Below are 57,671 nucleotides of genomic sequence, written 5' to 3'. Positions count from 1 at the left end.
TCAACGCTACCTGGCGGTCGTGTCAATATTCGTGTAAGAACCACAGAACCATTGGCGAATCCACCGGCTGGATTCACACTGAATAATCCTTCTCGTATTGCTTTGGACTTTCCCAAGGTCGGTAATGGTTTAGCAAAAAACAATATTCCAGCTGAAGCCGGTGCATTAAAAAGTGTAACGTTGGCACAGGGTAAAGATCGTACCCGTATGGTACTTAATCTATCAAAAAATGTAGGTTATAGCACGACAGCAAAAGGTAATGAAGTGAGTATCCTGTTGCAGGCGAATGAGGCATCAGCAGGGGCGGGTGTGGAGACCAAATTCTCAGAGCCAGTTTTGGGTAATAAAGCGGTTGCCATTAATAATATAGACTTTGTGCGCGGAAAAAATGGTGAAGGGCGGATTGTTGTTGACTTGTCTGATGCTTCAGCGGGTATCAATATTAAGCAAAAAGGTAAAACTATTGAGGTTGATTTTATTAATACTGATGTACCAGCTAATTTGCAGCGCCGTTTAAATGTAATCAACTTCAATACACCAGTACTTTATGTTGACACGATAAAACAAGGTAAAAATGGGCGTATGACCATTGAGCCTAAAGGCAATTGGGAACAATCAGCATATCAGGCAGATAAAAAATTCATCATTGACGTACGTCAGGTAGTGGAAGATCCAAATAAACTAGTGCGCGGCTCTAAACCTGGCTATGCTGGCGAGAAGTTGTCTTTAAATTTCCAAAATATTGAAGTGCGTGCAGTGTTGCAAGTGATCGCTGATTTTACTGGTTTAAATATCATTACTAGCGACACCGTGACTGGTAACCTTACACTGCGTCTTAAAGATGTGCCTTGGGATCAAGCGCTTGAGATTATTATGCAAAGCAAGGGCTTGGATAAGCGCAAGAATGGCAATGTGATTTTGGTAGCGCCTGCAGATGAAATTGCGGCTAAAGAAAAACAAGCCTTTGAAAGCCAACAGCAGATTGATGATGTTGAGCCACTGCGCACGGAAGTGTTTACTTTGAAGTATATGAAAGCGGAGGCTTTGAAAAATATTCTAAGTGATCCTAAACAAAAAATTCTGTCCAAGCGTGGAAATGCAGTGCTGGATCCACGTACTAACACAGTCTTTGTGCAGGATACACCTAAATATTTAGAGCAGGTACAAGCCATCATTAATAAGACAGATATCCCTGTCAAGCAGGTGATGATTGAGTCGCGTTTGGTCATTGCTGATGATAAATATAGTAAGGCACTGGGAGCTAGGCTAGGTGTTACCCAAACAGGTACCCCTGGTAGCAGTGTTGGTACTTTAAGTGGCACTTTAGGTAATCGTCCAACAGCAGTGTCTGCTACTGGGACAGTCACGCAAGGTACTCACAACGGTGCAGTGCAAACAACATTAACTAATGGCGGTGTCTTTACCAGTTCTGATGGTCTCCCTGATTTAATGTCCAATCTTGCAGTTGCAAACGCGACAGGTTCAATCGCTTATAGCATTTATAATGTTGCAGCTGGTTTGCTACTCAATTTAGAATTAACCGCGATGGAGACTGATCAGCGAGGTAAGATTGTGTCTAGCCCGCGTGTTATTACCGCCAATCAGCACAAGGCAAAAATCGCGGCAGGTACGGAGATTCCTTATCTACAAGCTTCAAGCAGCGGCGCTACCAACGTTGCATTTAAACCTGCAGTGTTGAGTTTGGAAGTGACGCCGCAAATTACGCCAGATGAAAAAATCATCATGGAGCTTGATATTAAAAAAGATAAGGTTGGTCAAATATTCAATGGCGTACCGTCTATTGATACTCAGAATATCAATACCCAGGTGTTAGTGGGCAATGGTGAGACCGCTGTGCTGGGGGGGATTTTTGAGCAAATTGAGCGTGATGATGTAAGTAAGGTACCCTTCTTTGGAGATCTGCCACTTTTTGGTAACTTATTTAAGAAGAAAACTCGTCAAAATGATAAAACAGAGTTGTTGATATTTATCACTCCAAAAATAGTGGATGAGCGACTGACCCTGCAATAATAGATGATGTTGATTATGTAGTGACTATGTAGTTCATTGTTTTGATAAAATGCCCATCTAGAATATGATGGGCATTTTGTTTTACAGGCTATTGTGTGATTACATAATAGAGATACTGTAATGCGCCAGCGCTATGAGAGTCTTGTAGGTAATAAGGGGTGGTTTTAATTTGAATAATATCTATTTTATAGGGCTAATGGGTGCAGGTAAAACCACCATAGGGCGCATGCTATCCAAACAATTAGATAAAGAATTTTATGATTCTGATGTTGAAATTGAGCGCAGAACCGGCGTAAAAATCCCGCTTATATTCGAGTTGGAAGGTGAAGATGGATTCCGTAAGCGGGAGACGCTTGCCCTTGAAGAGCTTTGCCAGTTGAACGATATAATTATGGCAACAGGCGGCGGTGCGGTGCTAATGCCGGAGAATCGGGTCTTACTGAAAAATAGTGGGAAAATTATCTATCTGCGTGGCAAAGTCAATGATTTATACCAGCGTACTAGGCACGATAAAACCAGACCTTTGCTGCAAGGCGGGAACATGAAGCAAAAATTGGAGCGTTTATATTTAGAGCGTGATCCTATCTATACCAGTTTGGCCGATTATATTGTAGATACCGGTGCCCAATCTGCACTTGAGATCACGACTTATATTGAAGATTTATTGAAAAAGTAAACATGGTTATGCAAACACTAAAAGTAGAATTAGCGAATAGAAGTTATCCAATCTATATAGGGCGGTCATTGATCTCAAATGCTGATTTGATCCTGCCCCACCTGAAGCGTAAGCATGTAGCTATTGTGACAAACACAACGGTAGCGCCTCTGTACCTTGAAACTTTAAGCAATGCCCTACAGTCTGCAGGTGTGAAGGTAATTCCAATTATATTGCCTGATGGTGAGGCGTATAAAAATAGTGAAACGCTAAATTTAATTTATGATGCATTGCTACAAAATCGCTGCGAGCGCAGCACTACATTAATCGCACTCGGTGGCGGCGTAATTGGCGACTTAACTGGCTATGCCGCCGCGACTTATCTGCGCGGAGTTCCATTTATACAGATACCGACTACGCTCTTGTCGCAGGTAGATTCATCTGTTGGCGGCAAAACTGGCATCAATCATCCACTCGGTAAAAATATGATAGGTGCTTTTTACCAGCCGCAACTTGTGTTGGCGGATATTGATACCTTGCAAACCTTACCTGCGCGTGAGTTTTCTGCAGGCATGGCTGAGGTGATTAAATATGGCTTAATCCGTGATGCTGAGTTTTTTGATTGGTTAGAAGTGCACATTGAGCAATTAATGGCATTAGATGAGCAGGCAATCACCGAGGCTATTTACCGCTCATGCAAAAATAAGGCAGACGTGGTTGCGCGAGATGAACATGAGACAGGCGAACGAGCCTTGTTGAATTTAGGTCACACATTTGGCCATGCAATAGAAAACGCGATGGGCTATGGCGTATGGCTACACGGCGAGGCTGTAGGCGCTGGCACCATGATGGCTGCAGATTTGTCTCAGCGCATGGGGTGGTTAACCGATACTGAGGTGGTTCGTATTCGTCAACTCTTAACTGCTGCAAAGCTTCCATTAGATGCACCGAAGTTGGGTGCGGAAAAGTACCTCAATCTAATGCAGTTAGATAAAAAAGTGGCGGATGGCAAAATTAGACTAGTACTTCAGCAGGCGATAGGTAAATCGGTGATTACCAGCGATTATGACGCTGAAAAGCTAAAAGAAACCCTCTCTTTGTCATCTATGTAGCTGTTGTTTCAAAATGTCAGCTCAGCGCCCGTTAACAGCACTAGGTGGTGAGTCAATAAAGTAAGCTGCAACTTTTTCAGTCGTTGTCTGGTGGTGGCTTAGGGTGTTTGGCTAGCTTGCTAGAAGTGGTTTACCTATATAAGATACAAGCATGAATACTCTTGCTCCTTATGCCGCCAATCCAGATCAATCTATAGGGCGGCATCACGCCGAACCCGCCTCGTCAACACGCAACGCATTCCAGCGTGACCGTGACCGTATTATTCACTCCACAGCCTTTCGTCGCTTGGAATATAAAACTCAGGTATTTGTCAACCACGAGGGTGACCTGTTCCGTACGCGCTTGACACATAGCCTTGAAGTTGCCCAAATGGCACGTGGCATCGCAAGAACCTTAAACCTACATGAGGATCTCACAGAAGCGATTGCCTTGGCGCATGACCTGGGGCATACGCCATTTGGTCATGCTGGGCAAGACGCACTTAATGACTGCATGCGTGATTACGGTGGCTTTGAGCATAACTTGCAGTCGTTACGTGTGGTTGACCAGTTAGAGCAACGCTATGCGGAGTTTGATGGCTTAAATCTCACCTTTGAAGTTAGAGAAGGCATACTTAAACACTGCTCAATCAAAAACGCTAGGCAACTTGGTGATGTGGGCGTGCGCTTTATCGAAAAAACCAGCCCTAGCCTAGAAGCGCAACTAACAAATTACGCAGATGAAATTGCTTATAATAACCACGATATTGATGACGGTCTGCGCTCGGGTTTAATCACTATTGAGCAGCTATCGACAGTGGAATTATTTGCACAAAATCTAGCAGAGGTTAAGGTAAAGTATCCAGTCTTGGAACAAAAGCGGCTGGTGCATGAAACAATACGCCGCATGATTAACACCTTGGTCGTGGATTTGTGTACGCATAGTGCAAAGAACATAGCAAAGCATCAACCTGCTAGCATCGACGACATTAGGCGACTACCGCAATTAGTTGGCTTTAGTGAAGATGTTGCTAAACAAAACTTAAAGCTAAAGCAGTTCTTACGCAAAAATTTATATCAGCACTATAAAGTGAATCGCATGAGCGCAAAGGCAGTCAGAATTGTGCAGGAGTTGTTCGCGTGTTTTTATGAAAATACAGGATTGTTGCCAAACGAGTTTCAAGTATATGCCGAAGTAGATAAAGCGCGGGCGGTTGCTGATTATATTGCAGGCATGACAGATCGGTTTGCAATAAGAGAGCACCGTAAGCTATTTACTGTAGAAGAGTATTTATAGTTTTTTGGTAATGACAGTATGCCGCTGGTGTATATGCGGCTGGATTGTTTCGCTACATGTCTGGATCTAATGACACGATGGGCGCCAGAAATAGGTGCTTGCTCTCTGGCGGTTCGTAAGTAGTAAGCCGCATTAGCAATCTCTTACTTCATAAATATATCCGATGAAATCTTTAATGTTGCAAAATTACAACAAATGTAAGTAATTGTGACAAAAAGCCCAACTTTTAGTTGTAAGCCTAAAAATCTTTGTGCATACTACGCTCTACCTTCTTAGTGAATGCTACTTAAGTAGTAAACGTTGAGAGAGTTTGCAAACTTTCTCTTTGGTTTGGTTGCCGTACGGCAACAAACTGATGAGGTAATCGAGTAATAAAAATAGTAATATTTTTTAGGAGATTTATATGAAAACAACAATTAAATTAGCAGTTGCTTCAGCTTTAGTAGCTGCAGCTTCAAGCGCACAAGCTGGTATCACAATTCCAGCTGGCGATTGGACATTGGACATCGGTGGTGTTGTAAACGCTTACTACACAACTACTAAATACAGTGGTGACAACGGTGGTACAGCTGCTTTAGGTTTAGGTAATGGTGATGCAGCATCATCAAACAATATCACTACTGGTTTGTTGCCAAACTACTTATCAGTTTCTGGTAAAACACGTCAAAACGACTTAGATGTTGGTTTCACAATCAGCTTAAACCCAGGTGCTTCAACAGCTGCTGCTGGTAACCAAGCTGCACAACAAGAAAACCGTCAAGCATTCTTGACATTTGGTGACAAATCATGGGGTTCTATCAAGTTAGGTAAAGATCTAGGTATCTACGCATCTGACGCTATCTTGAACGACATGACATTGTTAGGCGTTGGTGGTGGTGCTGGTTCATTAGCTGGCAACACAACAACATTAGGCCGTATCGGTTCAGGTTTCATGTACGCTGACTGGAAATCACAAGTTGCTTACTCATCACCAAACTGGAATGGCTTCAGTTTCACTGTTGGTTTGACACAAGGTTGGAACGCTACTAGCTCTAACTCAACTACAAATAACGTAACTACAAGTCCGTTTGTTAGCTTAAGCGGCACAAGCGATGGCCGTAGTGGCGCATCATCAGCATACGAAGGTAAAGCTTCTTATGAGTGGGCTGGCGATGTAGCTGGTAAAGTTTGGGCTTCTGGTATCTATCAAAAAGTATCAGGTTTGTCTGCTGGTGGTGCTGATCGCGCTCAAGCATTCGATATCGGTACTACAGTTAACGTTGCTGGTTTTGGTTTAACTGGTTACTACGGTAAAGGCGATGGTATCGGCCAAACATTCCAATTGCGCGATGGTTTTGATGCTCAAGGTCGTTCACGTGATTCAGACCAATGGTACGTTCAAGGTACATACACACTTCCAGGTGTAGGTACTAAATTGGGTGTTTCATACGGTGAATCTACACTTGACGGTAATTCAGGCGAACAGTTCAAAGAAGTTCAAGACTCAATGTGGACAGTTGGTGCTTACCACCCAATCACAAAACACTTGAACTTGGTTGCTGAGTACTCAGAATCTGAGCGCGATTTAGACAAACGTGCTGCAGCTGATGTTACTGCAAAAGCAAAAACTGTTTCTTTAGGCGCTATCTTATTCTTCTAGGATAAGGCAGGGGTTACCCTGTAGTGTTTAAGTAATAGATTAAAAAACGGCAACTTAGGTTGCCGTTTTTTTATAGGTATTGTTTAGTAATAAATATGAAGAGATCTTGTAATGAATTTATATCCAGTGACAGTCATTAGCGATTTTTATGATAATCCCGATGAAATAAGGCAGTATGCACTTTCTCAGAAATACACCTATCGTCATGAAATGAAGGATGCTAGCTATGTTTTTCCTGGATGTCGCACGAAAGATTTACGCGATATCAGTGCATCTCTCTATGATAAGGTGTGTAAGAAGTTAATCAGCATATTTCACATTCCTGAGCACGATGTAATGCGCTGGCAGATTAGCACTAGCTTTCAAATTGTGGGTGCTGAGTATGGCTCAGGTTTAATTCATCAAGATCAAAATACTGTATTTTCGGGTGTGCTGTATTTAACCCCCAATGCGCCTTTAGATGCAGGAACATCCTTATTTAGAAAAAACTCTTCATATAACGATGAGTTGTACTGGAAGACAATTAAAGATAATGATGAAAACTTTAAGAGTAACTCTCCAATAGACTTTAGTTATCACAGTATGTTTGACGAGGTCGTTAGGGTTAATAACGTATATAACACCTTAATTTTATTTGAGGGGGATATTCATCACTGCGCTAACCAGTTTTTTGGGGATAACAATCATAATGCACGATTAGCACAGGTGTTTTTTATTAATAAAATTGACGCGAATAAGCAAAGCTCATTTCCAATGTTGCGCGTTAAAAGTCAGTTAATCTGATATGGATAATGGAGCCTTTAAGCTTACCCTCTTGAATATAAATAGAATATTTTCTGATTCATATTAAAAAGCTACAATTCCTAATTGCTTTATCTATTAAGTGTGTGATGGCAGTATGTGCATGTGCTATAGCCTACTCCTCAATACCTAGCTCCTGAATCTTTCTTGTGAGCGTGTTGCGTCCCATCCCAAGTTGGTTAGCCGCTTCAATCCTTCGTCCGTGAGTATGCTCGAGTGCTTTTTCAATCAGAATGCGCTCAAAAATTTGTGTGCGTGACTCCAGTACATTTTGTTCACCACGGTTGAGTGCATCGGTTACTTCTGCAGCGAGTGCTTCTTGCCATGAGCCATTTGAGTCTACTTTATTACCGTCTTGTTTTAACTCTGGCGGTAGGTCTGCAATGTCAATATTTTGGCCAGGTGCCATTACAGTAAGCCAGTGACATACGTTTTCTAACTGGCGTACGTTACCGCTCCAGTTGACTGCACTTAAGAATTTGAGTGCAGCAACAGAAGGTTGTTTAGCCTCAACGCCAAGCTCGGTGGCACTGTGTTGTAGGAAATGCTTAATGAGTAGCGGGATGTCCTCACGGCGCTCACGTAGGGCAGGTAGGCGTAGGCGAATCACGTTTAGGCGATGAAATAGATCTTCACGGAATAAGCCATTTTTAACGCGTTCTTCTAAGTCTTGGTGGGTTGCTGCAATAATACGCACGTTGACTTTAATAGGTTGGTGACCGCCAACACGGTAGAATTGACCATCACTCAGTACGCGTAATAAACGCGTTTGCAGGTCGGCTGGCATGTCGCCGATTTCATCTAAAAATAGGGTGCCAGTATCAGCTTGTTCAAAGCGCCCACGGCGCCCTGCGGCTGCACCGGTAAATGCGCCACGTTCATGGCCAAATAATTCTGATTCTAATAAGTCTTTGGGTATCGCTGCGGTATTGATGGCGATAAACGGTTTGTCAGCGCGAGGGCTGTGGCGATGTAGTGCGCGCGCAACAAGTTCTTTGCCGCTACCTGACTCCCCATTGATTAGCACCGTGGCGTGTGAGCGGCTTAAGCGACCAATTGCCCTAAAAACTTCTTGCATTGATGGTGCTTGGCCGATGATTTCTGGAGTATCTTCTGCCACTGAGCTGAAGCCGTTTTCAGAAGCTTGTCTGGTACTTTCTTCTACAGCGCGTTTGATGATATCAATGGCTTGGTCAACATCGAAAGGCTTAGCTAGGTATTCAAACGCGCCACCTTGGAAGGCGGCAACTGCGCTTTCAAGGTCAGAGTAAGCGGTCATAATAATGACTGGAATGTCTGGATGTCTGCGTTTTATCTCGCTGAGAAGGTCCAACCCTGAGCCATTTGGCATGCGGATATCGCTGACGACTACTTGTGGCTGTTCGTGATCTAGCGCATTGAGCGCCTCAACTACTGATGAGAACGTTTTAAACTCGAGGTCGGTACGAGCGAGCGCTTTTTCAAAGACCCAGCGTATAGATTTGTCGTCGTCAATAATCCAGATTGGTTTCATAGGTTTCTCATTTATCAGTGGTGCTATGTAAGTTGCACAAAATTTTGCTTATTATTCTCTTTGTATCTACTTCATTTAATATCGTGCTCTGTAGCATAAGGAGCAAGCCTATTGCATTTTTACTGCTGGTTTAATGGCTGTAGTTTCAATGGGTAACAGTATCGTGAAGCGGGTGTTTCCTGGTGTGCTATCGCAGTCAATCATGCCGTGATGCTGTGTGACAAAGGTTTGGGCAAGCGTCAAGCCTAGCCCCGTTCCCCCCTCGCTACCAGATACTAGAGGGTAAAAAATACGATCACGTATATCAGCAGGAATGCCAGGCCCGTTATCAATAATCTCCAACTTAATGGCTACACGGTAACGTTTTCTGGCAAGGGTCACTTGTCTTTCTGCACGCGTTTTAAAGGTAATTTGGCTGTTTGGTGTTTTACTCGATTGCATGGCTTGTACGGCGTTGCGTGCAATATTTAATACTGCCTGTATCAGCTTTTCGCGATCACCAATAATTTCGGGCAGGCTTAAGTCATAATCTCGTTTGATTAAAATACTGCGCGGAGATTCTGCGAGTAACAGGCTGCGCACGCGTTCTAACACTTCATGAATATTGGTAGGCTGATACTTAGGTACGCGATGTGGAATTAATAGTCTATCCATCAGCGCTTGCAGTCTATCGGCTTCCTTAATAATCACTTGCGTGTACTCGCGCAGGCTAGGTGACGGCAGTTCGTGTTCTAGTAGTTGCGCTGCCCCACGTAAGCCGCCAAGTGGGTTGCGGATTTCATGTGCCAAATTACGTAATAGCTCTGCATTTGCCTGTTGTTGAATCAGCATGCGCTCTTCACGGGCGATTCTTAATTGTGCATCCATCGGTTGGAATTCTAAAATCAAGCTAGCAACCACAGACTCTATCGGGGTCACTGTGCATGTGACGGCAAAGGAGTTGTGACGATGGGTGCTAATGGTGAACTCATGCTCACGGAACGGGCTTTGCTCTTTAATCGCGTTGTTGACTGCAAGCATTAAGATTTCGCAGTCTGGAAACACTTCATTGATGTGTTGGCCAACGATTTGGGTTGCACTAAAGGCAAATATAATTTCGGCGCCCGGGTTAACGTAAGCGACGCGGCAGTGATCATCCAAAAGGATGATTGCTGTTGCTAAATGCTCTAAGCCAGCAAAGTGGTCTGGCGTTGGTTGAACCATAATAGTGCTTCACTCGTCATTTCATTGATTGACTTACCATAAGCAAAAGACAGACCAGTTTTAACGTGTGTTATGAATAAGTTTTTTAAATATGCCATAGTTGTGCATGTTGGTTATTAACCCATTGAATATCAATGCTAAAAAAATATGGTGATGCTGAATATCTGGATTTGGTTGATTAGTAGAACCTATTAGTTCCCGATATTAATGGGTTTAAGTATAGCAGGAATAGAAAACAAAAAAGCCGTCAATGCACCTAAATGGTGCGATAGCGGCTTTGTTCGTTGTTTGAAGTTAGGCTGTTAGCGTAACGAATCGATTTCTTTTTGTAAAAGCTCGATATTTTTTTTGTGATTGTCTACATTGGCTTGCAGGCTTCTCATTTTTTCTTCGAATTTTGGAACGTTTCTAAAAGTTTGCCCAGTTGCTGTTTTGTAAACTTCAGGATTTGATTCGCCTTCGGCATAGGCTTTTTTCGCCTCTTCTAGTGCTGCCTTTTCAGCTTCAAGCTCATTTTGTAAAATTTCTCTACGTTTGCCATCGCGCTGGTTTTGCGTGTTGGCATCCACACGTGGAAAGCTGTCAGGCGTAACTGTCCGCTTGGAGGGGGCTGGGCTAGCTTTGGGTCTGCTCTCGTTGGTAATCGAGTTGGCGTCGGGGTCTAGTTCAAGGCGGGTTGAGCCTTTACTTTTAATATTGGAGTAGGTTACGCGACCATCTGCATCTACACGCTTATAAATTTCAGCAAATGCATGGCTTGAGAGCGTAATAGCAATCAGTGATAAAAATAAGTGTTTTTTCATGAGGTGAGTTTATTAGAGTTAATCAAATAAGGCAACATGGATTGTATTAGGGTTAGCTCGTTGCTTAACGGATGTACATTGTATTGCGTTGACTTGGCTCTTGAGGGGAATGCTTAAGCATTAAAAATTAAAAAGGGCGATAAATCGCCCTTTTTAATTAAATCAAACTAACAGATGCTTAAGCTAGCAACACATTAGCAAGAGTAGTACAAGCCAAACTCAGCTGGGTGTGGTGTCATGCGTACTTTGTTTACTTCTTCCATTTTCAATGCGATGTATGCATCGATCCAGTCGTTAGTAAATACGCCACCCTTAGTTAAAAACTCACGGTCAGCATCAAGTGCTTCTAGTGCTTGCTCTAGTGATGCGCATACTGTTGGGATCTTAGCATCTTCTTCTGGTGGAAGATGGTACAAGTCTTTAGTTGCAGCTTCACCTGGGTGAATCTTGTTTTGCACGCCATCTAAACCAGCCATTAGCAATGCAGAGAATGCCAAGTATGGGTTAGCGATTGGATCTGGGAAGCGCGCTTCAACACGGCGACCTTTGTCAGAATGCACAAAAGGAATACGGATAGAAGCTGAACGGTTTTTAGCTGAGTAAGCTAATTTAACTGGTGCTTCGAAGTGTGGTACTAAACGTTTGTATGAGTTAGTACCTGGGTTTGTAATCGCGTTTAATGCACGAGCGTGTTTGATGATACCGCCGATGTAGTAAAGTGCGAATTCGCTCAAGCCAGCGTAGCCGTTACCTGCAAACAGGTTTTTGCCATCTTTCCAAACTGATTGGTGAACGTGCATACCAGAGCCGTTATCGCCAGCGAATGGTTTTGGCATGAATGTAGCAGTTTTGCCATAAGCGTGTGCTGTGTTCAAAATCACGTATTTTTGGATTTGAGTCCAGTCAGCACGTTGTGTCAATGTGCTGAATTTTGTACCAATTTCACATTGGCCAGCAGTTGCAACTTCGTGGTGGTGTACTTCAACTGGCACGCCTAGTTGTTCTAATGTTGTACACATTGCTGAACGGATGTCGTGTAGTGAGTCGACTGGTGGCACTGGGAAGTAGCCGCCTTTAACGCCTGGGCGGTGACCTGTGTTGCCGCCTTCAAATTTCTCGTTTGATGACCATGCGCCTTCTTCAGAGTTGATGCGTACTGAGCTGCCGTTCATTGAAACATCCCATTGGATGCTGTCAAAAATGAAGAACTCTGGTTCTGGACCAAAGTAAGCTGTGTCGCCTAAGCCGCTTGATTTTAAGTATGCTTCAGCACGTTTTGCCAAGCTACGTGGGTCACGGTCATAACCTTTACCATCAGTAGGGTCTACCACGTCACAAGTTAATACTAATGTTGGCTCGTCGAAGAACGGGTCGATAAATGCAGTACTTGGATCTGGCATCAATTGCATGTCAGATGCTTGAATGCCTTTCCAGCCAGCGATAGAAGAACCGTCAAAAGCGTGACCTTCTGTAAATTTGTCTTCATTAAAGTGTGACACTGGCACTGTTACGTGTTGCTCTTTGCCGCGTGTATCGGTAAAACGAAAATCAACAAATTTAATGTCGTTATCGATTACCAATTTCATTACATTTTCCACTGACATTAGAATCTCCTATTGGTGTGGTGTGGGTTAAAATAAAACAAGTAAAAATTCAACTCATAAGATTAGCAGGAAACGTGCCAATCTGGAAAGCGGTAAACGCTTGAATTTTAGAGGATAAATTAAGACAGCTTCGCATTGATGCACCAGTATGATGCATTTTGTGATTTTACGCACAAAATAAGTGCAAATGAGTGTTGGCGACGTGGTTAGTCTCAACAGGTTTAAGCATAATCTTAAAGATGGTTTATTATAATTCGAACGGCAGTAATGGTGTTAAGAAAAAGGTGTTAACAGGTTGTTTTTGGACATGTAATTTAAGGATAGATGCATCATGAGTGATATACAGGAAATTTTGGCGCTTGCAGAGCAGCGTGCGATTGAAAAGCGTTTGCCATACACTGGTGCGCTGACGCCACAAGAGGCGGATGCAATTTTGCGTGCGGATGCAAGTGCACAGCTGGTGGATGTACGCACCAAGGCGGAACTAGAGTTGGTCGGACGTGTGCCATCTGCGCTACACGTAGAGTGGGCTTTTTACCCAGGAATGGTGGCTAATCCAGACTTTGCCGCGCAATTGCAGGCACAGCTTAACCAAAAAGGCGCGGATAAAAATACGGTCATTATGTTTTTATGCAGAACGGGGGGACGTTCACACAATGCAGCCGTGGTTGCTGAGTCTTTAGGCTATATGCATGTATATAACGTGCTGGAGGGCTTTGAAGGTGATGCCAATGAATATAAGCAGCGCACGTTGATAAACGGTTGGAAGCACGCGGGCTTACCTTGGACAAATTAATGATGGTGGATAAATATGCGGTGATCGGTAATCCAATCGCACATAGTAAATCGCCATTGATTCATGCTGCTTTTGCCCAGCAAACTGGACAGAGTATGAGTTATGAGGCTATTCTGGCGCCATTAGATGGGTTTGAGAATACGGTAGAAACGCTTAGGGAAAATGGTTATAAGGGACTGAATGTCACGGTGCCATTTAAGTTTGAGGCTTTGAAGTTTGCTTCTGCACATGGCAAGGTGAATTCTTTTGCGGCGAGGGCCGGTGCATCAAATACTCTGATATTTAATATGGATGCAGGGGTTATTGCAGACAACACAGATGGTGTGGGGCTAGTGAACGATATCACTAATAATATTAAGTTTGATATCCGTCATAAAAGGGTGCTGGTGCTAGGTAGTGGCGGTGCGGCTTATGGGATTCTTCAGCCGCTGGTCGAAGCGGCCCCGGACTCTATTGTGATTGCTAATCGCACCTTTGCTAAGGCGGAAGAGGCGGCCAATCGTCTTGCTGAGATTGTTCAAGCAAGCAACAGTGCCATCTTGAGTTTACCTAAGCGATTTGAGGAGTTAGATGGTTTGCAGTTTGACTTAATCATCAATAGTACATCCGCTGGTTTGACCGATACCGCTCTGCCTATTTCCGATACAATTTTTGCTGAAGGTTGCTTGGCTTACGACATGATGTATGGTCGTGAAACGCCATTTATGGCTCAGGCACGCCGCAATGGTGCGCAAGTGGCTGACGGGCTGGGTATGTTGGTAGAGCAGGCTGCCGAGGCATTTTATTTATGGCGCGGCGTGCATCCTGACACTAAGCCGGTGATGGATAAAATAAGGGCACTGGCAAGATGATTACTTGGTTGATGAATAGTAAACCTAATGCAGCGCCGCTGAGTGTAGGTGCTTATTTAGAGCGTGCGGCTGTGCTTTTTATTGCTTTTGTGCTGTTGTATCAGGTTTGGATATTTTTGCATATTTGCTGGTGGGTTAAATTTAACCCTTCTTCTAGCGCCTTCATGGAAGACCGCTTGGAAATTATTCAGGAAAATCGTCCGGATGCCGAGCTGAAATATAAATGGGTGGATTATGAAAAAATATCTAATCATTTAAAACGTGCGGTGATTGCCTCAGAAGATGCAAAATTTCTTGATCATGAGGGTTTTGATTGGGATGGTATACAGAAGGCTTATGAAAAAAACCTGAAAAAAGGCAAGATTGTGGCTGGCGGCTCGACCATTAGCCAACAGCTGGCAAAAAATCTGTTTTTATCCACCAAAAGAACGCCTTGGCGCAAAGGGCAAGAGGCCATCATTACGATCATGTTGGAAAACGTCATGTCTAAACGGCGCATTTTAGAGATTTATCTAAATGTGATCGAGTGGGGTAATGGGGTGTTTGGCGCCGAGGCTGCTGCGCGGCATTACTACAAAACGAGTGCAGCAGGATTAAGCAAAGGGCAGGCGGCGAGGCTGGCGGCAATGATCCCTAATCCACGTTTTTACGATAAGCATCAGTACACTCGTTATTTGAATAGGCGCACAGGCACGATACAGGCAAGAATGCACATGGTGCCAGTGCCTTAAGCTAAGTATGGCGTGCGGATGACTAAAGTTTTGAGATGTGTCCGAGGCAGGATTGATCACTCACGTTAAACGGAGAGGTGCATGCAGTCAGTAGAAGATTTTTTTAATTCGATTGTTCGCTTACCTAGCCTGCCTAAAGTGGTGCAAGAGGTGATGCAGATGCTCAGCAATGATAATGTTGATATTAATCAGCTGGCGAGCATTATTGAGCAAGACGCAGTGATTGCCGCTAAGGTGCTGAAAATGGCCAATTCATCATTTTATGGGGTGACGCGAGCTGTTAAAAATATCGACGATGCGGTTGCTATTTTGGGCTTGGCTAAGCTTCGTTCTTTGGTCATTGCTAGTGGAGTTACTGGGGCGATTGCTCATGTGCCTAGCTTGGATTTAAAAAGATTTTGGAGCCACAGTTTGCTTGCCGCTAGCATCAGTCGTGACATTGCCAAGCAGTTGGGCCGAGATGCTGAAGTGGCATATGTCGCTGGCCTATTACACAATATTGGTGATTTGTTGCTGCATTTGGTGTCGCCCGAGGTGTCGCTGCAGGTAGATGCCCTGTGTGAGGGTGCTTGCGCGGAAAAGCGGCGCTTGGCAGAGCGTGACGTAATCGGTTTAGATCATTGTCAGATTGGCGAAGAGCTTGCGCTGCGCTGGGGCTTTCCATCCGAAATTTCACGCGCATTGCATTACTATGCGACGCCACTGGATAAAGGTGCATGCGGAGTTGCGCCTGTGGTTTATATCGCGGTGCAGATTGCACAAGGGCTGGTACGGGGAGATGAGGCGAATGCCATCGTTGCGTCTTTAAACCCAGAAGTGATTCAGCATTTGCAGTTTAGGGTGGATGCTTGGGCGTTGTTGATTGAGCACTACCGAGGGTTGCTGCAAGAAGCTAATGCGATGATGTAGTCTTGAGGTTGCGGCATTGCTGCAACTGGTTTGATAGCGCCAACTAATTATTTATTGCTTTTGAAACGCTGATTAAAATACGCAATCTGTATTTTAATCAGCGTTTGTAGTTTGTTTGCTAAAGCATCAGTTTTAGGTATTTGGCGGTGTAGCTGATCTCGCTTGTTGCAACCTGCTCAGGGGTGCCTTCTGCAATCACCATGCCGCCGCCATCGCCGCCTTCTGGGCCCATGTCTACAATCCAGTCTGCAGTTTTAATCACATCCAGATTATGCTCAATAATCACAATGGTATTGCCCGCGTCGCGTAGGCGGTGAATCACATCTAGTAATAATTGAATATCGGCAAAGTGTAGGCCGGTGGTCGGTTCATCTAGGATGTAAAGCGTGCGGCCTGTATCGCGTTTACTTAGTTCCAGTGCCAGTTTCACGCGTTGCGCTTCCCCGCCCGATAGCGTAGTCGCACTTTGCCCTAGCGTAATGTAACCTAAGCCTACGTCAAGTAAGGTTTGCAGTTTTCTAGCAATCACCGGCTGAGCACTAAAAAAGGCGTGCGCCTGCTCTACGGTCATCCCTAGAATCTCATGGATGTTTTTGCCTTTGAACTGAATTTCTAGCGTTTCGCGATTGTAACGTTGGCCTTTACAAACATCACATGGCACGTAAACATCGGGCAAGAAGTGCATTTCTACGCGTAGCACGCCGTCGCCTTGGCATGCTTCGCAGCGACCGCCCTTCACATTAAATGAGTAACGGCCTGGTCCGTAACCGCGTGCGCGACTTTCTGGTACGCCAGCGAACAAATCGCGAATAGGCGTAAACAGGCCGGTGTAGGTGGCAGGGTTGGAGCGCGGGGTACGGCCAATCGGGCTTTGGTCTACGTCAACCACTTTATCGAAAAATGCTAAGCCGTCGATTTCGCCATAAGGCGCAGGCTCGGTACTGCTGCCGTACAGATGCTGTGCAACGATTCGATATAGCGTATCGTTAATCAGGGTGGACTTGCCACTGCCAGACACGCCGGTGATGCAACTGAGTAAGCCAACGGGCAGCTTTAAGGTTACATCCTTCAGGTTGTTGCCGGTAGCATTGCTCATGGTGAGCCAGCGCTCTGGGTCTGGTGCGGTACGTTTTTTGTTATAGGTGATTTGGCGTTTGCCGCTTAAATATTCACCGGTAACAGAGTTGATGTTTTCTTTAATTTCCGCGGGAGTGCCCTCGGCCACAATACGTCCGCCATGCTCGCCTGCGCCAGGGCCAATGTCGACCACATAGTCTGCGGCCATAATCGCATCTTGATCATGCTCAACCACAATAACGCTGTTGCCAATGTCGCGTAAGCGTTTGAGTGTGTCCAACAGGCGGTCGTTATCGCGCTGGTGCAGGCCAATTGATGGCTCATCCAGCACATACATCACGCCGGTTAGGCCGCTGCCAATTTGTGATGCTAGTCTAATGCGTTGCGCTTCGCCGCCTGACAGGGTTTCGGCTGAGCGAGACAGTGATAGATACTCTAGCCCAACGTTAGTGAGGAATTTTAAGCGGTTGCTAATCTCTTTAACAATCTTATCTGCAATTGCGAGCTTGGCGCCAGTTAATTCGAGTGAGTCAAAGAAAGTAAGTGCTAACTTTAATGGCACTTGGCACACTTCATGAATGTTTTTGTTGCCCACTTTTACGTGGCGCGCTTCTTTGCGTAAGCGTGTGCCTGCACAGTCCGGGCAGCTTTGCGAGTTGAGGTATTTTGCCAGCTCCTCGCGTACGGTTTGTGAGTCGGTCTCATGATAACGGCGTTGAAGGTTATTTAAAATGCCTTCAAAGGTGTGGATTTTTTGATAGAACACACCGCGCTCATTCAGGTATTTAAACGGGATTTCCTCTTTGCCGCTGCCGTTGAGCAGTATTTTTTGAATAGGCTCTGGCAACTGTTCAAACGTCGTATCTAAATCGAATTGGTAATGTGCTGCCAAGCTGGCTAGCATCTGGAAATAAAACTGGTTACGCTTATCCCAGCCTTTAATTGCGCCTGAAGCCAATGATAAGTGCGGGAAGGCAACCACGCGTTTCGGGTCAAAGAAGTTGATGTTGCCTAAACCATCGCAAGTTGGGCAGGCGCCCATTGGGTTGTTGAAAGAGAATAGGCGCGGCTCTAATTCTGCAAGTGAGTAGTCACACACTGGGCATGAGAATTTAGCAGAGAATAGCAGCTCTTTGTCGGTATCCATTTCCACGGCAATCGCTTTACCATCAGCCAAGCGTAACGCAGTTTCAAATGATTCTGCAATACGCTGTTTCATGTCTGGCTTGACCTTAATCCGGTCAATCACGACATCAACGTTATGTTTGGTGGTTTTGGCTAGCTGCGGTAACGCATCCACTTCATATATCTTGCCATCAATACGCAGCCTTACAAATCCTTGCGCTTTCAGTTCTTCAAATAGATCAATTTGTTCACCTTTGCGGTTAGAAACCACAGGCGCCAATATCATGAGTTTTGTATCTTCTGGTAATGCCAATACACTATCAACCATTTGGCTGACTGTTTGTGCCTCAAGTTTGATGCCGTGTTCAGGACACTCTGGGTCGCCAGCACGTGCATATAACAATCGTAGGTAATCATGGATTTCTGTCACGGTACCCACGGTTGAGCGCGGGTTGTGCGAGGTGGATTTTTGCTCAATCGAAATCGCTGGCGATAAGCCTTCTATTAGGTCAACATCTGGCTTATCCATCCGTGCCAGAAACTGGCGCGCGTAGGCTGAAAGTGATTCTACATAGCGCCGCTGACCTTCTGCGTACAGGGTGTCAAAAGCAAGTGAAGATTTACCGGAACCAGATAAGCCAGTAATCACAACCAGCTGATTACGTGGAATATCCAGCGAAATATTCTTTAAGTTATGCGTGCGCGCACCGCGAATGCGAATTAAATCCATATAGCTAAATCCATTGTACTTTTACTCACCTGTGCGTCTGATAAAATAGCCGCGTGTTCACGCAGTATTTTATGATGTAGGTAAAGTTTGTGAAAGAGGTGGTGTTTTGACCCATGAGCCACGCCAGCAAACGCTGCATGCTATAAAATGGGCAATTGACCGTATGCAATTTTATGAAACATTCAGGTTAACATTAAGGCAACCTGCTAATATACCTACTTTTACGCAATTAGCTTAATTATTTTTCATGTCATCAACGCAACATCTCTCATCAGAAAAAATGACCCCGGCAGAAACCCGTGCGACTTTGAGTTTAGCCTCTATCTACGGCTTGCGCATGTTTGGTATGTTTTTGATTTTACCGATTTTTGCAATTTACGCATCCACTTTGCCTGGCAAGCCTAGCAGTTTTATGGTGGGGTTAGCGCTAGGCGCTTATGGGTTAACCCAAGCCTTGCTGCAATTGCCATTTGGCATGGCATCCGATAAATATGGCCGTAAGCCGATGATTTATCTGGGCTTAGCTATTTTTGCCATCGGCAGTTTAGTAGCTGCACTAGCCGGCAGTATTGAAGGCATTATTATTGGCCGCGCTTTACAAGGCGCGGGAGCTGTTTCTGCCGTAGTGACGGCGTTGGTTGCTGATTTGACGCGCGATGAACACCGCACCAAAGCCATGGCCACCATAGGCGTGACGATAGGCGTTGCGTTTTCAGTGTCATTGGTTGGCGGCCCAATTTTGAATCAATGGATAGGCGTGACGGGTATTTTTGCCCTGACAGGTGTGTTGACCTTGGCTGCCATTGCCGTGGTGCGCTTTGTGGTGCCAGACCCAGTGCACAGCCATTACCATTCTGATGCTAGCGCTACGCCTGCTAAGTTAAAGGATGTACTTAACAATAAGCAGCTATTACGTTTGAATTATGGCATTTTTGCCTTGCATGCCGCCCAAATGGCGATGTTTGTTGTTGTCCCCTTTGCTATTGTGAGTGCCAGTGGTATGCATGAGAACCAGCATTGGCAGGTCTATTTGCCTATCGTATTGGCATCTTTTGTACTCATGGTGCCAGCGATTATCTATGCGGAAAAGCAATCCCAGATGAAGCGTGTGTTTGTCATTGCGATTGCCATGATGTTAGTGGCGCAATTGATGTTTTCTATATCGATACATTACTTCTGGGGAATCGTGGCCTCACTCACCGTTTATTTTGTTGCTTTCAACGTGCTAGAGGCTTCGTTGCCATCGTTAATCAGCAAAATCGCCCCGGCTGCAGCTAAGGGTACTGCCATGGGTGTTTACAATACCGCGCAGTCTTTAGGGATTTTTGTTGGGGGGGCATTAGGTGGCTATCTTTCACATGTTTACGGCTTTGCAAGCGTGTTTATATTTTGTGGCATGATGATGCTTTTATGGCTATTATTAGCGCTTTCAATGCAGGCGCCGTTAGCGGTCAGAACCAAAATGTACACCATGGAAGCGTCTGCTGACCAAATGACGGCAGAGGTGGCGGCGAGTGTGCGAAGTAGCCTCACTAAGCTGGCTGGCGTAATAGAAGCTGCAGTGTTGCCGCAGGAACGCACTGTGATATTGAAGATAGATAAATCGTATGATTGGGATGACGCCCAAGTGTATCAATTGTTGAGAGGATAAACATGGCATCAGTAAATAAAGTGATATTGGTTGGTAATCTTGGCCGCGACCCAGAAGTGCGCTATATGCCAAATGGTGAGGCCGTATGTAACTTCAGTATTGCAACAACCGATAGCTGGAAAGATAAATCAGGTGCCAAGCAAGAGCGTACTGAGTGGCACAATATTGTGATGTATCGCAAACTGGCGGAAATTGCGGGCGAATACTTGAAAAAAGGTCGTCCGGTATATGTAGAGGGTCGTTTGCAAACACGTAAATGGCAAACTAAAGAGGGCCAAGACCGCTACACCACTGAAATTATTGCAGACCAAATGCAAATGCTGGGTGGTCGTGATGGTGGTGGTTCAAACGCTAGTTATGATGGTGGCATGGACCAAAGTGCTGACAATGATTACAACCAAGCTCCTAGCCAAGGTCAGGCAAGACAAGCGCCAGCAGCAAAACCTGCCACCAGTGGATCGGGTTTTGATGACTTTGAGGATGATATTCCGTTCTGATCGACACAATTCTAATATTTGTTGATTAATTTTAGAAAAGGCCCTGTTTTTACAGGGCTTTTTTAATTGGTGATGACAAGTCGCCGTCTGGATGGCAATTGCAATAGATTAATCTACTATTTTACCTGCATTGATGTAAACCACGTTATTGGTGATTTGCATAATCTCATCCTTGGAGTGGCTGATATAAATCATGGGGATGTTAATTTCGTCGGCCACTTTCTTTAAAAACGGCAGAATCTGACTTTTTAATGATTCATCCAAAGAAGCTAGCGGCTCATCTAGCATGAGCAATCTAGGTGAGCTCAGAAGCGTGCGGCCAAGCGCCACGCGCTGTTTTTCACCGCCAGATAGTTGGTGCGTAGTGCGTTTTAGTAATGGCTCAATTTCCAGTAAATTGACGATATCTCTTAAATGAAACTGCTGTTCATGCGCAGGAATAAACTTTAGTGGGTAGCGCAAATTATGCTCTACGTTTAAGTGCGGAAATAAGCGTGCATCTTGAAATACCAAGCCTATTCTACGTTGGTGAATCGGTTTATTAATCCTTTTTTCATGGTCAAATACCGTTTCTCCGTTCACCACCACTCTACCCCGATCCGGTTTGCTAATGCCGGCGATCACGTTGAGCAAAGTGCTCTTGCCAGAGCCTGAGGGCCCAAAAATCGCTGTCACGTGCTGATCTAGCGCCAGCGATACATCTAGCTCAAAATCCTGGCGTTTAAGTTTGGCGTTAACTTCAATCATGGCCGTGTCCAATCTGCTGGCTCGCTTTACGTTCCAGCCTATCGCTGATCATGAGCGCCCCTAATGCCAGTGTCATGCTAATAATCACTAAGCGTAGTGCAGCTAAATCGCCATCTGGCGTTTGTGTGAGGGAGTAGATGGCAAGCGGCAATGTGCGCGTCTCGCTTTCGATATTGCCCACAAATGTGATGGTGGCTCCGAACTCGCCCATGCTACGGCTAAACGCCAAAATTAAGCCGGTAATAATGCCGGGCATGGATAAAGGTAGGGTGACCGTAAAAAATACGCTGATGGGGCGAGCGCCGAGTGATTGGGCTGCCAGTTCTAAGCGGCGGTCCACATGGGAAATCGCAAGTCTGATAGAGCGTACCATGAGGGGAAATGCCATCACTGCCGACGCTACAACAGCACCCATCCAAGTGAATGCGATGCTAAATCCAAAGTGTTCATTGAGAAACTTGCCAATCAGACCACTATTGCCGAACAATAGTAATAGCAGGTAACCCGGTACCACCGGCGGCAGTACCAGCGGGAGGTGAATCAAGCTATCTAACAGTGACTTGCCTAGGAAGGATTTTCTAGCCAGCAGCCATGCCACCGCAATCGCAGGAGAGATGATTAATATCACGCAACATACTGCTACTTTTAGTGACAGCAGTAATATGGTGATTTCGGCGGGCGTAAAACTGAAAAACTCCAACATGTGATTATTTGTTATTTTTTCCTAAGAACGTAAAACCGTACTTAGTAAAAATTACTTTCGCCTTATCTGATTTTAAATATTCATAAAAGTCTGCCGACTTTGTGCTTGCGTCTTTAGTGAGCGATAGTGGGTATAAAATTGGCTCATGCGTATTATCTGGAAAGGTGGCAATCACTTCAACCTTGTTTGATATTTTTGCATCGGTTTCATACACAATGCCCACCGCGCACTCCGCTCTTTCTACCAAGGTTAGCGCAGCGCGTACATCTTGCGTGCCCACTATCTTAGACTGGCCAGCATCCAGCCAAGCCAGTGAAGTTAGCGCTTGCTTCGCGTAAATGCCGACGGGTACTGATGCCATTTCTCCCGTACAAAGCTTGCCATTAAATGCGCCAAAAAAATCGAAAGACTTATTCATACTAACATCAAAGCGCTTGGCTAAAGGTGCAATCAGCACAAGATGATTGGTCAATAAGTTAGATACAGTACTATCTTTTAGCGCATGCTTGTCTTTTAGATAATTCATCCATTTTGTGTCTGCAGAAATAAAAATATCTGCAGGTGCGCCATTCTCGATTTGCTTTGCAAGTGCAGATGACGCTGCAAAGGATATTTTAATTTGTGCGCCTTTCTCTTGTTCATAATTCGCTGAAATTTCATTGATGGCATTGGTTAGGCTGGCTGCTGCGAACACTACAACAGCATCTTTGTTATCCGCCGCATGCAGGCTAGGGGCGAATGCTAAGCAAATGCTGACGATTGCTAGTTTTAGGTATAGATTGAATTGCATCATAAACTCCAAAATCTTATGTGAATAATTTAGAACGCGCTGATTTCAAATTGCACGTAAAGGTAGTCGGAATCATCTCGGCGTGTTGGGTCATTTTTGTTGCTTGCGATTTGCGTGGCATTTTTCGTGAAGTTACCTGCCATAAAGTGGGCATAACCAATCGAGGTGTAGATTTGACTATTAATTGGGAAGCGCGCTGTAATGTCGAACTCCTCACCAATGTCGCTACCACTCAGGCCCTTAGTGTCGCGTAGCGTTGCAGGGCCCCAGCTATCGGTGTCACTTTCTAGGCGATACCAGTTGTAGCCAGCATCAATTTTCAGGTTTTTGATAAAGCTTACTTTAGGGTCGAACTCCACTCTTAGCTTGGTTGCGCGTATGTTCGACATTTCCATGGTGTCGCTGTTAGACCATGGGCGTGCAAAGCCAAACAGGCGCTCAAAGCGCTGGTTTTTCTTGTCTGTTGCGTTTTTGTCGCCAGTTGCCACACCATAGAAACCACTTAATCTGGGTTTCCAGGATTGGTCAAACGTATAGCCTACCTCTGCGTTGTAGGCGTAAGCGTCATGATCAATTTTAGTTTTATTGGTTAGGCTGGTGTCTTGCTCACCCCATTGCTTAACGTAATTGGTGTCGTAATCCCAGCCAGTTTTACCTAATACACCGTATGCACGTAAGCCGGCGGTATGGATGGTGCGGTCGATTCTGCGTGTGGCGCTTGTTTCATCTCGGCCATTAAGGTCATATTTAACTTTGTCACCGTCTTGCTTTAGCAAGTAGTAATAAGGTTGTAGGTTAATCACATCAGACCATCTTCTCCAATTGCCCAGCGCGCCATAAAAATGTTGCGCATCATTGTCTTCGTCTGCCTGAACGGTAAATCGTTGCACAGGCTTAAATGCAAATGTTTCTAATTGCCAGTCATTGCTTTGTTGCCCGATGATTGCGCGCACACCCTCGAAGTTGTTGGTGGTGTTGCGATAGCCGTTACGCGCGACTAGTCTTTTATCCCCTTGCTCCAGCGCTTGGCGGCCAACCTTAATGCTAATCGGGCGATTGTTGCCTAAGTCATCTTTACCTAATGGCGTTTCTTTAAAAAACAGTTCCAGATAAGCCTGTACTACTTCACTTTGGTTAACATCGCGTGTGTCGTACTCGCGGCTGAATTGACTGTGATTGCGTCTGGCATCGCCAAGCTCTACGGCAAAACGTAACGGGTCTAAAATATCTTTAATGCCAACATAGGCACGTGTTCTGAGCAAAATTGGGTCGTCTATCACGTCTTTGGCGCGTCTAAAGTCATTGTCGCGGTGCTCGTATCGAATTCTGTGGTCTAAGCCGATATCCAGCCAGTTCGCATCCTCAAGGCCGCTTACCTCTTTTAACCATGTTTTATTAAGCTGTTTTACGTATTTTGGCGGTTCAGTTTCTAATGAAGTGCCATAGCTTTTACGCTCGACATAATATGAGCCATTACTGCTCTCGGCTGCGGATGCGTACTGCATACTTGCCGCTAATAAAATAGGTGCACAAAACGCAGTTGTATATGACTTGGTGCGAAATGGGCTGTGGTTTGCGGTTTTGGAGAGATTTTTCATCTGGGTGAATTGCTGTAATTTTTAAAGAAGACGCAATTTAATCACAAAGCTCGCTATGTTTCAATGGATATAGCGATGGCATTAGCATAATATTTTTGCAGTATTAATGATGGCTGCCCCCCATATTTACTGAATGGCTAGATGCTTTTAAATTTTTAGGCACTATAATTAGCAATATGCTAAATAATCAGATCAAAATTAGAATATCTAATGGGCCTGCAACTGCGATGGGCCCTGGGAAAGCTGAGCTCTTAGCCTTAATCAATGAATGCGGCTCGATTTCAGCCGCAGCTAAGCAAATGAAAATGTCTTACCGCCGCGCTTGGCAGTTGGTGGATGAAGTGAATAAGTGCTTTGATCAGCCACTGGTAGCGAGCAGTGTTGGCGGTAGTCACGGTGGTGGAGCTAAGCTCACTGAGTTTGGCATTAAAGTGTTGGAAAACTACCATGCGCTCATCGCTAAATCTCAAGAAGCTTCTGTGCAGGAGCTTGCATTTATCAGGGCGCATCTCAAAGAGTCCGTTTAAGTGTAAATCGGTGCTTGCTTACAATGTGGCAAAAATTTCACCATCATCAGCTGAGCACAGAGCTGTGCTTGGTTCGCTATCTAATCTTGCTGGAAAGCTAGGTGTAATCAGTTGAAAACTCGCTAATCGATGCTATCTCAAGCAAGCGTTAATGAGTGAAGTCTTTGTTTTAAATCAAATAGTAAGTAATCTTTGATTGATTAAGCGAATTAAGTTTGTTAAATTGCCTAAACCATTGAAAATGGTGTTCAAAACTAATCTACAGTTGGTATGTAATGTGAGTGGGGTCTAGAAGCCGCCTCCAAGGGTTTTGTTATTGGATTAATCCATAATGAAACAAGCATTCCTTAAAGGGGCTAAGGTTTATGTGTGGTGTACTTCACGATGTAGTTAATCTGCATATTCAAAATCTGTACTATATTCGCGGCCAAATCATTCGCGGCCAAATCAAAGTTGACCTGTGTTTAGTTGGTCATCGCATTTAGCGGTTTAAGGTGATGCGGCGATGCTCAACATGAATACACTTGCGTACTTTTTCCGCCAGAAGACTGGGTTTGCCATATTAATACTGGCAGTTTTAGCTTCTGTGTTTAGCTATTATGTTTATACCGAGAAGCAGCTGGATGCAGCCAGTGAGTCTCGCTATGTTTCTCATCAGTTAGCCAGCCAGCTCAGGCAGACCTCAGATGATTTGACGCGGATGGTGCGCTCTTATGTATTGACTGGTGATGCCCGATACAAGCTTTATTTCCAGAATATTATAGATATTCGTAACGGTAAAATCCCGCTTCCCGAAGGGTATTTTCATTCTTACTGGGATATGGTGCTAGTGGGTAAGTTGCCACCGCCATCCACACGTGGCACAGGTATTGCGCTACTAGAGATGATGCGTGATGCCGGGTTTACACAAGGCGAGCTGGATAAGCTCGCTTCTGCCAAGCAATATTCAGATGATTTAACCACCTTGGAATTTGAAGCTATGCGGTTGGCTGAATTGAAAACGCCGGATGTCGATGCGAATCGTTTAAAAGCCGCGCAGATGCTGCTGGATAGTCGTTATCATCAAGCCAAGTCCAAAATCATGGGGCCAATTAACGAAACCTTTTTGATGATGGATCTCCGTACATTAACTGCGGTAGCGCACGCCAAGCGGGTGGCAACACTGTTCCGGGTACTTTTTATATTGGTTGCGTTCTGGTCGATATTCTATATATGGCGAGCCTATCGCACGCTGCATTCAACCCTGGGTGCGGGTGCGGATGAGGTGTATCGGCATATCTTCAGAATCGGTGCCGGTGATTTTTCCATACCCATTATCGTCAAGCCTGAACAAGATAATAGCGTGCTGGCCGAGCTGGCAAAAATGCAAAGTCTATTGCATGCGCATGATGTGGAGCGTACGCATGCGGAGCAAAGTCTGCTTAGAAGTAAAGCGCTTTTGGTGGAGGCGCAACGTATTGCACAGGTTGGCAGTTGGTCACTAGATTGGCTGACAGGGGAATTGATTTGGAGTGAAGAGATTTTTCATCTATTTGAAATTGATAAACACCAGTTCCATGCAAATTATGAAGCGTTTTTAAATGCAGTACACCCTTGCGACCGTGAAGCGGTAGATTGTGCATTCAAGGCGTCGGTTGCGAGCCGTACCCCTTACGAGATTACTCACCGCTTACTGCTGGCTGACGGCTCTGTGAAGTGGGTGCATGAGCGTGGTGCGTCTGATTATGATGCGGCAGGTAATCCCACTTACTCTCGTGGAACGGTGCAGGATGTCACTGAGCGTCAAAATAGTGAGGCACTCATCCGAAAAACCGAAAGTTATCTCACCAATATTCTTAACTCAGTTGAAGAAGTGATTTGGACTGCGAGCGCGCCAGACTTTAGGGTGAATCACGTGAATGCCGCGATAGAAAAGCTTTGCGGTTTATCGCAGCAAGCGCTGATCGATGATATAGCAACGTGGATTAACCTTATTCATCCCGATGATCGTGCGCAGGCCCAATTGGTGATGGGGGCTGTTTTTGAGCAGTCCCGCGTGGCGCTGGAGTATCGCATTGTATTGGCTGATGGTACGGTGCGCTGGGTGTCTGATAGTCGCCATGTGGTGTATGGAGAGCAAGGCGAGTCCGCCGAGTTGGTTTGTGTTATTCATGATGTGACAGACAAGCGGCTGGCAGCAGATGCTGACCGTGAAAGTAAAGAGCGAGTGATTCAGATGTTGGAGACCAGCCCAATCGCTGTACGCATTGCCACGTCATCCGGCGATAAGGTCTTGTTCGCGAATAAACGTTATACCGAGCTGATTAATTGCCCGGCAGAAACGGTGATGGGGCGTAACCCTAAATTTTATTATGCGCATGCCGATGAGTACGAGGCGTTGTTGGCGCAGGTGAATAGTGGGCACGCTATCAATGATAAATTGATTCAGCTGATTGTGGATGGTAAAGGTCCGGTATGGGTGATGGCCTCCTACCGCCCAGTACATTATGAAGGGGCAGCCGCTATATTAGGCTGGTTCTATGATGTCACCGATTTGCGGCGGGCGCAGGATGCGTTGCTGCTGAGCGAGGCCCTTGCAAAGCAATCGCTGGAGGAATTGAAGTACCAGAAGTATGCACTAGATAAGCATGCCATTGTTGCCGTCACGGATGTGAAGGGGCGCATTACATATGCTAATGATAAATTCAGTGAAATTAGCGGTTATTCGATCGAAGAGTTGATCGGGCAAGATCATGCCATTCTAAACTCTGGTTATCATCCCAAGGGATACTTTAAAGAAATGTATCGTATCGTAGCTAACGGTCAGGTTTGGCATGATGAAATATGCAATCGTGCTAAAGATGGTCGTTTATATTGGGTGGACACCACGATAGCGCCCTTTCTCGGCGATGATGGCAAGCCACAGAGTTACATTTCCATCCGCACCGATATTACACAGCGCAAGGCGGCGGAAGATAAAAGTAATTACTTAGCGCTTTATGACCCATTGACCAATCTACCCAATAGGCGCTTATTGTTAGATCGGTTAACGCATGCACTGGCCTCTGCTACGCGTACCGGACGTGGCGGTGCTTTACTGTTCCTGGATTTAGACCACTTTAAGACCTTGAACGATACCTTGGGCCATGATGTGGGTGATTTGTTGTTGCAGCAAGTTGCTGAGCGCCTGATTGCCTGCGTGAGAGAAGGCGATACGGTTGCCCGCTTGGGCGGTGATGAGTTTGTGGTGATTCTGGAGGGCTTGAGCGAGCAGCAAGTTGAGGCGGCAACTCAGGCAGAAGTCGTAGGGGAAAAAATCCTGACTAGGTTTATTCAACCTTTTCAGTTTAAAGGTTATGAGTATCATATTACGTCTAGTATCGGCATTGCATTATTTGGTAAAAACAACCTGAAATCAGACGAGCTGTTAAAGCAGGCTGATATTGCCATGTATCAAGCGAAGAAATTGGGGCGTAATGCACTGAGCTTTTTTGACCCCAAAATGCAAGAGGGGATACAGGCGCGTGTGGATATGGAGCATGAGTTACGTAAAGCCCTTGATAAAAACGAGTTTCAGCTGTTTTATCAAATGCAGGTTGGCCTTGGTGACCGCGCCGTGGGGGCGGAAGCGCTGATTCGCTGGGTGCATCCGGAGCGCGGATTAATTGCGCCAAATGAGTTTATACCCATTGCGGAAGACTCCGGCATGATTCTGTCGATAAGTGCATGGGTGCTGGATTCAGCCTGTGCACAATTAAAACGTTGGGAGTCGGGGGAGCTTACGCGTGATTTAACGCTTTCTGTGAATGTCAGTGCTAAGCAATTCCGTCAGGCGGATTTTGTAGAGCAAGTGACCATGGTGGTTGCGCGTCATGCGATCAATCCCGCGCTCCTGAAGCTGGAGTTAACAGAGACTGCATTGCTGGATCATATTGAAGACGCAATTCAAATCATGAATGCGTTGAAGGATGTTGGCGTAAGGTTCTCATTGGATGACTTTGGTACAGGCTATTCTTCTCTGCAGTATCTCCGCTTGTTACCGCTTTACCAGCTGAAGATAGACCGCTCATTTGTGCAGGACATCGCAAGTAAGAGCAGTGATCAGGCGATCGTGCGGACGATTATCGCCATGGCGCATACTTTAAACCTGAACGTGATTGCAGAAGGGGTAGAAACGCAAGTGCAGCAGGGCATACTGTTGGATAGTGGCTGCATGTATTATCAGGGGTATTTGTTTAGCCAGCCTGTTCCCGTAGATGTGTTTGAAGGCTTGCTCTGATGTTGTCTAGCCTGTTGCGTTGATGGCTAGTCTCGGCTGGCTTGTCTAACTGAGTTTATCTCATTGTAGTGGCGTAAATGCCACTAAATTGTATCAAGTATGCTGTAAAGTGTTAAAATCGTACAAGGCGATTGGTTTTAAAGGCAAAAAAGCAGAAAAGTGTGAAAAATCAGCTTATTTGATTTTGCTTGAGCGTACTGCAAAAGCCATCGTCATTTGTGCCATCGTCATTTGTGCCATCGTTATTACTGTTTACAAGCCCGCGCTATACGGGCTTTGTTGTTTGTGTGTTTTGTTGTTGCAATGTCTTTTCGTTGTTGCAACCAATGAGTTATCTAAATGAGCCCAGTCCAAAAAATTATTACTGATGATGTGCGCATCATCGAAATCAAAGAGCTGACGTTGCCGTCTGTGCTGTTGGATAAACTTGAGCCTAGCGCAGCCACCACGGATATGATCGTCAAAACCCGTGCGGATATACACCGTATCCTGCATAGTGCAAATGACCGCCTGCTGGTGGTGATTGGGCCGTGTTCTATTCATGATTATGCGGCAGGTATCGAGTATGCAAAGCGTTTGCTAGAGCAATACCACAAGTACAGTAACGAGCTGTTAATCGTGATGCGGGTTTACTTTGAAAAACCACGCACCACTGTCGGCTGGAAAGGCCTGATTAATGACCCGCATCTGGATGGAAGCTTCAATATCAATGCGGGTTTGGAGTTGGCACGGCGCTTCTTGCTGGAAGTGAACGCACTAGGCTTGCCAGCCGCCACCGAGTTCTTAGATACCATCACGCCGCAATATACGGCAGACTTGGTGAGCTGGGGCGCGATTGGTGCGCGCACGACAGAATCCCAAATTCATCGCGAGTTGGCTTCAGGCTTGTCTTGTCCGGTTGGTTTCAAAAATGGTACCGATGGTAATATCCGTATTGCAGTTGATGCGATTAAAGCAGCGGCTAGCCCGCACCACTTTTTGTCGGTAACCAAAGAAGGTCGCTCAGCCATTATTTCCACCACTGGCAATGAAGATTGCCATGTGATTTTACGCGGTGGTAAAACCCCTAACTACGATGCGGCAAGTGTAGAAGCGGCCGCTGTTGAGTTGGCACAATCTGGCCTTAACGCCAAGGTGATGATTGATTGCTCTCACGCTAATAGCCAGCGCCAGTATCAGTTACAGGCGCAAGTGGCTGCAAACGTAGCAGAGCAGTTGCATGCGGGTGATGATCGCATTATGGGCTTGATGATTGAGTCGCATCTGAAAGCTGGGCGTCAGGACCATGCCCCAGGTTGCGAATTGGCCTATGGTCAGTCGATTACCGATGCGTGTTTAGGCTGGGAAGAGACATTGCCGCTATTGGATCTGCTGGCAGAAAGCGTGAAAGCGCGCCGCCTGAAGAATCAGCAAGATGATGATAGTGATGAGTAAGACTTGGTAGTGTTTGCTGGTTAAATCTCAGGCGGTTTTAGCTGCAATAAAATTGCAATGGATTCAGGTATAATCGTGGGTTATTTAACGTATTAAGAATGGTGATTTTCTATGCCTATTTACGATTATCAATGTAGTAGCTGTGGACACAAAGCAGAGGTCATGCGCAAAGTAAGTGCTGCAAGCGTAGAGGCTTGCCCGCAATGTGCCAAGGAGACGTTCTCCAAGCAGTTGTCAGCACCGAGCTTTCAGTTAACTGGCAGTGGCTGGTACGCAACTGACTTTAAGGGTGGTGCCAGTAAATCCGCTAAACCAGCAGATTCTGCAGCATCTGAGTCAGCTAGCGAATCCAGTGCAGCGCCAGCGGCTTGCGCCACAGGTTGCGCGTGTCATTAGTGACTGCTGAATAAATCACGCGAATGAAAAAATACTTTATTACAGGCTTGTTAGTGTTAGTGCCGTTGGTGATTACCATCTGGGTGCTCAAGTCCTTCATCGCGGTGATGGATCAAAGCTTGTTACTGTTACCAGAAGCTTGGCATCCGCATACCTTGTTGGGGCGGGATATCCCTGGCATCGGCGCGATTCTAACCGTTTTGATTGTTTTAACCACAGGGCTGATTGCGACCAACTTCTTTGGCATGCAGCTTATTATACTCTGGGAAAAACTGCTTAATCATCTACCAGTGGTGAAGTCGATTTACTCTAGTGTTAAGCAGGTGTCTGATACTTTGTTTTCAGATTCGGGCAATGCGTTCCGTAAAGCAGTGCTGGTTCAGTTTCCGCGGGAGGGTGCGTGGACCATCGCGTTTTTAACCGGCACCCCTGGCGGTGATGTTGCAAATCACTTGCAAGGCGATTATGTCAGTGTTTTTGTGCCAACCACGCCCAATCCAACAAGCGGATTTTTCTTGATGATGCCAAAGGCGGATGTGGTGGAGCTGGAAATGACCGTAGACGAAGCACTTAAATATATTATTTCTATGGGCGTGGTTGCGCCTGTACCTAAGATTCCAAAACTTTTAACTCAATATTCAAACAATTAAATTATGATGCGTACACATTACTGCGGCCATTTAAACCGCGAACACATTGGTCAAACTGTCACATTATGTGGTTGGGCACATCGTCGCCGTGACCACGGCGGTGTTATTTTTATTGATTTGCGTGACCGTGAAGGCTTGGCGCAAATCGTGATTGACCCAGATACCAAAGACGCATTCGCGGTAGCGGAAACTATCCGTAGTGAGTTCGTGCTAAAAGTGGTGTGTAAAGTGCGCGCGCGACCAGAAGGCACAGTTAACCCAAACTTGCCTACGGGCGAGGTGGAAATGTTAGCGACTGAGATTGAGGTACTAAACCCATCACTCACGCCACCGTTCATGTTGGATGATGAAAACCTGACTGAAACCGTGCGTTTAGAGCACCGTTATATTGATTTGCGCCGCCCTGCGATGCAAAAAAACATGATGTTGCGTTATCGCGTGGCTAAAACCTTGCGTGACTACTTGGATGTGAACGGCTTTATTGAAGTTGAAACACCCATGCTGACACGTAGCACACCAGAAGGCGCGCGCGATTACCTCGTGCCTAGCCGTGTGCATCATGGTCAGTTCTTTGCATTGCCACAATCACCACAATTGTTTAAACAATTGTTGATGGTGTCAGGCTTTGACCGTTACTTCCAAATTACTAAATGTTTCCGTGATGAAGACTTGCGCGCTGACCGTCAGCCAGAATTCACACAAGTGGATATTGAAACATCGTTTATGGAAGAAAACGACATTATGGATTTGGTGGAAGAAATGATTCGCCAAATGCTTAAAGCAGTTCAAAACGTAGACTTGCCAGCTAAGTTCCCACGTATGCCATTTGCTGAAGCGATGAACCGTTACGGTTCAGATAAGCCAGATATGCGCGTGACTTTAGAAATCACCGAGCTTTCAGACGTGATGAAAGACGTGGACTTTAAAGTGTTCGCAGGCGCTGCCAATATGGCGGGTGGCCGTGTGGCTGCCTTACGCGTGCCTAACGGCGCGGCAATTAGCCGTTCCGAAATTGATGCCTACACTGAGTTTGTAAAAATCTACGGTGCTAAAGGCTTGGCTTACATCAAGATTAATGACATCACTAAATTGAACGAAGAAGGCTTACAGTCACCAATCGTGAAAAACATTCACGTGAATGCATTGCAAGCGATTATTGATCGCACAGGCGCACAAAACGGCGATATCATATTCTTCGGTGCTGATAAAGCTAAGGTAGTGAATGAAGCTTTAGGTGCATTACGCCTTAAAGTTGGTCACGATAAAGGCCATGTGGATGGCCGCGCATGGGCGCCACTATGGGTTGTGGACTTCCCAATGTTCGAACATGATGAAGATGCTGATCGCTGGGTGGCGTTACACCATCCGTTCACTGCACCAAAAGACGGTCACGAAGATTTGTTAGCAACTAACCCAGGTGCGTGTTTATCAAAAGCGTACGACATGGTGTTAAACGGCTGGGAAGTAGGCGGCGGTTCTGTGCGTATCCATCAGCAAGAAGTGCAATCTAAAGTGTTTGATGCATTAAAAATCAGCCGTGAAGAAGCGCAAGAGAAGTTTGGCTTCTTGCTAGACGCATTGCAATACGGTGCGCCTCCGCACGGTGGTTTGGCATTCGGTTTAGACCGTTTGGTGACATTGATGGCGGGTGCTGAATCTATCCGCGATGTAATTGCATTCCCTAAAACACAACGTGCTCAGTGCTTGATGACCAATGCACCGAACGAAGTGGATGAGAAGCAATTACGTGAGTTGCATATTCGTGTTCGCTCACAGAACCCAGCCGCATAAAATGCATTTCACTTCACGATAACGTTGTTACATCCGCTTGTCGTACTCTTGTACTGTCAACGCGGATGTGTCTGGTGCTCGTATCGCGAATTGCATTCTGGAAGGTTAAGTATTGCTTCTAAATTCGCACATGAACTGGTTGGCTCCAATGTTTTTGGGGTCGGCAGTTCAATGTGTTTCAATATGGTGTAAGCGTTTATGCCTTTAAAATCTCTTATCCGCACTATCCCCCATTACCCAAAACAGGGTATTCAGTTCCGCGATATCACCACTTTACTTAAAGACCCCGTAGGTTTTCGTATGGTGATTGATGCGTTTGCACAGCATTATGCTAACCAGCCTATAGATAAAATTGCTGGCATAGAGGCGCGCGGCTTTATTGTTGGCGCTGCCTTGGCGTATAAGCTGGGCGTGGGGTTTGTGCCGATACGTAAATCTGGCAAATTACCTGCAGAAACGATTGGGCATGATTACGCTTTGGAGTACGGTGCTGACCGTGTGGAGATTCATACCGATGCAATTGCGCAAGGCGAGCGCGTGCTGTTAGTGGATGACCTGATTGCGACAGGCGGCACTGCTGAGGCCTCAGTGGCTTTGCTGCAAAAACTTGGTAGCGTGGTGGTTGGTTGTGCTTTTGTGATTAATTTGCCGGATCTAGGCGGATCACAACGCTTAGCTGATGCTGGGCTGGTGCCTTATTCGCTATGCGAGTTTGAAGGCGATTAATCATCTATTTCATCTGTTTGCGCTAGTTACGCGATGCTGCAAAGATGTTAAAGTGTATCAATTAATGTCGCCGAAAGCTTATCGGCTTAACTACTTCAATTTACTAAAATCATACTATGCCAGTTACCCAACTTAATCATTACAACTTACGCACGCCTTACGAGACGATGCTCAAGCTCAAGGACTTTTACTGTGATGTACTTGGTTTAAAGGTTGGGCCGCGTGAGGGCTTTACCAGTAGAGGTTTTTGGCTATATATTGGCGATACGCATGTGCTGCACTTGGCCGAGTATCGCGGTGAAGGGGAGCCATTAACCAATGTGCTTACCACCATAGATCATATTTCATTTACCTGTACGGACCTGCCTGCAATGGAGGCGCATTTAAAAAGCCATGGTATTCAATACACCACCCGAGACTTGCCGGTGCTGAACGTGAGGCAAATCAATTTTAAAGATCCGGTAGGCAATGGCATAGAGTTGTTTTTTTATATGGAAAATGAGCGTGTGTAATGCGGTGGTGTTGCTTTCTCTGCTAGTCGTTAGCCTATAGAACTATTTGGTAAAGTTACTTGTCTTAGGTTTGTTAAAATAAATATTGTTTGGGAGCGTATCGTATGGTTATGCAGTTTCAAAGATGGGTAGGTAAACTTGCTGTTGCGGTGGGGTTGTCTCTAGCTTTTATTGCTAATACTTATGCAGAGGCCGACCCTAAACTATGGGCAGTAATGAAAGAAGCTTTCTTCGCAAAGCGTGAAATGAAAGAAGTGGACTTTATCAAGATTGAAGCGCCTAAGCGTGCTGAAAGTGGCGCGCAGGTACCTGTCACCTACAGTATTGATCGTGCGGCGGCTAACGGTGTGGTCATCAAAAAGTTATATGCGTTTGTGGATGCAAACCCGATTCCATTAACCGCTACTTATCATTTAACGGATGCGCTGGGTGATTTTCAATTATCAACACGTATTCGCTTTGAGACTGACGCTTACGTGCGTTTAGTTGGTGAAACTGAAGATGGCAAGCTCTATTTAGGGTCACGTGTGATTCGTGCCGCTGGCGGCTGTGGCGGGATGGTAGAGAATAATGAGGCAGAGATTCGCGCTGCTGCAGGCCGTATTAAAATGAATGTAGAAACGCCTGCCAAGTTTGGCACACCAACCATGGCAACTTTTAATATCAAGCATATTATGCGCACAGGCCTGCAACGCGACTTGGTGTCTCAAGGCTATGTACCGGCGTTTTATATTAATAAGGTTGATTTTGCTTATGATGGTAAGCCACTGATGACTGTAGATGTCGGGGTGGGTACGGCAGAAGACCCTTATTTCAAATTTAGTTTTATTCCCGCTTCAGCAGGCAAGTTGGAGGCAGTAGCGACAGATAATGAAGGTAAGACATTTAGCCAACAATATGATGTAAAAATATAACGTTAAAGTTGAGAATTAATAATGAAATGGCCTCCAATGTGAGGCCATTTTTTTTGACCATGATTAAAATGTGGAAATTGTTTATCTGAAACAGATAATGCGATGTTAAAATTAGGCTATTGAAAATTAAGGACTATTTGATGAAAAGCTATCGTAAAGAACTTTGGTTCAACCCACCTACACGTGTTGCATTTATCCGTATTACTGAGCAAATTCGTGAATGTTTGCGTGAAAGTGGCGTGCGTGAAGGGCTGGTGTTAGTCAATGCCATGCATATTACAGCCAGCGTGTTTATTAATGATGATGAGCGCGGCTTGCACCATGACTATACGCAATGGTTAGAGCGTCTTGCGCCACATGAGCCAGTGAGCAGTTACCGTCACAATGATACGGGTGAAGATAACGCAGATGCGCATATGAAGCGCCAAATCATGGGGCGTGAGGTTGTAGTAGCGGTTACCAATGGCGATTTGGATTTTGGTCCTTGGGAGCAGATATTCTACGGCGAGTTTGACGGTAGACGTAAGAAGCGTGTACTAGTGAAAATTATTGGTGAATAAAGCCAAAATAACACCGTATGGCGATGTTGTTTTGATTTTATAGAGATTAAGTGAAGTAAAGATGATGAAGATACCCGAACTTTTGGCCCCAGCGGGCGATTTAGACCGTATGCGTACTGCATTTGATTATGGTGCAGATGCCGTTTACGCAGGGCAGCCACGCTATAGCTTACGCGCGCGCAATAATGATTTTACGATGGCCAACCTTGAAATTGGCATTAAAGAAGCGCATGCACGCGGTAAGAAGTTTTTTGTGGCGAGCAATATTGCACCGCATAACGCAAAAATTAAAACCTATATGGCAGATATGGCGCCTGTGATTGAGATGCGCCCTGATGCCCTGATTATGTCTGACCCTGGTTTGATTATGATGGTGCGTGAGAAGTGGCCTGAAGTACCGGTGCATTTGTCTGTACAGGCCAATACTGTGAATTATGCGACGGTGAAGTTCTGGCAGTCGCTAGGCTTAACGCGCGTGATTTTATCGCGTGAGTTATCTCTGGATGAAATTGAGGATATTCGTCAGCGCTGCCCCGAAATGGAATTGGAAGTTTTTGTGCATGGCGCTTTGTGTATTGCATATTCTGGGCGTTGCTTACTCTCGGGTTATTTTAATCAGCGAGACCCTAACCAAGGCACTTGTACCAATAGCTGCCGTTGGGATTATAAGGTGCATGATGCGGCAGAAGATGCTGCAGGGGTGATCCGTTTAGATGAGTTTGATTTTAAAGCGGAGATGGAAAAATCCAGCTTGTCTGGCTGTGGCAGTTTGCCGCGCCATCCATTGGCAGATAAAGTTTATCTGATTGAGGAAAAAGGCCGCCCAGGTGAGTTGTTGCCAATTGAAGAAGATGAGCACGGCACTTATATCATGAACAGTAAAGACCTGCGTGCCATTGAGCATGTCGAGCGTTTGATTAAAATGGGGGTGGATTCGCTCAAGATTGAAGGCCGTACCAAATCACGCTATTACGTGGCACGTACTAGCCAAAATTACCGCAAGGCCATTGATGATGCATTGGCTGGCCGTCCATTTGATTGGAACTTGCTGGGGGATTTGGAGAACTTGGCTAATCGTGGCTATACCGATGGTTTTTATCAGCGCCATCACACGGCAGAGCATCAAAATTACAAGCAAGGTTACTCTAGTTCCAGCCGTAGTTTGTATGTCGGTGACGTGGTCGCGTATGACGCAGAAAAAGGCCTGGCTGATGTTGAGGCGCGTAATAAGTTTGCCGTGGGTGACCGTCTGCAGGTGATTCACCCAACGGGTAATCAGGACATTGTTGTGGAAAGCCTATTTAATAAAAAGGGTGAACCGATACAAGAGGCTTCAGGTAGTGGCTACTATGTGAAGTTGCCAATCGTTGCCGGGGACTTAAGTAATGCGATGGTAGTGAAATATCTGTAAATTGGTAGTTTGATATAAAAAAGGGAGCAATTGCTCCCTTTTTTATTGCTGAAATCAAATTACTTATTCATTACGTACATTGTTACTTCAAAGCCGAAACGCATTTCAGTTGCTGATGGTGATGTCCACATAATCGTTCTCCATAAAAAATAGTTTTAATTTAGAACCAGCATTTTTATACACATTAGCCTGGTTCGTGAAAGTGATTATGCGCGTATGTACCGATTTGCAAGCTATATGTATTCATGATTGATGCTTCATATTAATCATGAGAGCGCCCTCAGTTACTTAACATATATGGCTAATCGCGATCAATTATTTTGGGGTGGGCTGTGTTGAATAATGGTCATCAATAATACCTTACTAATTTAGTCAAAATTAACGGTTGACATATTAAATGAGAATCATTATCATTTAATTAACTTCTGGATTGGAGTAAATCATGAGTAAGCAATTAATTATTAGCCAAGCAAAGCTAACCGGTAATGAGGATTGCAAAGTGCTGTACAACAAAGCTAAAGACATTGTTGAGCTGGAAATTGGTGATACGTCTTTACGGCTTGAGGTGCGCAATTTTTTTATGATGAATGAAATGATGCGCAAAGCAGTGGCGAGATTGGTGATGCAAACAGAGTTGCATCAGGCGTAAGTGTTAAGTCAAATTACAAGCGAGTAAAAACATGCAAAAACAAGTTTCATCATTAAAGACGCCAAGTGAATTGTTTGACCCAGAGTTGCCAACTGCTAAAGAGTTAATGGCGGCAATTTGCTGTGTCGCTACGCAATACGCACTGAAGCCGTCGCAAGAGTTGGCGATATTGGCCAGTGATTTAGCCAATAAGCTGACGGCGCCAGAATATGCAGATAGCAAGTTAATAGAAGATATTGCCGAGCGTTTGGTGCAGCAATGGGCGCGTATCGTGAGTGAATACGGTGCCGAAGATAGCTGGTTGCTAGCTAGCCATCGCACACTGCAATAAGTTAATTAATATCAAATAAATAGATAAGGAAACAAGATGTCACGATTTATTGGCCCAAGATTAAAGGTGATGCGCGCACTGGGGATTGATTTGCCAGGCTTATCACGTAAAACGATAGAAGCGCGCCCGACGCCACCTGGCCAGCATGGTAATAAAGCCTCACGCAAGCGTCGCTCTGACTTTGGGGTGAAGTTGCATGAAAAGCAAAAAATACGCTTTAACTATGGACTGACTGAAACACAAATGCGCAGATTGATTTTAGACGCGCGTAAAGGCAAAGAGCCAACTGGTGAAAGATTGTTGCAGTTGTTAGAGCGCCGCATGGATAACGTGGTATTTCGTGCAGGGTTTGCACCTACTGTGATTGCTGCTCGCCAGTTGGTCAGTCATGGGCATCTTATGTTGAATGGCAAGCCTGCCAATATCCCTTCGATACGCTTAAACGTAGGGGATGAGATCACGATTAAAGCAAAAAGTAAAAATATACCTATGGTGGTTGAAACGATTAAACAGCCTTCACTGGAGCGTCCGGAGTGGCTAGCTTGGGAGGCGGATAAACAGTTGGTAAAAGTGGCGCACTTGCCGGCGATTACTGATGTGCCTTTCCCGGTTGATGTGCAACTGGTGGTTGAGTATTACGCTAACCGCGTGTAACGGTAGCGACAGAATTTAAGCCGCCTACTAACAGTGGCTTGAATGTAGTAAATGCATGGCAACATGCGTCTCCTTGATCTTAATTGGTCATTTAATGGTCGCGTTAGGTTTAATCACTTATGTTAGCCGACCATCTTTTTAAATTGAGCGTATCAATTGGGCCGCCATCATGAAAATTATTACTAATTTAACCTCTAAAGAGCACATGAGTTTTGATATAGCAATCGTGACAGACACTGCGCGTACGCATGAAGACATTAAGATTTCAAGGATTAAGAGATTGCACAGTGATAAGTTATTTACCAACGTAAAAGAGGTGATGATCGACCACGAGAACGAGACTTACATTTTACGTGTGACCAAACAAAATAAATTGATACTCACTAAATAGGTGTGACATGGAAAAAAATAATCAGCAGGAGCTAGCAATGAACAACGAACCGTCATGCTCGCGTGTTTTGTTATCAAAAAATGAAATAGGTCGGATAGTGTTTTGTGAGGGCTGTAGTGTGGCTGAGTTGGAAATTGGCGCAATTAGTTTGCGTATAGAGGGCAGTGCGCTTAATTCCCTAAAAATGTTGCTGGCAGATGCCGCGACTCGATTGACACTATATCAGCAAGAGCAGGCGGTTTATAGCAAGCAAACAGCCATCAATTACAACGTGCATTGATGCGTTCAACTAAATAGAATCAATAACATAGCGCATGATTAGTTAACAAATTGATTGACAAATCTAAATGATAACAATTATCATTGTGCTTCGAGTTTGTTGATGTGTAAGCATCTAAAAAACTTAACCGAATATAAAGTTAGACGAAGATGCTTAATGACAAGAAAAATGCACCTAAACTTGCGCAGGCTACCCCAGTGAAAGAGACCACGAGTGAGGCTTTATTCGCAGGTGCACGTGAGTTGGTGATTAAGCATTTTGGTGAGGATTACCGTTTAAGACTCACGAATCAAGGTAAGTTGATTTTAACGAAGTAGAGCTGATAGCGACCAATGAAAATTGGTTTTTTGCAATAGGATGGGAGGAAGATATGGTGTCAAATTCAGAACTAGTGGTGAATCCTCATTTCTTCTTGGATCCTGTTGTGAGCAGTGTAGAGGGTAGCAATAAGCAAAATGTAAAAGCTGCGCCGCTTAATGCATACGCTAGTACAGCATCCTCAGCAGAAGATAAAGTTTCTTATAAGTGGCTAGTCACCGTGTTAGTGCTGCATATGGCAGGGCTGATAGGCATTCTTTACGCTAAGCCGGAAACTGTTGAGCTAGAAAAGCCACAGACGCCGATGATGGTGAGTTTGGTGAGCCATGTTGAAAATATGCCGGAAGAAAAACCGTTGCCAGTGGTTGAGCAAAAGCCGGTAGTTAAAAAAGCCGTTGTTAAACCGCAGAAAGTGGTAGAGCAACCACGCGTAGTGAACGATGATGCAGCGAGAAAAATCGAACAAAAAGAGCCTGTGACAACAGAGAAGGTAGAAACACCAGTTGTTGCAGAAAATACACCAACCGATGCACAGCCAGCGGCGAAGGCTACAGATGTCGTAGCTGAAGTGGCAAAGGCAAAAGTAGCGCCTGAGCCAGCGATTGAGCCACCGAGTTTTGGTGCGGCTTACCTTAATAACCCTGCCCCGGCTTACCCTATGTCAGCCAGACGTATGGGCGAGCAAGGCAAAGTATTGCTCAAAGTATTGGTGTCAGAAGAAGGCAAAGCTACCACTGTGCAAGTGGATAGAAGCAGTGGTCATAGCAAGTTAGATGAAGCAGCTGTTGAAGCGGTGAAGAAATGGAGCTTTGTGCCGGCAAAACGCAGCAACAAACCAATGAGCGCATACGTATTAGTGCCAATCAACTTTTCACTGAATAGCTAAGTTACAAGATTTAAGCCGTAAGATTAATGTACAGATTACAAATGAAGCGAGGTAAATGATGCAAAACGGGTATGAATTTAATAGTTGGGAATTTATCACGGCTGGCGGACCAGTTTCTATACTGGTAGCTTTGGTGCTGTTGGTGATGTCTGTTGCAAGCTGGTATTTTATTGTGACAAAAAGCATTGCAGTATGGCGCACACGTAGTGCCTATAAAGCTTACCTGGCTGCATTTTGGCAAGCACCAAGTTTAGCGGCTGCGGTAAAGCAAGGTCAGCAGGCTTCAGCGACAGGCATGGCGAGATTGGCAGAAAAAGCAGTTCTTGCCGCTGAACATCATAAATTACACGCAGCTAAAGCCGTAGAAATTGTTGCGCAAGACGAATTTGTTGCACGTGCAATGAACCGCAGTATTGCTGAAGAAAGTGCAAACATGGAGAGCGGCCTTACCGTGTTGGCATCTGTTGGTAGTGTGTCTCCATTTGTGGGTTTGTTTGGTACGGTTTGGGGTATTTACCACGCACTGGCAAGCATTAGCTTAAGTGGTCAGGCAACGCTAGATAAAGTGGCAGGCCCAGTAGGTGAGGCATTGATTATGACGGCATTTGGTTTGGCGGTGGCGATTCCTGCTGTGCTGGCATACAACGCAATTGTACGTAGCAACCGTGCCTTGTCTGCTGAATTAGAAAAGTTTGGCTATGAGCTACATACCTTGATTATTACTGGTGCAGTCATGAGTACTAAGCGTGATGCGCACAAGCACCATGATGCCGTACAGCAAACCATGCATGTGGTGGGTGCATCAGCATGATAGGGTCAGGTCATAACGCAGGTGTTTCATCTCATTCAGCCCCTATGTCTGAGATTAATACAACACCATTAGTCGACGTGATGTTGGTGTTGTTGGTGATATTTATTATTACTGCGCCGCTACTCACGCATGCGGTAAAGATTGATCTGCCACAAACCAGCAGTCAGCCTATTCCTGAAAAACCTGAGGTGATTTCAATTGCGATTGATGGGGCAGGTAAAATGTACTGGAATGATGCAGCGCTAGTGGATGGTGAGTTGAAAGTAAAGTTGCAGGAAGTGGCGCAAAAGAAACCACAACCTGAACTGAATATCCGCGCAGATAAAGAAACGCGTTATCAGATTTTGGCTGAAGTAATGGCTGATGCACAAAATGCAGGAGTCTCTAAATTAGGCTTTGTCAGCGAGAGTAAGTAGTTGCTAACTTAATTGATAGGAAATGGCGCAATAGTAATTGCGCCATTTTTTTTGCGCTTAATGTATATGGGTTATGGGCTCTATGCCTTTGTAATCGGCATGCGCTTAGTGCTCAACCCACTACCTGCAACGCATGAGGTAATCTGGGCCAGATAGAAGCCGAAACTCATCGTTTATTGTTGATGATTTAATTCTGACCGTGCTTTTTTGATCACCTGCATTGCTGCTGATACGCCTAAGCTTGCCATGATTGCTGCCACTACCAGATCAGGCCATGCGCTTTTGCTCCCCCATACGCCCAGTGCGGCCATCATAACGGCCATGTTGCCGATAGCATCATTTCTGCTGCACAGCCATACCGATTGCATATTGGCATCCTCGTCGCGGTAGGCATAAAGCATCATAGCGACGCTTACGTTTGCCAGTAGGGCGATAAGCGCTATCAAGCCCATAGTCTCAGCTTTAGGGGTTGCATCGTGCAGCGTAGACCATACGGCTGTGACGAGTATCAATAATCCAAAGCTACCCATGGTTAGCCCTTTAAGCAAGGCAGTACGCGCGCGCCATGCAAGGCTCATGGAGAGCGCCGCTAAAGAGACCCCATAGTTTATGGCATCGCCAAAAAAGTCGATTGCATCTGCCATGAGTGATACTGATTCCGCTTGGACCCCACTCAAAAGCTCTACTATAAACATTGATGCGTTGATGATTAACGCAGCCCACAGTATCTTCCGATATTGAGGTGTCAGTTGCTTAGTGCTGCTACATCCACTGCTGCAACAATCTTTAGCCATGGTTTCTCCCTTGGCATATTACCTACTAGAGTTACGATAATACTCTCTTACCAGCCCATACTAAAACAATCATATTGTGGCTAGCATGGGCTGGCTGAGTAGCGGACTAAGGTTTTTGCACAAGGCCTGCACTATCAGTATGTGCGTAGTCGGCTAGATAGGTTTATTGATAGCGCAATGCCTCAATCGGGTTGAGTCTTGCGGCTTTACGTGCTGGGTAAAAGCCAAAGAATACGCCTATGCTGGCGGCCACACCAAAGGCGATGGCGACCGAGTTTACTGAAATAATAATCTCTGCCTTGGTGATGGTGTTCACCATAATGGCTCCACCTACCCCTATCGCAATGCCGATTAAACAGCCGACAATCGAAATAACGATGGCTTCTAGCAAAAACTGCAATAGGATATCTCGCTGACGCGCACCAATTGCCATGCGTATGCCTATTTCACGAGTACGTTCCGTCACTGATACCAGCATGATGTTCATGATGCCGATTCCGCCGACTAGTAAGGAGACAGAGGCAATCGCGCCTAGTAGCAGTGACATGGTCCGTGTGGTTTCTGCGGCAGAGTTGGCAATCGCGGTTAGATTGCGTACCGAGAAGTCACTTTCCGCACCCTCGCGGATATTGTGGCGTTGATTCAGTAAGCTATTTAAGCCTTCTTCCACCATGGACATGGTGTTGTCAGATTCTGCCTGTACCATGATTTGCCTGACGCTGCCTGGGAGTTGGTTGCCAAAGAGCTTACGTTGCGCGGTGGTGAGCGGCACGATAATGGTGTCGTCCTGATCGCGGCCATCTAAGGTTTGGCCCTTGCTATCCAGTACGCCTAAAATCACAAACGGGCTCTGTTTGATACGGATAGTTTTACCGATAGGGTCAATATTGTCGCCAAAGATATTCTGTACGATAGTTTTACCTATCAATGCCACGCGGGTGGCAGAGCGCAGGTCCGATTCAGAGAACGCATAGCCGTCACTTAAACTCCAGCCGCGTATTTCTAAATAACTGGGGGTGGTGCCGATGATGTCGGTATTCCAGTTGTTACTGCCGAATACGATTTGTGCCTTGCCCATAGTGACGGGTGCAACGCCAATAACACCGTCAAGCTCAGTAGCTGCATTTGCATCCTTCACATTCAGTGATGGTGCGTTACCTGTGGCTGATCTCGCACCTCCCGCAGTTGGCGGCCCAGAGAGTACAACAAATAGGTTGCTGCCCATCGCGCTGATAGAGCGTTTAACTGCAGCCTCCGCGCCCTGGCCAATCGCCATCATCAATACTACGGCACTCACGCCTATTACCATGCCTAACATGGTTAGAAACGTGCGTAAGCGGTTAGCGCCCATGGCGTGCCATGCTTCACCTAGCATTGCAGTAAACATTAAATAGCCTCGCTCATTGGTTGCGTGGTGGTCATGCCAATTTGTTTGGTGCGCGTGTCTTGCACAATTCTTCCGTCTAAAAATCGTACTTGGCGGCTGGCGTGTTCTGCAATGTCTGCCTCATGGGTTACTAATACGATAGTGATGCCTTCTTGATTGAGTTCAGAAAATAGTGCCATGATTTCTTCGCTAGTGGTGCTGTCCAGATTGCCTGTGGGTTCATCCGCTAATATGAGTCTGGGCTTGTTTACCAGCGCGCGTGCAATAGCCACGCGCTGCTGCTGACCGCCAGAGATTTGGTTGGGGCGCGAGTTCAGGTATTTAGCCAGACCTACTTTTTCTAATAGTAATTTGGCACGGGCATGGCGCTCAGCTTTATCAACACCAGCATATACCAGTGGTAACGCTACGTTGTCCAGCAGGCTAGAGCGCGCCAGTAAATTGAAACCTTGGAATACAAAACCTATGGTTTTGTTGCGTACTTGCGCCACCGCATTCTGCTCCATATCGGCAACAGGGTGTCCATCTAATATGTACTCACCTTTACTTGGTTTATCAAGGCAGCCCAGGATGTTCATAAACGTGGATTTTCCTGAGCCGGAATGCCCCATAATGGCTACGTAGTCACCATTTTCAATGCTTAGGTTAACATTCTTCAGTACCGGGAATGGTCCTGCCGCCGTTTGGTAGTCTTTGTATAGGTGGTTGACTTCAATAACGCTATTTTGCATGGCCTATATCCAATCTAGAACATTCTAGGCCCGCGCATGTTGCCGCCAGCCTGCGCTTGTCCATTGCTTTGCAATTCAGCCACAATCACTTGCGTGCCTATATTGATGCCATGTGTTTTTAAATCTTGGCCGGTAATCTCGGTATAGCGACCATCAGTAATGCCTGTGCGCACCTTAATCGCTAAAGGTTTGCCATCTTTTAAGATATAAATGCTACCTGTGTTGAGGTCTGAGCCTTTATTTCCCTTTTTACGGCCACTCGCATTTTTACGGGGTTCGTTTTTCGCACTGTCTGCAGTGTTGTCGTCTAATTTTGGTTTGTAGCGTAGCGCCGCATTGGGTACTAACCACGCCTGCTCACGCTTGGCAACGCCAATGTTCACGTAGGCGGTCATGCCTGGCAGTAGTAGTTGCTCGTTGTTATCAACTGAAATCACTACATCGTAAGTGACCACGTTTGAAGTGTTGGTTGGATTGAGGCGCACTTGTTTAACTACGCCCTCAAAATTGCGGTTGGGGTATGCATCCACATTAAACTTGGTGACTTGCCCCACTTTGATATTGCCAATATCGGCTTCGGCAAAGCTGGAGTTAATCTGCATTTTTGATAAATCTTGCGCAATTTTAATTAAGGTTGGTGTTTGAAAGCTCGCAGCAACGGTTTGGCCGACATCTACCACCCGATCCACCACCACGCCTGAAACCGGTGAGCGGATGATGGTGAAGTTTAAGTTGGTTTGGTCACGAGCCAGCAAGCCGCGTGCGCTGTCTAGTTGTGCTTTGGCAGACTTTAACACTTGTACTGCAGTATCTAACTCCTGTTTTGATACGTACTCCTGCACATATAGCTGGCGTATACGTTTTTCATTGGCCTGCGCTAACTCAACCGCTGCTTGATTGTTGCGTACACTGGCTTGCGATTGGCTAATTTGCGCCATGAATAGCGAGTTGTCCAACTCCAAGAGTACCTGGTCTTTTTTGACGGCATCGTTAAAGTCTACGTACAGCTTTTTAACGATACCGGAAATCTGTGTACCCACACTCACTAGCGTTACCGGGTTGAGCGTGCCGTTGGCCGAGACTGTTTGTTCAATATCGCCCTGTGTGATTTCCGATAAGCGATAAGTATCAGCCGGATTGGTCTGGTGCGTGCGTTGATAATAGAAATAAGCGGCAGCACTTAACGCGATGAACGCAATAATCAAAATGATGTTTTTAAATAGTTTCATAGCAGGCTAATCTATTGATGGAGTATTGGTAGTAGGCAAAGCATTAACGGTCGCGCTCGGCAGTGACTGAATCATTGCATGATCCAAGGAGCCCATCGCCTGAGCTAGTGTAGCGCGTGTAATGTTGGCGTTAAGTGCAGCCTGAATTTGCTGTTGATGTGCGCTGGCTAGGGCACTTTGTGCATTGAGTGTATCAATAATATTACCTACACCTGCTTTGTAGCGCCCAAGCGCTACGCGATAAGACTGCTCCGCGCTTGCTACCAGCACTTCGGTCGCGCTCACAGATTCCAGTGCGGTGCGTAAGTTCTGGTAGGCCGTCCATACATCTAACGAAATTTGCAGCCGCAAGCGATCACGTTGTGCCGCACGTAAATCTGCAGTCGCTTCAGCTGCACGTATTCTGTAGGTTGGGGCGTATCCGTTGAACAGCGGAATTGCCACCGTCAAGCCCAAGGTTGAGTTGTTGCTGGTTGCCAGGCTAGAGCCATCCTGTAGGTTGTTGGACATAGAAACCGAAATAGTAGGTTTTGCTGCGGCCTTGCTTGCATCAATGCTGGCTTGTGCTGCTTTCAGTTGCGCCTCGCTGGCAATCAGGTCGGGCCGTCGCAAGCTGGCTTGCTCTATTAGTAAGTTAACATCGCTCAATATGTTGGCAGATGGTATAACTGTATTGCTCACTAAGCGTATTTGTTGGTTGGCCGGTAAGCCCATGACATTTGCTAGGTTGCCATAAGCGGTTTGCAAGCTGCCCTCGTTGGTAATGCGTGTCAGCGTCAGTTGTGCGTAAGCGGTTTGCGCTTGCAATTTGTCTGCGGGGGTTGATACGCCGGCGTTGTATCTTGCTTCGGCTGCTTTAAAGCTTTCGTTACCTGCACGTTCCGCCTGTAATGCAGCTTCTACTGCGGCAGTCTTGGCTTGCACTTGATAAAACGCTACGGTAGCTGCAAGCAGTACATTCTGTACTGTGCTGCTTTGGCTAGCGCTGGCTGAGAGCAATAATTGGCGCGCACTCTCTAAATTTGCATTGCGGTTCCCAAAGTCATACAAGAGGTAGCTCGCCACCAGACTATTGCTTAAATTCAGGTTCGGGTTGTTGCGTGTTGCTGATTCCGGGTGTAGCACGCTCAGGTTGCTGCTTATATTATCGGTTAAAGTGGGTAGGTAAGCTGATTTTGCAATACCAAGCTGGGCTGCCTGTACGCGCGCACTCGCCCAAACTTCACTGGTTTGTGGGTTATTACACAAACTGGCATTGGCAACTTCTGCCAATGTGAGGGGTTTGGCAAAAGCTGATGCGGATAGCTGGTCTGCGCAGGGTGCATCTAGTGACTGATAGCCATCCGTGAGTTTTGGCAATGCAAATAGCTTGGTTTGCAGTGGGTCGTTCTTCTTGGCATGTTGATCTTGGTACCAGATGCTATCTTCAGCAAAAGCCTGGTGAGTGATCAGCACTAAGCTAGCCACACATAAGCGTATGTTTATATTGGTCTTTGGCACAATGTTATATTGAATCGATTTTGAGGTTGAGGCGCATGATGCAAATTTTATCCCTAAGCAGTCAGTGTCGTCATTGCTGAAAATGACTGGTTAATGATTATGAAGCTAATCATACATAATAGTTGCAATTCTAAATGAGAACAGTTATCATTAGCGCTTAATTTACTTAGTTTTACATTTGTAAGGGTTATGTAAAGCTTAATTAATCATTTTTAGCCAGCCAGTAAGTGTTGCACATGCAATAGACTTAGTTAGCCAGCGATTGACATTTATCATTAGGATACTAAAGCATGATGTTGACACAACATAAATCACTGACACAAAAATCACTGTATTTAGCGGTGATGCTGGCTTTACCAGCCGCAAACGCAATTGCCGAAGAAAAAACGGCAGAAGTAGCGCCACAACAAACACTAGAAGAAGTGAATGTAAAAGCTGTTTCAGTCAATGAGATTGGTGGCTACCAAGCAACAAAAACCCGCGTAGGCAAAGTGTTGCAAGATCCACAAGATGTTCCACAGGCAATTACCTCAGTGACGCATGATTTAATGCATGACCAGCAAATAAGCTCACTACGCGATGCATTGCGCAACGTGTCTGGCTTAACCTTTAACGCGGCTGAAGGCGGCCGTGGCGGCGATAACTTTAATCTGCGTGGCTTCTACACATTTGGTGATATCTACTTAGATAATATGCGCGATACAGCGCAGTACTACCGTGAAACATACAACTTGGACCAAGTGGATGTACTGCGTGGTTCTGCAGCAATGCTGTTTGGTCGTGGTCAAGCGGGTGGCGTGATTAACCAAGTGACTAAAATGGCTAAGCTTGAAGATAAAAATACGGTTACTGGCAGTTTGGGTAGTTACTCTTACCACCAGCTTACTGGTGATTTTAATAAGAAACTAGGCGATACCACAGCGATTCGTGTCAATGTGATGGATAGACATGAAGAAAACTATCGTAGAAACCCTGCGACGGGTGATCATCCTGAGATTGACCGTCAAGGTATTGCGGTTAGCTTTGGCACTGGTATCGGTACGGATAATGAGTTCTATTTGAATCACGTCTACACACAAACACGTGATGTACCAGATTTTGGTATTTCATTCTTTAATAAGCGTCCAGCTAACCGTACCGTTGCAACCGGTAAAATTGATGACAAGACTTTCTATGGTGGCAATCAAAACTTTGATAATAGCGATACGCGTGTTACTACCGGTATTTTTACCCATAAGTTTTCGGAAGATACGCAGCTACGCACTCAGTTGAGAAGTGCAAGTTATGACCGTGCGTATTGGGCAAAGACGCCACATCAAACCGCTGCAAATGCAGTGCCTACTAATGCTTCGTTAGTCCTAGGTCAGAATCAGGCAAGAAAATCAAGCTACGATACATTGAATTTGCAATCAGACTTCAGCACAAAATTAAATTTGGCTGGAATGAAACATCAAGTATTGGCGGGCGTTGAGTATTTGAAAGAAGACTCATATCGTCAGAGCTTACGAAATATAGGAACTGCCTCTGTGCCTGGTTACACTGAAAGCCAAGTAACAGGGACACCAACTAAATTTGATGCAGATAACTACGCAGTTTATGCACAAGATACGATTGAGTTTGTAAAAAACTGGGATTTGTTAGTGGGTTTGCGTCGAGATGAACTTCGCGCAGACTATTCAAGTGCTACATCACCAAAACTTAGCTATGGTGAAAATAGTTATCGTACCGGTTTGTCTTGGCACCAAACACCAGATAGCCATTACTATCTTAGTTTTAGCGATTCATTCAGCCCAACAGCAGATTTGTATCAGCTGACAGTTGCGCCATTGCCGCCTGAAAGAAGTAAGACAGTTGAGTTAGGTGCTAAATGGTTGTTCCTAGATGGTGATTTATCATTTCGTACAGCGTTATACCGTACAACTAAAGACTGGGAACGTAGTACCGATTTAGAGGCTACCGCAAGTATCCTTACTAAGAAACGTCGCACCGATGGTCTGGAGTTTGAACTGGCGGGGCATTTGACGGATAACTGGGAAGTGTTTGGTGGTGTGGCATTTATGGATGCAAAAATTCTGGAAGTTGCAGAGAACGTGAATGCAAACACCGGTCTGATTACACATGCTTACGCAGGATACAAAGGCCAACGCGCACGTAATACACCCGCCATGACAGCCAATATGTGGACAACCTATACCATCGCGGGTAACTGGAAAATTGGTGGTGGTTTTGAGGCTAAAGGCGAACGTACTGGTTATAATCCAAGCGGTGGTGCAGGTACTAACTTTGTGAATGGTGCATTCAAGCCTAATGTGGTGCCTGGCTATACCCGCTGGGATGTAATGGCAGCCTATGAGGCAAAAAAATGGGCCGTACGTTTAAACGTGAAAAACCTGTTTGATAAAGTCTATTATGGCGATGTTTACGATAACGGATCTTTCCTGACGCCAGGTAACAGCAGAACGGCAATCTTAACAACAGAGATCAAGTTCTAAGTTATGATGCTAAAAAAGCCATGAGTAGTCCTCATGGCTTTTTCTGTTTATTATCTGGTTTTTAAAAGCGGGCTCGAGGTGCATTATTTTAAGTTGTGTGCGCCTAATAATTGAATTAATTTTGCTTGCATGCAGTCGATAGCATAGCGGTGATTGAAGCACCGCCATCATTACAACATGGCTCACACGTGGGCTAGAACCTAAATTGATAAAGGATTTGAATATGCGTACATTGTTCGCCTTATTGGCTTTGCTCCCTATTTACGCACACGCGGCGGCAGATTGCCCTGTGCACCCAAAAGAAGAGTGGGCATCAGAAGACACGTTGAAAAAAGCTTTGGCAGATGAAGGATATACCATCAAGAAGTTTAAAGTGGATGGTAATTGTTATGAGATTTACGGCCGCAATAAAGATGGCAAAAAAGTAGAAATCTACTTTGATACCAAAACCTTGGCAATTATCAAGGCAGAAGGTATTAAAGACTAACCCAAAGTTAGTACAATCTAACAATTAGCGTAACCCAAGGGAATCGTATGTTGCAGCATGTGCCTGATGTATTAACGGCGGAAGAGTTGGTGGAAGCGCGGCGTTTACTGGCCAGCGCGAACTGGGTCGATGGCAGGGTCACCGCGGGAACGCAAGCTGCAATTGTGAAAAATAATCAACAGCTGCCGGAAAATGCGCCCGAAATACGCGCCCTCAGGCAGTTAGTACATATGGCGCTTGGCCGTAACCCACTATTTTTCTCCACGGCACTGCCTTCTAGAATCTTACCGCCATTTTTCAACCGTTATATTGGGCAAACCAATCATTATGGATTTCATGTCGATAACGCGATGCGCATGATGCCAGATGGTAGTGGTTATGTGCGTGCCGATGTCTCTGCGACGTTATTTTTATCAGAACCGGATGAATATGAAGGCGGTGAGCTGATGATAGAGGATACCTTTGGTCGCCATGCATTCAAGTTGAAAGCAGGCAGCATGGTGGTGTATCCATCATCATCTGTACATCAGGTGACGCCTGTGACTAAAGGTGCACGAGTGGCTTGTTTTATGTTTATTCAGAGCATGGTGCGTGACGCCGAAAAACGCCGCCTGTTGTACGACATGGATATCTCGCTGGCGCAGCTGCGTCAAACGGTAGGTGAGTCTGAGGCAGTCGTGCATCTAACGGGTGTGTACCACAATCTTTTACGGCTATGGGCTGAGTAATGGCTTTGCTGAACAAGTTGACAGCGATTCCGCCCGGTATTCAAACTGCACAAGATTATCTTGCACACGCCCAGCCAAGATTAAGCCCTGATGTTTTGCATTACCTTGAAGGCGGCTCTGGTAAAGGGTTTAGCCTCAAAGCGAATTTAGAGGCGTTTGACCATGTGCAATTGATGTCCAGACCTTTGGTGGATGTAAAAGGTGGCCACACCCGTTTCAATTTATTTGGGCAAGATTTTGAGCATCCCTTATTGCTGGCGCCAATCGCATACCAGCGCTTGTTTCATGATCATGGTGAAAAGCTCACTGCCATGGCCGCCAATGCGCAGGCCGGGCAAATGGTCGTTAGTAGCCTTGCCAGCCAATCGTTAGAAGAAATTATTGAGGCGGCTGGTCAGCCTTTATGGTTCCAGTTGTACTGGCAAGGAGATCGCTCACGCACTTTGCGCTTGCTCAATCGTGCATTGTCAGCAGGTTACAATGCAGTGATGTTTACTGTGGATGCGCCGGTTAAACAGGCTGTTATGGAACTGCCTGACGGCGTGCGCGCCGTGAATCTGGAGTCCCCATTGTCGCAGCCGCCTGTGCAAGGCCATCAAAGCTTGGTGTTTGATGGCTGGATGACGCAGGCGCCGAGCTGGGATGATGTAGCTTGGCTGCGAGACCAAATCAACGTGCCACTAATAGTAAAAGGCCTACTGCATACCGAAGATGTTGCAAGTGTTTTGCGTCTGGGCTGCGATGGGCTAGTGGTTTCTAATCATGGTGGACGCGTGTTAGATGGCGTGCCGACTAGCCTTGCCGTGTTGCCTGAAATTGCCAATTTGGTTGCCGGGAAGGCTTGCCTGCTTTTTGATAGCGGCATTCGCCGTGGGCAGGATGCATTTAAAGCGCTAGCGCTTGGTGCCGATGCCGTGATGATTGGCCGCCCTTATGTCTGGGGGCTCTCAGTTGCGGGTGCCTTGGGTGTTGCGCACGTCATACGTTTAATGCGCGATGAGTTGGAGATGACCATGGCGCTTTCTGGTGCTGCTACCTTAGCTGATATTAAGTTAAGTCACCTATCTTGAGTTAAGTTAGTTTGGCGCGAATGCGATAGAAAAATAATGATGAAATGGACATTGATAGTACGGTTAACCCATTGGCTAGTCGCTGCTGGGGTGATTGTGAATTTCTTTAATGAATCTGGTTACACGCACCGCTTGATAGGATACATCTGCACTGGGTTAGTGCTGTTACGCTTAATTAATGGTTTGTTCTTTGCGCGTGTAGAGGCTTCAAAGCTGCATTTGCCTGAGGTTAAAGCGATTAAGTCACATGTTCAATCGTTATTAAAGCGAGAGAAGCATGATTATGTTGGGCACAACCCGTTGGGGCAATATGCGGTTTACGTAATGTGGGCGTTGATTTTATTGCTGGCACTGACAGGCTGGCTCAGTCGCACGGATGAGTTGTGGGGTGAGGACTGGCCTGTTGATTTGCACGAAGCTTTATCTTACTTATTGCAAGGCATGGTTGTTCTGCATTTGCTGGCAGTGACAGTGTTATCTAAATGGTTAGGCAAAAACTTGGTCGGCGCGATGGTGCGTGGTAAATAATGACGACGGTACTTTAGTTGCCATTGCCTCACTATTGGCAAGCTAGCTCTTAATATAGCTTTGCAACTGCTTAATCAGCTCTTGCTGATATGCAATAGTTTCTTTCACTAAATCGCCTATCGAGAGTACGCCTACCACTTTCTCGTCCACCACTACAGGTAAGTGTCTGATACGGTGCTCTGTCATGAGTGACAATGCGTGCTCTACCGAGTCATTGGGGTTGGCAGTCAACACCTTGCTAGTCATTACTTCGTTAATTGAGGTGGTTTTAGATGATCTGCCTTTAAGAATCACTTCACGCGCGTAATCGCGTTCAGAAAAAATACCGACTAAGTTTTGCCCATCCAGCACAATTAAAGCGCCAATTTTGTATTCAGCTAAGATGACTAACGCGTCGAATACAGGGCGGTGCGGTGCGATTGAAATGACTTCTTTATACTTTTTACCATCTAGTAATTGTTGTAGTGTTTTCATGCTGCTCTCCCTTGTGATGCGTAAAAATACGTCCAAAAAAGTGTTGTGCAAAAAATACTGTATAAATAGTAAATATACACCAATAATTAGTTTTACCAATGATATTAAAGACTTAAAGTCAATTGGCTAACTTATTCTTGAGTTGTAAATTTGATGATTGGTGTGTGTTAACTGAAATGTTCTAGTTTATAGTTAATTTCTAGGCTGCTTTAATCGATGTTTGCACTTTTTAATAAGCTGTACTAGCCCTTGAGCTTAGATGGGAGTGCATTAGTTTTTCTTGTGTGGTTATGCCAGTAGCTGCCAAGCCATGCCTAGTATGCCGCCAGCTACAATCACCAAAATGACATTGGCTTTGTATTTGAATATGGCAAGTGTCGCTAAAGCGGTCAGCGCAACTGAGAGCCAGTCAATTTGGCCTGTAAGCCCTTGTGGCGAAAATACATGGTACGCAAAGAACAGTGCTAAATTGACGATGACACCGACCACTGCTGCGGTAATGGCACTTAATGGTGCTGTGAATTTAAGGTTGCCATGCGTAGTCTCGATGAATGGGCCACCCAATAAAATCAACACAAAACTGGGCAAAAATGTAAAAAAGGTGACAATGGTTGCGGCGATAAAAGCAGAGGAAAATAGGGCATCTGCACCAAACACCTGCGTCACCCAGCCGCCAACAAACCCTACAAATGTCACCACCATAATCAGCGGGCCGGGCGTAGTTTCGCCAAGGGCTAGTGCATCAATCATTTGCGTAGGTGTTAGCCAGTGGTAGTGTTCAACTGCGCCTTGATACACATAAGGTAAGACCGCATAAGCACCACCAAAAGTCAGTAAAGCCGCTTTGGTAAAGAACCAGCCCATCTGGGTAAATGCTCCATGCCAGCCGTAGTTTGCCATTAGCGCCGCCATGGCAATGAGCCATAGTGCTATGCCTCTGATGGCTACTTGCCATAATCTATGCCAGCTAAATAATGCATGTGATGGGGTGGGTGTGTCGTCATCAATCAGGGCTGTACCGTAGCTTTTTTGCGCAGCGCCGTGACCACCGCCCAGCTTGAAGTAATTGGGGTAACGGTTACCGCCTACGTAACCTATCAGGCCGGCAGTTAACACAATGAGCGGAAAAGGTAGTTTAAGTATAAAAATAGCTAAAAAAGCCGCAGCTGCAATACCCCACATCAGCTTGTTTTTAAGTGTGCGCAGGCCGATTCTATAAGCGGCGAACATCACAATCGTAACCACAGCAGGCTTAATGCCATATAGCGCCCCGGCAACTGCAGGCACTGAACCGTAGGCCATATAGATGTAGGCGAGACCTACTAGAATGAAAAATGAGGGCAGGAAAAATAAGGTGCCAGCAACGATACCACCCCAAGTGCGGTGCATGAGCCAGCCGATGTAGGTAGCCAATTGCTGCGCTTCCGGGCCTGGCAGTAGCATGCAGTAATTCAATGCGTGTAGAAAGCGCTTTTCTGAAATCCAGCGTTTATTTTCAACTAGGTCGTGGTGCATGATGGCGATTTGTCCGGCGGGGCCGCCAAAACTAATAAAGCCAAGTTTGAGCCAGTAGAAAACAGCTTCTACAAACGGTACTGGGTTGGGGGCTGGGTTTAGGTTTTTGTTGTGATGAGCGTCCATCGCTTCTCCTCTAAGGCATTATGCCATAAGATTTGAGCAGGCCTTGGACGTGAATGTCTTGAAACGGGGAGGCTGCTAATTCCCCATATTTTGATGTTAATGTTTTTCTAGTGCAATCGCAAGGCGGTTCTACTAGCTAACAGCAGGTAGTGACTATGCAAATATCTTTTGCCATAGCCACTGCCCGCTGATTCTTGCAATTGACAATCAAGCTCGCGTTAAGCCTAATTTAGTTGTTGAATCCCGGCTAGCAGCCATTTTTCTTGGCTATTGGTCGTGTCTTTCTGTATATGCCACACCTCATCTATGCTTTCCAGTGGGCCATTGTTCTCACGCATTTGGCCCGTAAAGCGGACGCTGGCGATTACGTATGTATCTTCATTTGCTACTTCTAATAACTCTGCGTTAATCGCAACAATTTCAGTAGTCTGCACATCACTGCCTCGTTCTTGCATTTGCATAGAGATTTCTGCAAATACTTCAGGGGTTGTATATTCGCGCACGTCGTTAATGTCTTTTCTATCGTTGGCTGCCTGTAAGCGTATAAAAGACGCTTTGGCGCTTCTCAAAAAGCTATCTACCGGAAAGTCATGCGGAATTTGATGGCTGCTTCTTGGTGTGCCGCCACTGCTAAGTGCTTGCTCGATGTTAGGGCTAGGCGCGTTGTATGCGCCACTGTTCCCTGCATATTGCATGGTTGGCTGCTGCGATTTTTTGAATCTTGCGATTAAGAACATGATGGCGGCAGCAGCTGCAAGTGCCATTAATATAGAACCCATGGCATCACCCATCCCCGAGCCAGCAAACATGCTCGCAAGTGCGGCGCCAACTGCCAAACCGGCTAATGGACCTAGCCATTTACTCGCTCCAGACTGTGCAGGTTTAGGTGTAGATTCTGGTGCCCTTTGTGATTGTTTTGTCGGTGCAGGTCTGCTTTTGCCAAAGCTGCTGCCTCCGCCAAAACGTTTTGCTTCTGCTATTGAAGACATAAAACTGACACAAGTGATAGCAACCATTAATAACATCAAAAAGCGTTTCATTATGTTCCTTATTAAACCGGTAAAAGTCGAAAAACTATTTCTAAAAATAACTTACTCGCATTGCATTTTACAGCGTAATTGCTAAGTTTTCAGTAGCGCTAGTTTAAATGAAAAACTTACAGATCAATCTGATTGACTGTTATCAAGTCATTGATGATCGGTTGCTGTTGTCTGCTAAGGCTTATATATAGGCGTTATTGTGAGAGTGCTTGCATAGTGGTTTTTGGGTTCACCAGATTTTTTATACTTCGTTTATTGTTAGAAGTAGTTACGGCTGTCAGTCCATATCTTTATTTAGGATTAATATCCCCTTGACATAGTTAGCTAGCTAACTATAATGTACCTAATTATGCTAGAACTAAAAGACTTACCTACAACTGGTGTGCTCCATAAGTTTGCTGAACGATATCCTGATGCGGATATCACGGCAGTGTCGAGCTTTTTGCATTTAATGCGGGTGGCAACCGATTTATCTATCGCGTTGGACGCTTGCTTGAGTAAACATGGCTTATTGCAAGGACGCTGGTGGGTGCTGATTTTGTTGATGCGTGAGGAGACTCAAGCATCAACACCATCTGTGCTGGCAGATAAAGCTGGTGTTACACGCGCAACCATGACTGGTTTGATTGATGGTTTGGAGCAGAGTGGCTTAGTCGAGCGGGTGTTTACCAAAAGTGATAGGCGTAGTGTCTCGATTCACCTCACCGAGGCGGGGCAAGCAAAGCTGGATGCAGTCATGCCTGATTACTACCAGCGCTTGAGGTTGTGCATGAAAGGCCTTAGTGAAGCGCAGCGTGAGCAGATGCACCAGAT

At 45.6% G+C, this 57,671-nt stretch carries 56 protein-coding genes (2 of these 56 cut by a window edge); 38 read left to right on the top strand and 18 right to left on the bottom strand.

The window, feature by feature from the left end:
• From C3Y98_RS11710 to C3Y98_RS11685, 6 genes are all read left to right on the top strand, one after another.
• Window positions 1-2,031, top strand: the 3' portion of a protein-coding gene (locus C3Y98_RS11710) for a type IV pilus secretin PilQ (protein ID WP_135278770.1). Its footprint begins 129 nt before the window's first position; only the last 2,031 of its 2,160 coding nucleotides appear in the window; its start codon lies off the left edge, out of view; its stop codon occupies window positions 2,029-2,031.
• A gap of 196 nt (window positions 2,032-2,227) precedes the next feature.
• Window positions 2,228-2,707, top strand: a complete 480-nt coding sequence (locus C3Y98_RS11705) for a shikimate kinase (protein ID WP_135278831.1) — start codon at window positions 2,228-2,230, stop codon at window positions 2,705-2,707.
• 8 nt (window positions 2,708-2,715) lie between these two features.
• On the top strand, window positions 2,716-3,798 hold the full coding sequence (gene aroB / locus C3Y98_RS11700; protein ID WP_135278830.1) for a 3-dehydroquinate synthase: 1,083 nt from the start codon (window positions 2,716-2,718) through the stop codon (window positions 3,796-3,798).
• A gap of 151 nt (window positions 3,799-3,949) precedes the next feature.
• Window positions 3,950-5,074, top strand: a complete 1,125-nt coding sequence (locus C3Y98_RS11695; protein WP_135278769.1) for a deoxyguanosinetriphosphate triphosphohydrolase — start codon at window positions 3,950-3,952, stop codon at window positions 5,072-5,074.
• Between the two features lie 403 nt (window positions 5,075-5,477).
• Window positions 5,478-6,713: a porin gene (locus tag C3Y98_RS11690; RefSeq protein ID WP_135278768.1), complete on the top strand. Its 1,236-nt coding sequence runs from the start codon at window positions 5,478-5,480 to the stop codon at window positions 6,711-6,713.
• A 111-nt stretch (window positions 6,714-6,824) separates the two neighbouring features.
• Window positions 6,825-7,496, top strand: coding sequence for a DUF6445 family protein (locus C3Y98_RS11685; RefSeq protein ID WP_135278767.1), 672 nt, complete (start codon window positions 6,825-6,827; stop codon window positions 7,494-7,496).
• A 133-nt stretch (window positions 7,497-7,629) separates the two neighbouring features.
• On the opposite strand, the gene ntrC is transcribed toward C3Y98_RS11685, so the two are convergent.
• The 4 genes from ntrC to glnA all read right to left on the bottom strand — a co-directional run bounded on the left by ntrC (window position 7,630) and on the right by glnA (window position 12,637).
• A complete protein-coding gene (gene ntrC / locus C3Y98_RS11680; protein WP_135278766.1) occupies window positions 7,630-9,027 on the bottom strand; it encodes a nitrogen regulation protein NR(I) in 1,398 nt (465 codons plus the stop codon).
• Between the two features lie 108 nt (window positions 9,028-9,135).
• A complete protein-coding gene (gene glnL / locus C3Y98_RS11675; RefSeq protein WP_135278765.1) occupies window positions 9,136-10,230 on the bottom strand; it encodes a nitrogen regulation protein NR(II) in 1,095 nt (364 codons plus the stop codon).
• Window positions 10,231-10,532: 302 nt separating this feature from the next.
• A complete protein-coding gene (locus tag C3Y98_RS11670; protein WP_135278764.1) occupies window positions 10,533-11,033 on the bottom strand; it encodes a DUF4124 domain-containing protein in 501 nt (166 codons plus the stop codon).
• Window positions 11,034-11,227: 194 nt separating this feature from the next.
• Window positions 11,228-12,637 carry a type I glutamate--ammonia ligase gene (gene glnA / locus C3Y98_RS11665; RefSeq protein ID WP_019896993.1) on the bottom strand — a complete coding sequence of 470 codons (1,410 nt, stop codon included), beginning with the start codon at window positions 12,635-12,637 and terminating at the stop codon, window positions 11,228-11,230.
• A gap of 331 nt (window positions 12,638-12,968) precedes the next feature.
• On the opposite strand from glnA, the gene C3Y98_RS11660 reads away from it, so the two are divergent.
• The 4 genes from C3Y98_RS11660 to C3Y98_RS11645 all read left to right on the top strand — a co-directional run bounded on the left by C3Y98_RS11660 (window position 12,969) and on the right by C3Y98_RS11645 (window position 15,924).
• Entirely contained in the window at window positions 12,969-13,433 is a 465-nt protein-coding gene (locus C3Y98_RS11660; RefSeq protein WP_135278763.1) for a rhodanese-like domain-containing protein, read from the top strand.
• Between the two features lie 2 nt (window positions 13,434-13,435).
• Window positions 13,436-14,284, top strand: a complete 849-nt coding sequence (aroE, locus tag C3Y98_RS11655) for a shikimate dehydrogenase (RefSeq protein WP_135278829.1) — start codon at window positions 13,436-13,438, stop codon at window positions 14,282-14,284.
• Window positions 14,281-15,015 carry a monofunctional biosynthetic peptidoglycan transglycosylase gene (gene mtgA / locus C3Y98_RS11650; protein ID WP_135278762.1) on the top strand — a complete coding sequence of 245 codons (735 nt, stop codon included), beginning with the start codon at window positions 14,281-14,283 and terminating at the stop codon, window positions 15,013-15,015. The genes aroE and mtgA overlap by 4 nt, the downstream gene beginning before the upstream one ends.
• Window positions 15,016-15,096: 81 nt before the next feature.
• Complete coding sequence (locus tag C3Y98_RS11645) at window positions 15,097-15,924, top strand: HDOD domain-containing protein (RefSeq protein ID WP_135278761.1); 828 nt, start codon at window positions 15,097-15,099, stop codon at window positions 15,922-15,924.
• 118 nt (window positions 15,925-16,042) lie between these two features.
• Here the strand turns inward: C3Y98_RS11645 and uvrA are convergent, their stop codons facing one another.
• The gene (gene uvrA / locus C3Y98_RS11640) at window positions 16,043-18,856 is read right to left on the bottom strand and encodes an excinuclease ABC subunit UvrA (protein ID WP_135278760.1); all 2,814 of its coding nucleotides are present in this window, start codon (window positions 18,854-18,856) and stop codon (window positions 16,043-16,045) included.
• 247 nt (window positions 18,857-19,103) lie between these two features.
• Between uvrA and C3Y98_RS11635 the strand changes: the two genes are divergently transcribed.
• A complete protein-coding gene (locus tag C3Y98_RS11635; RefSeq protein WP_135278759.1) occupies window positions 19,104-20,507 on the top strand; it encodes an MFS transporter in 1,404 nt (467 codons plus the stop codon).
• A gap of 2 nt (window positions 20,508-20,509) precedes the next feature.
• A complete protein-coding gene (locus tag C3Y98_RS11630; RefSeq protein WP_135278758.1) occupies window positions 20,510-21,004 on the top strand; it encodes a single-stranded DNA-binding protein in 495 nt (164 codons plus the stop codon).
• 108 nt (window positions 21,005-21,112) lie between these two features.
• On the opposite strand, the gene modC is transcribed toward C3Y98_RS11630, so the two are convergent.
• From modC to C3Y98_RS11610, 4 genes are read right to left on the bottom strand one after another with little or no spacing between them, the layout of a single operon-like run.
• Entirely contained in the window at window positions 21,113-21,751 is a 639-nt protein-coding gene (gene modC, locus C3Y98_RS11625) for a molybdenum ABC transporter ATP-binding protein (RefSeq protein WP_135278757.1), read from the bottom strand.
• Window positions 21,744-22,454 (bottom strand): molybdate ABC transporter permease subunit, encoded by a 711-nt coding sequence (gene modB / locus C3Y98_RS11620; RefSeq protein WP_135278756.1) that lies wholly within the window; start codon window positions 22,452-22,454, stop codon window positions 21,744-21,746. Before modB ends, modC begins: the two co-directional genes overlap by 8 nt.
• Window positions 22,455-22,458: 4 nt before the next feature.
• A complete protein-coding gene (gene modA / locus C3Y98_RS11615) occupies window positions 22,459-23,247 on the bottom strand; it encodes a molybdate ABC transporter substrate-binding protein (protein ID WP_245234375.1) in 789 nt (262 codons plus the stop codon).
• 26 nt (window positions 23,248-23,273) lie between these two features.
• On the bottom strand, window positions 23,274-24,842 hold the full coding sequence (locus C3Y98_RS11610; RefSeq protein WP_245234374.1) for an alginate export family protein: 1,569 nt from the start codon (window positions 24,840-24,842) through the stop codon (window positions 23,274-23,276).
• Window positions 24,843-25,018: 176 nt separating this feature from the next.
• Here C3Y98_RS11610 and C3Y98_RS11605 point away from each other — a divergent pair, with 176 nt between their 5' ends.
• The 11 genes from C3Y98_RS11605 (at window position 25,019) to trhP (ending at window position 38,021) form a co-directional block, all read left to right on the top strand.
• Window positions 25,019-25,369 (top strand): winged helix-turn-helix domain-containing protein, encoded by a 351-nt coding sequence (locus C3Y98_RS11605; protein ID WP_135278755.1) that lies wholly within the window; start codon window positions 25,019-25,021, stop codon window positions 25,367-25,369.
• A gap of 505 nt (window positions 25,370-25,874) precedes the next feature.
• Window positions 25,875-29,627, top strand: coding sequence for an EAL domain-containing protein (locus tag C3Y98_RS11600; RefSeq protein WP_135278754.1), 3,753 nt, complete (start codon window positions 25,875-25,877; stop codon window positions 29,625-29,627).
• A 339-nt stretch (window positions 29,628-29,966) separates the two neighbouring features.
• Window positions 29,967-31,061 (top strand): 3-deoxy-7-phosphoheptulonate synthase, encoded by a 1,095-nt coding sequence (locus tag C3Y98_RS11595; protein ID WP_135278753.1) that lies wholly within the window; start codon window positions 29,967-29,969, stop codon window positions 31,059-31,061.
• Between the two features lie 111 nt (window positions 31,062-31,172).
• A complete protein-coding gene (locus C3Y98_RS11590) occupies window positions 31,173-31,457 on the top strand; it encodes an FmdB family zinc ribbon protein (protein WP_135278752.1) in 285 nt (94 codons plus the stop codon).
• A 23-nt stretch (window positions 31,458-31,480) separates the two neighbouring features.
• Entirely contained in the window at window positions 31,481-32,107 is a 627-nt protein-coding gene (locus C3Y98_RS11585; RefSeq protein ID WP_135278751.1) for a DUF502 domain-containing protein, read from the top strand.
• Window positions 32,108-32,110: 3 nt separating this feature from the next.
• A complete protein-coding gene (gene aspS / locus C3Y98_RS11580; protein ID WP_135278750.1) occupies window positions 32,111-33,898 on the top strand; it encodes an aspartate--tRNA ligase in 1,788 nt (595 codons plus the stop codon).
• A gap of 198 nt (window positions 33,899-34,096) precedes the next feature.
• Window positions 34,097-34,624, top strand: a complete 528-nt coding sequence (locus C3Y98_RS11575; protein WP_135278749.1) for an adenine phosphoribosyltransferase — start codon at window positions 34,097-34,099, stop codon at window positions 34,622-34,624.
• A gap of 116 nt (window positions 34,625-34,740) precedes the next feature.
• A complete protein-coding gene (locus C3Y98_RS11570; protein ID WP_135278748.1) occupies window positions 34,741-35,136 on the top strand; it encodes a VOC family protein in 396 nt (131 codons plus the stop codon).
• 104 nt (window positions 35,137-35,240) lie between these two features.
• Entirely contained in the window at window positions 35,241-36,050 is an 810-nt protein-coding gene (locus C3Y98_RS11565; protein ID WP_135278747.1) for a quinoprotein dehydrogenase-associated SoxYZ-like carrier, read from the top strand.
• 140 nt (window positions 36,051-36,190) lie between these two features.
• Window positions 36,191-36,610, top strand: a complete 420-nt coding sequence (locus tag C3Y98_RS11560) for a secondary thiamine-phosphate synthase enzyme YjbQ (protein WP_019897014.1) — start codon at window positions 36,191-36,193, stop codon at window positions 36,608-36,610.
• 61 nt (window positions 36,611-36,671) lie between these two features.
• Window positions 36,672-38,021 (top strand): prephenate-dependent tRNA uridine(34) hydroxylase TrhP, encoded by a 1,350-nt coding sequence (gene trhP, locus C3Y98_RS11555; protein WP_135278746.1) that lies wholly within the window; start codon window positions 36,672-36,674, stop codon window positions 38,019-38,021.
• Window positions 38,022-38,080: 59 nt separating this feature from the next.
• Here trhP and pqqA read toward each other — a convergent pair whose 3' ends face one another.
• On the bottom strand, window positions 38,081-38,152 hold the full coding sequence (gene pqqA, locus C3Y98_RS11550; RefSeq protein WP_135278826.1) for a pyrroloquinoline quinone precursor peptide PqqA: 72 nt from the start codon (window positions 38,150-38,152) through the stop codon (window positions 38,081-38,083).
• Between the two features lie 311 nt (window positions 38,153-38,463).
• Here pqqA and C3Y98_RS11545 point away from each other — a divergent pair, with 311 nt between their 5' ends.
• From C3Y98_RS11545 to C3Y98_RS11505, 9 genes are all read left to right on the top strand, one after another.
• On the top strand, window positions 38,464-38,670 hold the full coding sequence (locus C3Y98_RS11545; protein ID WP_135278745.1) for a hypothetical protein: 207 nt from the start codon (window positions 38,464-38,466) through the stop codon (window positions 38,668-38,670).
• A 31-nt stretch (window positions 38,671-38,701) separates the two neighbouring features.
• Complete coding sequence (locus tag C3Y98_RS11540) at window positions 38,702-39,001, top strand: hypothetical protein (RefSeq protein ID WP_135278744.1); 300 nt, start codon at window positions 38,702-38,704, stop codon at window positions 38,999-39,001.
• Window positions 39,002-39,037: 36 nt separating this feature from the next.
• Window positions 39,038-39,655: a 30S ribosomal protein S4 gene (rpsD, locus tag C3Y98_RS11535; RefSeq protein WP_135278743.1), complete on the top strand. Its 618-nt coding sequence runs from the start codon at window positions 39,038-39,040 to the stop codon at window positions 39,653-39,655.
• Between the two features lie 169 nt (window positions 39,656-39,824).
• Entirely contained in the window at window positions 39,825-40,046 is a 222-nt protein-coding gene (locus C3Y98_RS11530) for a hemin uptake protein HemP (RefSeq protein ID WP_135278742.1), read from the top strand.
• A gap of 7 nt (window positions 40,047-40,053) precedes the next feature.
• Complete coding sequence (locus C3Y98_RS11525; protein ID WP_135278741.1) at window positions 40,054-40,326, top strand: hypothetical protein; 273 nt, start codon at window positions 40,054-40,056, stop codon at window positions 40,324-40,326.
• Window positions 40,327-40,475: 149 nt separating this feature from the next.
• A complete protein-coding gene (gene hemP, locus C3Y98_RS11520) occupies window positions 40,476-40,643 on the top strand; it encodes a hemin uptake protein HemP (protein ID WP_135278740.1) in 168 nt (55 codons plus the stop codon).
• Window positions 40,644-40,696: 53 nt separating this feature from the next.
• Complete coding sequence (locus C3Y98_RS11515; RefSeq protein WP_135278739.1) at window positions 40,697-41,530, top strand: energy transducer TonB; 834 nt, start codon at window positions 40,697-40,699, stop codon at window positions 41,528-41,530.
• A gap of 58 nt (window positions 41,531-41,588) precedes the next feature.
• On the top strand, window positions 41,589-42,341 hold the full coding sequence (locus C3Y98_RS11510) for a MotA/TolQ/ExbB proton channel family protein (RefSeq protein ID WP_135278825.1): 753 nt from the start codon (window positions 41,589-41,591) through the stop codon (window positions 42,339-42,341).
• A complete protein-coding gene (locus C3Y98_RS11505) occupies window positions 42,338-42,757 on the top strand; it encodes an ExbD/TolR family protein (protein WP_135278738.1) in 420 nt (139 codons plus the stop codon). Before C3Y98_RS11510 ends, C3Y98_RS11505 begins: the two co-directional genes overlap by 4 nt.
• A 173-nt stretch (window positions 42,758-42,930) precedes the next feature.
• On the opposite strand, the gene C3Y98_RS11500 is transcribed toward C3Y98_RS11505, so the two are convergent.
• The 5 genes from C3Y98_RS11500 to C3Y98_RS11480 form a co-directional block, all read right to left on the bottom strand.
• Window positions 42,931-43,551, bottom strand: coding sequence for a cation efflux transmembrane domain-containing protein (locus C3Y98_RS11500; RefSeq protein WP_135278737.1), 621 nt, complete (start codon window positions 43,549-43,551; stop codon window positions 42,931-42,933).
• A gap of 163 nt (window positions 43,552-43,714) precedes the next feature.
• Window positions 43,715-44,938 carry an ABC transporter permease gene (locus C3Y98_RS11495; RefSeq protein WP_135278736.1) on the bottom strand — a complete coding sequence of 408 codons (1,224 nt, stop codon included), beginning with the start codon at window positions 44,936-44,938 and terminating at the stop codon, window positions 43,715-43,717.
• Complete coding sequence (locus C3Y98_RS11490) at window positions 44,938-45,669, bottom strand: ABC transporter ATP-binding protein (protein ID WP_135278735.1); 732 nt, start codon at window positions 45,667-45,669, stop codon at window positions 44,938-44,940. Before C3Y98_RS11490 ends, C3Y98_RS11495 begins: the two co-directional genes overlap by 1 nt.
• A 14-nt stretch (window positions 45,670-45,683) precedes the next feature.
• Window positions 45,684-46,898 (bottom strand): efflux RND transporter periplasmic adaptor subunit, encoded by a 1,215-nt coding sequence (locus tag C3Y98_RS11485; protein ID WP_135278734.1) that lies wholly within the window; start codon window positions 46,896-46,898, stop codon window positions 45,684-45,686.
• Window positions 46,899-46,904: 6 nt separating this feature from the next.
• Window positions 46,905-48,353, bottom strand: coding sequence for a TolC family protein (locus C3Y98_RS11480; RefSeq protein WP_245234372.1), 1,449 nt, complete (start codon window positions 48,351-48,353; stop codon window positions 46,905-46,907).
• A gap of 335 nt (window positions 48,354-48,688) precedes the next feature.
• On the opposite strand from C3Y98_RS11480, the gene C3Y98_RS11475 reads away from it, so the two are divergent.
• From C3Y98_RS11475 to C3Y98_RS11455, 5 genes are all read left to right on the top strand, one after another.
• Entirely contained in the window at window positions 48,689-50,890 is a 2,202-nt protein-coding gene (locus C3Y98_RS11475) for a TonB-dependent receptor (protein ID WP_135278733.1), read from the top strand.
• Window positions 50,891-51,113: 223 nt separating this feature from the next.
• Entirely contained in the window at window positions 51,114-51,377 is a 264-nt protein-coding gene (locus C3Y98_RS11470; protein ID WP_209308794.1) for a PepSY domain-containing protein, read from the top strand.
• 47 nt (window positions 51,378-51,424) lie between these two features.
• Entirely contained in the window at window positions 51,425-52,105 is a 681-nt protein-coding gene (locus tag C3Y98_RS11465; RefSeq protein WP_135278731.1) for a Fe2+-dependent dioxygenase, read from the top strand.
• On the top strand, window positions 52,105-53,175 hold the full coding sequence (locus C3Y98_RS11460; RefSeq protein WP_209308793.1) for an alpha-hydroxy acid oxidase: 1,071 nt from the start codon (window positions 52,105-52,107) through the stop codon (window positions 53,173-53,175). The genes C3Y98_RS11465 and C3Y98_RS11460 overlap by 1 nt, the downstream gene beginning before the upstream one ends.
• Window positions 53,176-53,211: 36 nt before the next feature.
• Complete coding sequence (locus tag C3Y98_RS11455) at window positions 53,212-53,703, top strand: cytochrome b/b6 domain-containing protein (protein ID WP_135278730.1); 492 nt, start codon at window positions 53,212-53,214, stop codon at window positions 53,701-53,703.
• Window positions 53,704-53,745: 42 nt separating this feature from the next.
• Here C3Y98_RS11455 and C3Y98_RS11450 read toward each other — a convergent pair whose 3' ends face one another.
• The 3 genes from C3Y98_RS11450 to C3Y98_RS11440 all read right to left on the bottom strand — a co-directional run bounded on the left by C3Y98_RS11450 (window position 53,746) and on the right by C3Y98_RS11440 (window position 56,858).
• Window positions 53,746-54,177, bottom strand: a complete 432-nt coding sequence (locus tag C3Y98_RS11450) for a CBS domain-containing protein (protein ID WP_135278729.1) — start codon at window positions 54,175-54,177, stop codon at window positions 53,746-53,748.
• A gap of 288 nt (window positions 54,178-54,465) precedes the next feature.
• Complete coding sequence (chrA, locus tag C3Y98_RS11445; protein WP_135278728.1) at window positions 54,466-55,818, bottom strand: chromate efflux transporter; 1,353 nt, start codon at window positions 55,816-55,818, stop codon at window positions 54,466-54,468.
• A gap of 224 nt (window positions 55,819-56,042) precedes the next feature.
• Complete coding sequence (locus C3Y98_RS11440) at window positions 56,043-56,858, bottom strand: Tim44 domain-containing protein (protein ID WP_135278727.1); 816 nt, start codon at window positions 56,856-56,858, stop codon at window positions 56,043-56,045.
• Between the two features lie 349 nt (window positions 56,859-57,207).
• Here C3Y98_RS11440 and C3Y98_RS11435 point away from each other — a divergent pair, with 349 nt between their 5' ends.
• Window positions 57,208-57,671 carry the 5' portion of a MarR family winged helix-turn-helix transcriptional regulator gene (locus C3Y98_RS11435; protein ID WP_135278726.1) on the top strand. 49 nt of this gene lie beyond the right edge of the window, so 464 of the gene's 513 nt are visible here — the first part of the coding sequence; the start codon lies at window positions 57,208-57,210; the stop codon falls past the right edge of the window.

The organism is Methylotenera oryzisoli, from assembly GCF_004661485.1.
Taxonomy (GTDB): Bacteria; Pseudomonadota; Gammaproteobacteria; order Burkholderiales; family Methylophilaceae; genus Methylotenera; species Methylotenera oryzisoli.
This window is presented reverse-complemented; position numbering and strand designations above follow the sequence as displayed.

Excerpts from the sequence above, each read along its gene's own strand:
- C3Y98_RS11705 (WP_135278831.1), top strand. The coding sequence starts at position 2,228 with ATGGGTGCAGGTAAAACCACCATAGGGCGCATGCTATCCAAACAATTA.
- aroB (WP_135278830.1), top strand. The coding sequence starts at position 2,716 with ATGCAAACACTAAAAGTAGAATTAGCGAATAGAAGTTATCCAATCTAT.
- C3Y98_RS11695 (WP_135278769.1), top strand. The coding sequence starts at position 3,950 with ATGAATACTCTTGCTCCTTATGCCGCCAATCCAGATCAATCTATAGGG.
- C3Y98_RS11690 (WP_135278768.1), top strand. The coding sequence starts at position 5,478 with ATGAAAACAACAATTAAATTAGCAGTTGCTTCAGCTTTAGTAGCTGCA.
- C3Y98_RS11685 (WP_135278767.1), top strand. The coding sequence starts at position 6,825 with ATGAATTTATATCCAGTGACAGTCATTAGCGATTTTTATGATAATCCC.
- ntrC (WP_135278766.1), bottom strand. The coding sequence starts at position 9,027 with ATGAAACCAATCTGGATTATTGACGACGACAAATCTATACGCTGGGTC.
- glnL (WP_135278765.1), bottom strand. The coding sequence starts at position 10,230 with ATGGTTCAACCAACGCCAGACCACTTTGCTGGCTTAGAGCATTTAGCA.
- C3Y98_RS11670 (WP_135278764.1), bottom strand. The coding sequence starts at position 11,033 with ATGAAAAAACACTTATTTTTATCACTGATTGCTATTACGCTCTCAAGC.
- glnA (WP_019896993.1), bottom strand. The coding sequence starts at position 12,637 with ATGTCAGTGGAAAATGTAATGAAATTGGTAATCGATAACGACATTAAA.
- C3Y98_RS11660 (WP_135278763.1), top strand. The coding sequence starts at position 12,969 with ATGAGTGATATACAGGAAATTTTGGCGCTTGCAGAGCAGCGTGCGATT.
- aroE (WP_135278829.1), top strand. The coding sequence starts at position 13,436 with ATGGTGGATAAATATGCGGTGATCGGTAATCCAATCGCACATAGTAAA.
- mtgA (WP_135278762.1), top strand. The coding sequence starts at position 14,281 with ATGATTACTTGGTTGATGAATAGTAAACCTAATGCAGCGCCGCTGAGT.
- C3Y98_RS11645 (WP_135278761.1), top strand. The coding sequence starts at position 15,097 with ATGCAGTCAGTAGAAGATTTTTTTAATTCGATTGTTCGCTTACCTAGC.
- uvrA (WP_135278760.1), bottom strand. The coding sequence starts at position 18,856 with ATGGATTTAATTCGCATTCGCGGTGCGCGCACGCATAACTTAAAGAAT.
- C3Y98_RS11635 (WP_135278759.1), top strand. The coding sequence starts at position 19,104 with ATGTCATCAACGCAACATCTCTCATCAGAAAAAATGACCCCGGCAGAA.
- C3Y98_RS11630 (WP_135278758.1), top strand. The coding sequence starts at position 20,510 with ATGGCATCAGTAAATAAAGTGATATTGGTTGGTAATCTTGGCCGCGAC.
- modC (WP_135278757.1), bottom strand. The coding sequence starts at position 21,751 with ATGATTGAAGTTAACGCCAAACTTAAACGCCAGGATTTTGAGCTAGAT.
- modB (WP_135278756.1), bottom strand. The coding sequence starts at position 22,454 with ATGTTGGAGTTTTTCAGTTTTACGCCCGCCGAAATCACCATATTACTG.
- modA (WP_245234375.1), bottom strand. The coding sequence starts at position 23,247 with ATGATGCAATTCAATCTATACCTAAAACTAGCAATCGTCAGCATTTGC.
- C3Y98_RS11610 (WP_245234374.1), bottom strand. The coding sequence starts at position 24,842 with ATGAAAAATCTCTCCAAAACCGCAAACCACAGCCCATTTCGCACCAAG.
- C3Y98_RS11605 (WP_135278755.1), top strand. The coding sequence starts at position 25,019 with ATGCTAAATAATCAGATCAAAATTAGAATATCTAATGGGCCTGCAACT.
- C3Y98_RS11600 (WP_135278754.1), top strand. The coding sequence starts at position 25,875 with ATGCTCAACATGAATACACTTGCGTACTTTTTCCGCCAGAAGACTGGG.
- C3Y98_RS11595 (WP_135278753.1), top strand. The coding sequence starts at position 29,967 with ATGAGCCCAGTCCAAAAAATTATTACTGATGATGTGCGCATCATCGAA.
- C3Y98_RS11590 (WP_135278752.1), top strand. The coding sequence starts at position 31,173 with ATGCCTATTTACGATTATCAATGTAGTAGCTGTGGACACAAAGCAGAG.
- C3Y98_RS11585 (WP_135278751.1), top strand. The coding sequence starts at position 31,481 with ATGAAAAAATACTTTATTACAGGCTTGTTAGTGTTAGTGCCGTTGGTG.
- aspS (WP_135278750.1), top strand. The coding sequence starts at position 32,111 with ATGATGCGTACACATTACTGCGGCCATTTAAACCGCGAACACATTGGT.
- C3Y98_RS11575 (WP_135278749.1), top strand. The coding sequence starts at position 34,097 with ATGCCTTTAAAATCTCTTATCCGCACTATCCCCCATTACCCAAAACAG.
- C3Y98_RS11570 (WP_135278748.1), top strand. The coding sequence starts at position 34,741 with ATGCCAGTTACCCAACTTAATCATTACAACTTACGCACGCCTTACGAG.
- C3Y98_RS11565 (WP_135278747.1), top strand. The coding sequence starts at position 35,241 with ATGGTTATGCAGTTTCAAAGATGGGTAGGTAAACTTGCTGTTGCGGTG.
- C3Y98_RS11560 (WP_019897014.1), top strand. The coding sequence starts at position 36,191 with ATGAAAAGCTATCGTAAAGAACTTTGGTTCAACCCACCTACACGTGTT.
- trhP (WP_135278746.1), top strand. The coding sequence starts at position 36,672 with ATGATGAAGATACCCGAACTTTTGGCCCCAGCGGGCGATTTAGACCGT.
- C3Y98_RS11545 (WP_135278745.1), top strand. The coding sequence starts at position 38,464 with ATGAGTAAGCAATTAATTATTAGCCAAGCAAAGCTAACCGGTAATGAG.
- C3Y98_RS11540 (WP_135278744.1), top strand. The coding sequence starts at position 38,702 with ATGCAAAAACAAGTTTCATCATTAAAGACGCCAAGTGAATTGTTTGAC.
- rpsD (WP_135278743.1), top strand. The coding sequence starts at position 39,038 with ATGTCACGATTTATTGGCCCAAGATTAAAGGTGATGCGCGCACTGGGG.
- C3Y98_RS11530 (WP_135278742.1), top strand. The coding sequence starts at position 39,825 with ATGAAAATTATTACTAATTTAACCTCTAAAGAGCACATGAGTTTTGAT.
- C3Y98_RS11525 (WP_135278741.1), top strand. The coding sequence starts at position 40,054 with ATGGAAAAAAATAATCAGCAGGAGCTAGCAATGAACAACGAACCGTCA.
- hemP (WP_135278740.1), top strand. The coding sequence starts at position 40,476 with ATGCTTAATGACAAGAAAAATGCACCTAAACTTGCGCAGGCTACCCCA.
- C3Y98_RS11515 (WP_135278739.1), top strand. The coding sequence starts at position 40,697 with ATGGTGTCAAATTCAGAACTAGTGGTGAATCCTCATTTCTTCTTGGAT.
- C3Y98_RS11510 (WP_135278825.1), top strand. The coding sequence starts at position 41,589 with ATGCAAAACGGGTATGAATTTAATAGTTGGGAATTTATCACGGCTGGC.
- C3Y98_RS11505 (WP_135278738.1), top strand. The coding sequence starts at position 42,338 with ATGATAGGGTCAGGTCATAACGCAGGTGTTTCATCTCATTCAGCCCCT.
- C3Y98_RS11500 (WP_135278737.1), bottom strand. The coding sequence starts at position 43,551 with ATGGCTAAAGATTGTTGCAGCAGTGGATGTAGCAGCACTAAGCAACTG.
- C3Y98_RS11495 (WP_135278736.1), bottom strand. The coding sequence starts at position 44,938 with ATGTTTACTGCAATGCTAGGTGAAGCATGGCACGCCATGGGCGCTAAC.
- C3Y98_RS11490 (WP_135278735.1), bottom strand. The coding sequence starts at position 45,669 with ATGCAAAATAGCGTTATTGAAGTCAACCACCTATACAAAGACTACCAA.
- C3Y98_RS11485 (WP_135278734.1), bottom strand. The coding sequence starts at position 46,898 with ATGAAACTATTTAAAAACATCATTTTGATTATTGCGTTCATCGCGTTA.
- C3Y98_RS11475 (WP_135278733.1), top strand. The coding sequence starts at position 48,689 with ATGATGTTGACACAACATAAATCACTGACACAAAAATCACTGTATTTA.
- C3Y98_RS11470 (WP_209308794.1), top strand. The coding sequence starts at position 51,114 with ATGCGTACATTGTTCGCCTTATTGGCTTTGCTCCCTATTTACGCACAC.
- C3Y98_RS11465 (WP_135278731.1), top strand. The coding sequence starts at position 51,425 with ATGTTGCAGCATGTGCCTGATGTATTAACGGCGGAAGAGTTGGTGGAA.
- C3Y98_RS11460 (WP_209308793.1), top strand. The coding sequence starts at position 52,105 with ATGGCTTTGCTGAACAAGTTGACAGCGATTCCGCCCGGTATTCAAACT.
- C3Y98_RS11455 (WP_135278730.1), top strand. The coding sequence starts at position 53,212 with ATGATGAAATGGACATTGATAGTACGGTTAACCCATTGGCTAGTCGCT.
- C3Y98_RS11450 (WP_135278729.1), bottom strand. The coding sequence starts at position 54,177 with ATGAAAACACTACAACAATTACTAGATGGTAAAAAGTATAAAGAAGTC.
- chrA (WP_135278728.1), bottom strand. The coding sequence starts at position 55,818 with ATGGACGCTCATCACAACAAAAACCTAAACCCAGCCCCCAACCCAGTA.
- C3Y98_RS11440 (WP_135278727.1), bottom strand. The coding sequence starts at position 56,858 with ATGAAACGCTTTTTGATGTTATTAATGGTTGCTATCACTTGTGTCAGT.